Annotated in this window: 57 protein-coding genes, 1 other RNA gene and 1 riboswitch (1 of these 59 cut by a window edge); of the genes, 11 read left to right on the top strand and 47 right to left on the bottom strand. The window is 43.3% G+C overall.

Annotation, left to right across the window (positions count from 1 at the left end):
- Positions 1-897, bottom strand: the 5' portion of a protein-coding gene (locus tag H539_RS0119350; RefSeq protein ID WP_026694890.1) for a carbohydrate ABC transporter permease. Its footprint begins 21 nt before the window's first position; 897 of the gene's 918 nt are visible here — the first part of the coding sequence; its start codon is at positions 895-897; its stop codon lies off the left edge, out of view.
- Between the two features lie 168 nt (positions 898-1065).
- On the bottom strand, positions 1066-2358 hold the full coding sequence (locus tag H539_RS0119345) for an ABC transporter substrate-binding protein (RefSeq protein WP_026694889.1): 1293 nt from the start codon (positions 2356-2358) through the stop codon (positions 1066-1068).
- 192 nt (positions 2359-2550) lie between these two features.
- Between H539_RS0119345 and H539_RS0119340 the strand changes: the two genes are divergently transcribed.
- Positions 2551-3384 (top strand): MBL fold metallo-hydrolase, encoded by an 834-nt coding sequence (locus tag H539_RS0119340; protein WP_026694888.1) that lies wholly within the window; start codon positions 2551-2553, stop codon positions 3382-3384.
- A gap of 303 nt (positions 3385-3687) precedes the next feature.
- On the opposite strand, the gene hmpA is transcribed toward H539_RS0119340, so the two are convergent.
- Positions 3688-4899, bottom strand: a complete 1212-nt coding sequence (hmpA, locus tag H539_RS0119335) for an NO-inducible flavohemoprotein (protein ID WP_026694887.1) — start codon at positions 4897-4899, stop codon at positions 3688-3690.
- A 173-nt stretch (positions 4900-5072) separates the two neighbouring features.
- Between hmpA and H539_RS0119330 the strand changes: the two genes are divergently transcribed.
- Positions 5073-5510: an Rrf2 family transcriptional regulator gene (locus H539_RS0119330; protein WP_026694886.1), complete on the top strand. Its 438-nt coding sequence runs from the start codon at positions 5073-5075 to the stop codon at positions 5508-5510.
- A 145-nt stretch (positions 5511-5655) separates the two neighbouring features.
- Here the strand turns inward: H539_RS0119330 and H539_RS0119325 are convergent, their stop codons facing one another.
- Complete coding sequence (locus H539_RS0119325; RefSeq protein ID WP_026694885.1) at positions 5656-5838, bottom strand: zinc-finger domain-containing protein; 183 nt, start codon at positions 5836-5838, stop codon at positions 5656-5658.
- Between the two features lie 19 nt (positions 5839-5857).
- Positions 5858-6514 (bottom strand): reverse transcriptase-like protein, encoded by a 657-nt coding sequence (locus H539_RS0119320; RefSeq protein ID WP_026694884.1) that lies wholly within the window; start codon positions 6512-6514, stop codon positions 5858-5860.
- Between the two features lie 213 nt (positions 6515-6727).
- Between H539_RS0119320 and H539_RS0119315 the strand changes: the two genes are divergently transcribed.
- Both H539_RS0119315 and H539_RS0119310 read left to right on the top strand, forming a co-directional pair.
- The gene (locus tag H539_RS0119315) at positions 6728-7111 is read left to right on the top strand and encodes a reverse transcriptase-like protein (RefSeq protein ID WP_026694883.1); all 384 of its coding nucleotides are present in this window, start codon (positions 6728-6730) and stop codon (positions 7109-7111) included.
- A 39-nt stretch (positions 7112-7150) separates the two neighbouring features.
- A complete protein-coding gene (locus H539_RS0119310) occupies positions 7151-8053 on the top strand; it encodes a DMT family transporter (protein ID WP_026694882.1) in 903 nt (300 codons plus the stop codon).
- Positions 8054-8098: 45 nt separating this feature from the next.
- On the opposite strand, the gene H539_RS0119305 is transcribed toward H539_RS0119310, so the two are convergent.
- Positions 8099-8362, bottom strand: a complete 264-nt coding sequence (locus H539_RS0119305; protein ID WP_026694881.1) for a DUF6123 family protein — start codon at positions 8360-8362, stop codon at positions 8099-8101.
- A 91-nt stretch (positions 8363-8453) separates the two neighbouring features.
- On the opposite strand from H539_RS0119305, the gene sspL reads away from it, so the two are divergent.
- On the top strand, positions 8454-8591 hold the full coding sequence (gene sspL / locus H539_RS0119300; RefSeq protein ID WP_026694880.1) for a small, acid-soluble spore protein L: 138 nt from the start codon (positions 8454-8456) through the stop codon (positions 8589-8591).
- Positions 8592-8641: 50 nt separating this feature from the next.
- Here the strand turns inward: sspL and H539_RS0119295 are convergent, their stop codons facing one another.
- The 7 genes from H539_RS0119295 to H539_RS0119265 all read right to left on the bottom strand — a co-directional run bounded on the left by H539_RS0119295 (position 8642) and on the right by H539_RS0119265 (position 17618).
- Complete coding sequence (locus H539_RS0119295) at positions 8642-9490, bottom strand: 5'-3' exonuclease (RefSeq protein ID WP_180321067.1); 849 nt, start codon at positions 9488-9490, stop codon at positions 8642-8644.
- Between the two features lie 211 nt (positions 9491-9701).
- Positions 9702-10538, bottom strand: a complete 837-nt coding sequence (locus H539_RS0119290) for a sulfurtransferase (RefSeq protein ID WP_026694878.1) — start codon at positions 10536-10538, stop codon at positions 9702-9704.
- Positions 10539-10551: 13 nt separating this feature from the next.
- Positions 10552-14232 (bottom strand): dynamin family protein, encoded by a 3681-nt coding sequence (locus H539_RS0119285; RefSeq protein ID WP_026694877.1) that lies wholly within the window; start codon positions 14230-14232, stop codon positions 10552-10554.
- 151 nt (positions 14233-14383) lie between these two features.
- The gene (locus H539_RS31695) at positions 14384-14551 is read right to left on the bottom strand and encodes a hypothetical protein (protein ID WP_155890153.1); all 168 of its coding nucleotides are present in this window, start codon (positions 14549-14551) and stop codon (positions 14384-14386) included.
- 574 nt (positions 14552-15125) lie between these two features.
- A complete protein-coding gene (locus H539_RS0119275) occupies positions 15126-15638 on the bottom strand; it encodes an isoprenylcysteine carboxyl methyltransferase family protein (protein WP_026694876.1) in 513 nt (170 codons plus the stop codon).
- A gap of 2 nt (positions 15639-15640) precedes the next feature.
- Complete coding sequence (locus H539_RS0119270; RefSeq protein ID WP_026694875.1) at positions 15641-16729, bottom strand: type III polyketide synthase; 1089 nt, start codon at positions 16727-16729, stop codon at positions 15641-15643.
- Between the two features lie 115 nt (positions 16730-16844).
- Positions 16845-17618: an SDR family NAD(P)-dependent oxidoreductase gene (locus H539_RS0119265; protein WP_026694874.1), complete on the bottom strand. Its 774-nt coding sequence runs from the start codon at positions 17616-17618 to the stop codon at positions 16845-16847.
- Between the two features lie 520 nt (positions 17619-18138).
- On the opposite strand from H539_RS0119265, the gene H539_RS0119255 reads away from it, so the two are divergent.
- Positions 18139-18501, top strand: coding sequence for a nucleotide excision repair endonuclease (locus H539_RS0119255; RefSeq protein WP_026694873.1), 363 nt, complete (start codon positions 18139-18141; stop codon positions 18499-18501).
- Positions 18502-18592: 91 nt separating this feature from the next.
- On the opposite strand, the gene H539_RS0119250 is transcribed toward H539_RS0119255, so the two are convergent.
- The 3 genes from H539_RS0119250 to H539_RS0119240 form a co-directional block, all read right to left on the bottom strand.
- Positions 18593-19906, bottom strand: a complete 1314-nt coding sequence (locus H539_RS0119250; protein WP_026694872.1) for a nucleobase:cation symporter-2 family protein — start codon at positions 19904-19906, stop codon at positions 18593-18595.
- The gene (locus H539_RS0119245; protein WP_026694871.1) at positions 19899-20492 is read right to left on the bottom strand and encodes a xanthine phosphoribosyltransferase; all 594 of its coding nucleotides are present in this window, start codon (positions 20490-20492) and stop codon (positions 19899-19901) included. Before H539_RS0119245 ends, H539_RS0119250 begins: the two co-directional genes overlap by 8 nt.
- A 116-nt stretch (positions 20493-20608) precedes the next feature.
- Positions 20609-20710: riboswitch (purine riboswitch) on the bottom strand.
- A 252-nt stretch (positions 20711-20962) separates the two neighbouring features.
- Positions 20963-22483, bottom strand: a complete 1521-nt coding sequence (locus H539_RS0119240) for a carboxypeptidase M32 (RefSeq protein WP_026694870.1) — start codon at positions 22481-22483, stop codon at positions 20963-20965.
- A gap of 138 nt (positions 22484-22621) precedes the next feature.
- On the opposite strand from H539_RS0119240, the gene H539_RS32265 reads away from it, so the two are divergent.
- Positions 22622-22759, top strand: a complete 138-nt coding sequence (locus H539_RS32265) for a hypothetical protein (RefSeq protein WP_218970925.1) — start codon at positions 22622-22624, stop codon at positions 22757-22759.
- Positions 22760-22841: 82 nt separating this feature from the next.
- On the opposite strand, the gene H539_RS0119230 is transcribed toward H539_RS32265, so the two are convergent.
- The 10 genes from H539_RS0119230 to H539_RS0119185 all read right to left on the bottom strand — a co-directional run bounded on the left by H539_RS0119230 (position 22842) and on the right by H539_RS0119185 (position 33438).
- Positions 22842-24764 (bottom strand): ATP-dependent DNA helicase, encoded by a 1923-nt coding sequence (locus H539_RS0119230; RefSeq protein WP_026694869.1) that lies wholly within the window; start codon positions 24762-24764, stop codon positions 22842-22844.
- Between the two features lie 112 nt (positions 24765-24876).
- Entirely contained in the window at positions 24877-25044 is a 168-nt protein-coding gene (locus H539_RS31690) for a hypothetical protein (RefSeq protein ID WP_155890151.1), read from the bottom strand.
- 61 nt (positions 25045-25105) lie between these two features.
- On the bottom strand, positions 25106-26248 hold the full coding sequence (locus tag H539_RS0119220) for a THUMP domain-containing class I SAM-dependent RNA methyltransferase (protein WP_026694868.1): 1143 nt from the start codon (positions 26246-26248) through the stop codon (positions 25106-25108).
- Positions 26249-26445: 197 nt separating this feature from the next.
- Positions 26446-26834: RNase P RNA component class B (rnpB, locus tag H539_RS30990), an RNA gene on the bottom strand.
- 72 nt (positions 26835-26906) lie between these two features.
- Positions 26907-27224 carry a cell division regulator GpsB gene (gene gpsB, locus H539_RS0119215; protein ID WP_026694867.1) on the bottom strand — a complete coding sequence of 106 codons (318 nt, stop codon included), beginning with the start codon at positions 27222-27224 and terminating at the stop codon, positions 26907-26909.
- Positions 27225-27316: 92 nt separating this feature from the next.
- The gene (locus tag H539_RS0119210) at positions 27317-27868 is read right to left on the bottom strand and encodes an SLOG family protein (protein ID WP_026694866.1); all 552 of its coding nucleotides are present in this window, start codon (positions 27866-27868) and stop codon (positions 27317-27319) included.
- A 70-nt stretch (positions 27869-27938) separates the two neighbouring features.
- Entirely contained in the window at positions 27939-28487 is a 549-nt protein-coding gene (locus H539_RS32870) for a CotD family spore coat protein (RefSeq protein ID WP_051348680.1), read from the bottom strand.
- Positions 28488-28793: 306 nt separating this feature from the next.
- Positions 28794-30068, bottom strand: coding sequence for a ribonuclease H-like domain-containing protein (locus tag H539_RS0119195; RefSeq protein ID WP_026694865.1), 1275 nt, complete (start codon positions 30066-30068; stop codon positions 28794-28796).
- Positions 30069-30105: 37 nt separating this feature from the next.
- Positions 30106-32352 carry a DEAD/DEAH box helicase gene (locus H539_RS0119190; protein ID WP_026694864.1) on the bottom strand — a complete coding sequence of 749 codons (2247 nt, stop codon included), beginning with the start codon at positions 32350-32352 and terminating at the stop codon, positions 30106-30108.
- Positions 32353-32637: 285 nt separating this feature from the next.
- Positions 32638-33438 (bottom strand): alpha/beta fold hydrolase, encoded by an 801-nt coding sequence (locus tag H539_RS0119185; RefSeq protein WP_026694863.1) that lies wholly within the window; start codon positions 33436-33438, stop codon positions 32638-32640.
- A gap of 160 nt (positions 33439-33598) precedes the next feature.
- Here H539_RS0119185 and H539_RS0119180 point away from each other — a divergent pair, with 160 nt between their 5' ends.
- Positions 33599-34069: an Hsp20/alpha crystallin family protein gene (locus H539_RS0119180; RefSeq protein ID WP_026694862.1), complete on the top strand. Its 471-nt coding sequence runs from the start codon at positions 33599-33601 to the stop codon at positions 34067-34069.
- A gap of 63 nt (positions 34070-34132) precedes the next feature.
- On the opposite strand, the gene H539_RS30260 is transcribed toward H539_RS0119180, so the two are convergent.
- From H539_RS30260 to H539_RS29080, 4 genes are all read right to left on the bottom strand, one after another.
- The gene (locus H539_RS30260; protein WP_051348679.1) at positions 34133-34750 is read right to left on the bottom strand and encodes a YppG family protein; all 618 of its coding nucleotides are present in this window, start codon (positions 34748-34750) and stop codon (positions 34133-34135) included.
- Positions 34751-35466: 716 nt separating this feature from the next.
- Positions 35467-35826, bottom strand: a complete 360-nt coding sequence (locus tag H539_RS0119165; protein WP_026694861.1) for a YppE family protein — start codon at positions 35824-35826, stop codon at positions 35467-35469.
- A gap of 118 nt (positions 35827-35944) precedes the next feature.
- Positions 35945-36214, bottom strand: coding sequence for a hypothetical protein (locus H539_RS0119160; RefSeq protein ID WP_026694860.1), 270 nt, complete (start codon positions 36212-36214; stop codon positions 35945-35947).
- Between the two features lie 395 nt (positions 36215-36609).
- The gene (locus tag H539_RS29080) at positions 36610-37599 is read right to left on the bottom strand and encodes a DUF2515 family protein (protein WP_035323359.1); all 990 of its coding nucleotides are present in this window, start codon (positions 37597-37599) and stop codon (positions 36610-36612) included.
- 125 nt (positions 37600-37724) lie between these two features.
- Between H539_RS29080 and recU the strand changes: the two genes are divergently transcribed.
- The gene (gene recU, locus H539_RS0119145; RefSeq protein WP_026694859.1) at positions 37725-38348 is read left to right on the top strand and encodes a Holliday junction resolvase RecU; all 624 of its coding nucleotides are present in this window, start codon (positions 37725-37727) and stop codon (positions 38346-38348) included.
- 18 nt (positions 38349-38366) lie between these two features.
- Positions 38367-41234 (top strand): penicillin-binding protein 1A, encoded by a 2868-nt coding sequence (locus tag H539_RS0119140; RefSeq protein ID WP_026694858.1) that lies wholly within the window; start codon positions 38367-38369, stop codon positions 41232-41234.
- A gap of 156 nt (positions 41235-41390) precedes the next feature.
- Here H539_RS0119140 and H539_RS32620 read toward each other — a convergent pair whose 3' ends face one another.
- The 17 genes from H539_RS32620 to H539_RS0119045 all read right to left on the bottom strand — a co-directional run bounded on the left by H539_RS32620 (position 41391) and on the right by H539_RS0119045 (position 56524).
- The gene (locus tag H539_RS32620) at positions 41391-41912 is read right to left on the bottom strand and encodes a YpoC family protein (RefSeq protein WP_155890149.1); all 522 of its coding nucleotides are present in this window, start codon (positions 41910-41912) and stop codon (positions 41391-41393) included.
- A 5-nt stretch (positions 41913-41917) separates the two neighbouring features.
- Positions 41918-42574: an endonuclease III gene (gene nth, locus H539_RS0119130; protein WP_026694857.1), complete on the bottom strand. Its 657-nt coding sequence runs from the start codon at positions 42572-42574 to the stop codon at positions 41918-41920.
- 36 nt (positions 42575-42610) lie between these two features.
- Complete coding sequence (locus H539_RS0119125; RefSeq protein ID WP_026694856.1) at positions 42611-43300, bottom strand: DnaD domain-containing protein; 690 nt, start codon at positions 43298-43300, stop codon at positions 42611-42613.
- Positions 43301-43535: 235 nt separating this feature from the next.
- On the bottom strand, positions 43536-44720 hold the full coding sequence (locus H539_RS0119120) for a pyridoxal phosphate-dependent aminotransferase (protein ID WP_026694855.1): 1185 nt from the start codon (positions 44718-44720) through the stop codon (positions 43536-43538).
- Between the two features lie 14 nt (positions 44721-44734).
- Entirely contained in the window at positions 44735-45205 is a 471-nt protein-coding gene (locus H539_RS0119115; RefSeq protein ID WP_026694854.1) for a cell wall elongation regulator TseB-like domain-containing protein, read from the bottom strand.
- Positions 45206-45223: 18 nt separating this feature from the next.
- The gene (locus H539_RS30980; protein WP_081415954.1) at positions 45224-45394 is read right to left on the bottom strand and encodes a YpmA family protein; all 171 of its coding nucleotides are present in this window, start codon (positions 45392-45394) and stop codon (positions 45224-45226) included.
- A 190-nt stretch (positions 45395-45584) separates the two neighbouring features.
- On the bottom strand, positions 45585-48371 hold the full coding sequence (gene dinG, locus H539_RS0119105) for an ATP-dependent DNA helicase DinG (protein WP_026694853.1): 2787 nt from the start codon (positions 48369-48371) through the stop codon (positions 45585-45587).
- Between the two features lie 179 nt (positions 48372-48550).
- Positions 48551-48934, bottom strand: coding sequence for an aspartate 1-decarboxylase (panD, locus tag H539_RS0119100; RefSeq protein ID WP_026694852.1), 384 nt, complete (start codon positions 48932-48934; stop codon positions 48551-48553).
- Positions 48935-48965: 31 nt separating this feature from the next.
- A complete protein-coding gene (gene panC, locus H539_RS0119095; protein ID WP_026694851.1) occupies positions 48966-49811 on the bottom strand; it encodes a pantoate--beta-alanine ligase in 846 nt (281 codons plus the stop codon).
- Positions 49808-50644 carry a 3-methyl-2-oxobutanoate hydroxymethyltransferase gene (gene panB, locus H539_RS0119090; RefSeq protein WP_026694850.1) on the bottom strand — a complete coding sequence of 279 codons (837 nt, stop codon included), beginning with the start codon at positions 50642-50644 and terminating at the stop codon, positions 49808-49810. Before panB ends, panC begins: the two co-directional genes overlap by 4 nt.
- A 299-nt stretch (positions 50645-50943) precedes the next feature.
- Positions 50944-51924, bottom strand: a complete 981-nt coding sequence (locus tag H539_RS0119075) for a biotin--[acetyl-CoA-carboxylase] ligase (RefSeq protein ID WP_026694849.1) — start codon at positions 51922-51924, stop codon at positions 50944-50946.
- Positions 51909-53105 carry a CCA tRNA nucleotidyltransferase gene (locus tag H539_RS0119070; protein ID WP_026694848.1) on the bottom strand — a complete coding sequence of 399 codons (1197 nt, stop codon included), beginning with the start codon at positions 53103-53105 and terminating at the stop codon, positions 51909-51911. Before H539_RS0119070 ends, H539_RS0119075 begins: the two co-directional genes overlap by 16 nt.
- Positions 53106-53126: 21 nt before the next feature.
- Complete coding sequence (gene bshA, locus H539_RS0119065) at positions 53127-54254, bottom strand: N-acetyl-alpha-D-glucosaminyl L-malate synthase BshA (protein WP_026694847.1); 1128 nt, start codon at positions 54252-54254, stop codon at positions 53127-53129.
- 2 nt (positions 54255-54256) lie between these two features.
- A complete protein-coding gene (gene bshB1 / locus H539_RS0119060; protein WP_155890147.1) occupies positions 54257-54961 on the bottom strand; it encodes a bacillithiol biosynthesis deacetylase BshB1 in 705 nt (234 codons plus the stop codon).
- 18 nt (positions 54962-54979) lie between these two features.
- The gene (gene mgsA, locus H539_RS0119055) at positions 54980-55372 is read right to left on the bottom strand and encodes a methylglyoxal synthase (RefSeq protein ID WP_026694845.1); all 393 of its coding nucleotides are present in this window, start codon (positions 55370-55372) and stop codon (positions 54980-54982) included.
- An 11-nt stretch (positions 55373-55383) separates the two neighbouring features.
- Complete coding sequence (dapB, locus tag H539_RS0119050; protein ID WP_026694844.1) at positions 55384-56184, bottom strand: 4-hydroxy-tetrahydrodipicolinate reductase; 801 nt, start codon at positions 56182-56184, stop codon at positions 55384-55386.
- Positions 56171-56524 (bottom strand): nucleotide pyrophosphohydrolase, encoded by a 354-nt coding sequence (locus H539_RS0119045; protein WP_026694843.1) that lies wholly within the window; start codon positions 56522-56524, stop codon positions 56171-56173. Before H539_RS0119045 ends, dapB begins: the two co-directional genes overlap by 14 nt.
- Positions 56525-56677: 153 nt before the next feature.
- Here H539_RS0119045 and H539_RS0119040 point away from each other — a divergent pair, with 153 nt between their 5' ends.
- Entirely contained in the window at positions 56678-57550 is an 873-nt protein-coding gene (locus tag H539_RS0119040; RefSeq protein WP_026694842.1) for a YitT family protein, read from the top strand.
- The last annotated feature ends 121 nt before the right edge of the window (positions 57551-57671 follow it).

Below are 57671 nucleotides of genomic sequence, written 5' to 3'. Positions count from 1 at the left end.
GTAATGTACCCATCGCTTGCCGAACTTCAAATTGATCAGAGTCAGGATCATGATGATGATAAAGAGAATCCAGGCCATCGCAGACGCATACCCCATATCAAAGACTTCAAAGGCGTTATTCCACATATGGAGATTATAGAAGAGCAAGGAATGCGCCGGCCCTCCGTCGCCATCCTTTGACATGACATAGGCTTCCTGGAAAACCTGGAAGGCTCCAATGGTGCTCGTAATTATATCAAAGAAAATGATGGGTGTGATCATTGGCAGAGTGATATGGAAAAATTTCTGGAACATGTTTGCTCCGTCCAGATCCGCCGCTTCATATAAAGACTCCGGAACCCCTTGAAGGCTTGCTAAGTAGAGGAGCATACCTCCGCCCACACTCCACAATTTCATGATGATTAGAGCCGGCTTTGTCCAGCTTGGATCAAACAGCCATGCCGGACCATCGACACCAAACCAGCTGAGGACGAGATTGACCAATCCGGTTCCAGGGCTTAAGAGCTGCATCCAAAGAAAGTAAACCGCTACGCCGGACAGGACAGCAGGCAGATAGTAGATTGTCCTGAAAATCTTCATTCCTTTGATTTTTGTATTTAGAAGAACCGCTACAAAGATAGCCCCTGCTGTTGTTAAAGGCACTGAGAATACGACGAAATAGATGGTATTCCATAAGGACGTCCAAAATAAATCGTCAGCCGTGAACATTCTTTTATAATTATCCAAACCGGTGAAATGCATCTTGGATGTTATGTTGTAATCACTAAAACTTACGATGAGGGAAAAAACAAGCGGGCCTGCGGTCAAGAAGAAAAATCCAATCAGCCACGGTGATATAAAACCATACCCTATTAAATTCTCTTTAAAAGTTTTAGATTTTGCTTTTTTTGTTTTCATGTGAGTTTTGCTAACCGCTTGATTGTTCATAGCGGCTGAATTACCAGAGACATTTGTCCCCCGATCGTTTATGCCATGCAGCAACCTTTCCCTGGCACTTTGCTGTTGCATACTATTCCCCCCTAGACTTTTAAAAAGAAGGAAGCTGTTAAGCTTCCCCTCGTAAGATTATTTTTTTATCTTTTTAACATCTTCTTCTGCTTTCTTCAAAGCTTCCGGCGATTTTTTCTTACCCAGCATGACAGCATCAATCTGTGGATCGATTCTGCTCTTATAGTCCGGATAGTTCAGCGGCACAGGTGCAAGCTGTGTATCCTTCAGGTTCTCGTTCGATGTTTGATAAACATCTTTTGCCATTCCGCTCATTTCAGCAGCGGCACTTTCAGCAGCCTGCTTATTGGCGACATTGTCATAGTTCTTGACTGCCCAGTATTTCTGAGCTTTAACATCTGTTAGATACTTGATAAAATCTGCGGCTTCTTTAGGGTGCTTCGATCCCTTTGGTACCTCAAGCACAAAGCCCCCGCCATCGCTCCAGTGCCTTGTATGATCTGTATAAGAAGGGATAGGCGCTACACCAAAGTCAAGATTTTTTCCAGAATCCCTGATTTGGGTATAGAATGTGCCTGTATCAACATACATGGCAACCTTTTCCGCGACAAACGGATTGGTTTGTCCGTTTGCAAAATCAGCATCCCAGCTTTCGATGGTTTTCTTGCCGTATCTCTTTTTCCAATCAGCAAGCCATGTTAAAGCATCCTCTTTTGCCGGTGTATCGATCGCAAGCTTGTCTCCTTCAATAAAACCTTTTCCGTTATCAGCATTTCTCATCCAGCCTGGGGCTCCATAGCCTCCCCAGAGAGGATAGAAACCAATTCTTTCATATGTGCTTCCTTTTTTAACATCCAGTTTTTTGGCATATTCTTCAAGTTCAGCCCAAGTTTGAGGTGGTTTGTTAGGGTCCAGTCCTGCTTCCTTAAATGCTTTTTTGTTGTAGTAAAGCAAGCGGGTATCTGTATTAAATGGGGCTCCATATGCTTTTCCTTTATAAAGGACGGTATCCCATAATTGAGGGTAAAATCTATTTTTGAAGTTATCATCAAAGTATTTCGAAAGATCTGTACTCTGGTTATTCTTCGCTCGGTGCGAAACATCATTAATATCTGTGACAACCACATCAGCTGGATTTCCTGCTGCTACAGCTGCAAGGTTTTTTGTCCAGATATCACCCCAAGGAACGAAGGTGTGCTTCACAACTACTTTATCCTGGGATTTATTATAATCATCCACCATTTTTTCAATGATTGGCCTGCGTGTTTCAGAACCCCAGAAAGTCCAGAATTTCAGTGTTACTTTTTTGCTGTCTCCTCCTGCTCCAGAGGCCTTATCTCCTGAACAGCCTGCCAGCAGCATGCTGAACAGCATTAGTACTGATAAAAAAATCGACAATTTCCTTTTCATCTTCGCCATAATCCCCCATCAAATAGTATCTTTTTCTACACGCACGTGTTACTACTTGTTAATTACCCGTGAAAATTGACGATAAACCTCGTATTTTAAGGAAAAGGATTAATTTTTATATCTCGCATACTATTCCCATATGCAGGGAAAATGAAATAATGAGAAGATTAATATCTATTAAGGAGGAACAAAATGACGGATCATGCTTTTGATCGATTTATCCCGATGACCACGATATCAAGCGGTGCCGTTCAGGAGGTACTGCCGGATTTATTACTATATACCGACCAGGTGGTAAATTTATTTTTTATCCGGAAGGATGGCGGCGGCTGGATCCTGGTGGATGCTGGCATGCCGCGCACAGGAGATAAAATTTTGGAAGAAGCGGAAAGACTTTTCGGGAGCGCACCGCCGGAGGCCATTCTCTTGACCCATGGACATTTTGATCATATCGGCGGGATGGACAAGCTTATGGAAAAATGGGATGTCCCGATTTATGCACACACATTGGAGCTTCCATTCTTGACCGGCAAAAAGGATTATCCAGAGCCTGACCCAACAGTGGAAGGCGGAATGGTCGCAAAAATGTCAGGAATGTTCCCAAATGAAGGAGTGGATCTTTCACCGAGGATTTCCTCCCTTCCAGAGGATGGCAGCGTCCCCGGACTCCATGATTGGAAATGGCTTCATACCCCCGGGCACAGTCCCGGCCATATTTCCCTTTTCCGCGAAAGGGACAGGACCTTGATTGCAGGAGATGCCTTTGTTACCGTCAGGCAGGATAAACTCTTTAAGGTGCTGACACAGGAAAAGGAAATCAGCGGCCCGCCAAGATACCTTACCACCGATTGGAAAGCCGCAGAACAATCTGTATCAAAGCTTGCCGGCCTTAAACCCGAGACAGCAGTAACGGGGCATGGCCTGCCTGTTTCTGGTCCCGAGCTGCAAAACGGCCTTCAGCAGCTGGCGGAGAACTTCCAAAGCCTCGCAGTCCCAGACCATGGAAAATACGTGGACGGAGATTGAAAGCTGTAGTTTCCTGTTTAACCGCTTGAAGGGAAAGCAGCCTAATGAGAATGGGAGCGGAGTTTATCCTAAAGGGCTCTTTTTTTAGTTCATTGTAGAAACAAATAAAAAGACATATGCCTATTCATACGTCCATTCTTGAGACAATTAATTAAAAAGTTCCCGGAAAAGGGAACTTCTTTTATTGGCATGACGATACTTCCGCTGGTGCCTGCAGCAGGGCAGCTCCCGGCCCTCCCCGCGGAGCGCGAAGCACCTGGCTGGAACGAAAATCAACAGCCAAATTAAACAGTGAATGTATGTTTATAGTTCAAGAGAAGGACCAAAAAATTCGTAATGGATGTTTGAATCCTCGACTCCTATTTCTTTTAAGGCGTTAATCATTGATTTCAGGAAAGAAGCCGGGCCGCATAGATAAAATTGGCTGTTTGCCGCTTTTACAATTTCTCTTAAATGGCTCTTCGTGATTCTTCCATGCCTATATAGATCCTCATTTGCCATATCTACGCCGGCAGCATCTCCATAGAAGCAGTAGCTTTTAAAGTTCGTGAGCTCTTTTTCTGCCTTCTGCACTTCATCAGAAAAAGCATGGACCAGCTTATTCTTAGCTGAATGGATGAAGACAGTCTCTCTCTCGGGACTCACTGTTTTCATGCTGTTCAGCATGCTTATGAATGGAGTGATCCCTACTCCTCCACTAATGAAATAGACCGGTTCTTTCCCATCCAGATCCAATGTGAATTCACCTGCAGGGGCTGTCAATTCAATCTGGTCTCCAACATTAATTTGATCATGAAGGAAGTTCGAAACTTTGCCATCCGGGTTCTCTGATCCTGTTTCCCTTTTTACAGAAATCCGGAAATAGTCCCTGCCAGGAGCATCTGATAAGCTGTACTGTCTATTAAACAAGTATTCTTCTCCTTCGATCTGGAGCCGAACGGTCACATACTGTCCTGGTTTAAAGTCAGGCAGGGGCTGTCTGTCGGTTGGCTTGAGATAGAAAGAGGTGATAACATCACTTTCCTTAACCTTGTCTGCTACAGTGAAGTTTTTAAAGCCATCCCATCCGCCGTCTTTTTCTGCAGCAGACTTATAAAGATCTTTTTCTACACTTATAAATACATCTGCAATGATGCCATATGCCTCTCCCCAGGCATGGAGGATTTCATCTGTCGCCGCATCGCCAAGGACTTTTTTTATGGCTTGCAACAAGTGTTCTCCCACGATCGGATAGTGTTCCGGCTTTACCTGCAGGCTTCGGTGTTTTTGGGCAATCTGCTTTACAGCTGGCAGCAATGCCTCCAGCTGATCAATATGAACGGCCGCTGCATACACCACATTTGCCAGCGCAGTCTGCTGCCTTCCTTGTTCCTGGTTCGTATGGTTGAAAATATGTAGCAATTCTGGATGGTTTTTAAAGAGATTTTTATAGAAAACTGTAGTAATTTCTGTCCCTTTTACGGCAAGAACAGGTGCTGTTGATTTAATAATATCAATGTTTTGTTGTGATAACATATGGAATTCCCTCAGCTTTCTTTAAAGAAGTATTTCTAATACACCTTTATAATATGCCTGCTTTCGGTTTAAAGCAATATCTGAAATACATCTTTTTGTGACAAATATGTTACTATTAGATATAGATATAAAGTAATATGATGTTACCAAAAAAGAAGAGGGGAGCACGATTTATGCGTCTAACCAACTATACGGATTATTCCTTAAGGGTTTTGATTTATCTGGCCTCCCTTGAAGATGGAAAACTGGCAAATATCCAGGAAATTGCGGATTCCTATAAAATATCCAAAAATCACTTAATGAAAATCATCCATAACTTAGGAAAGAAGGGATATATCTATACGATCAGGGGGCGAAATGGGGGTATTAAACTGGCTAAGACGCCTGCGGAAATCAATATTGGCGAAGTGGTCCGAAAAACCGAAGATGATTTTAATATTGTAAATTGCTTCGGGGACAGTCCGGAAAACCATTGTATATTAGCTCCCGTATGCACGTTGAAAAATATTTTAGGCCAGGCACTGACTGCATTCATTGAGGTTTTAGATCAATACACACTTGAGGATATTTCGCATAATCCAGGAATGGTTTTTCGGATGCTCAGGGGATAAGATTCATATAAAAATACTAAGGCTGTCTCATGTAAGCAGGATCCACCTTTGCTGAATTTAGGGTCTGAATACTCTAAATTCAGCAGAACGGTCTGGGTTTTCCACTTTTATGAGACAGCCTTAGTATTTAAGTACGCATTTCGAATTACTTTACCGCAAGCTTTTTTCCGTAATTTCTAAGTTCTTCCCCCACCGTACACTTTGAAATACAGAATTTGTGGGCATATGCTTTCCCTTTTTCTTTCCTATGAAAAGTCTTAAGGAAGCAGCCTTCACAATAGGAATCCAGGATTTCATCCACTTCAGTATATATTTTCTTTCGATCCATCTCATTTCTCCTTATCTGTTTATATAATTTCCAGCCTGCTGGATATGAAATTCTGGTCCAATGCCTGAGAAGCTAATTTGTCTGCCTCTTGATTCTCTTTTCTCGGTATGACCATATAATTTGGCTTTATGTTCAGCTCTCTTAATTTTTCTTCTATCCTGTCCATCCATTTATTCAATCCTTCTTCAAAGCAAGGCCATTCGCCGGACAACTGATTCAGTACGACCTGTGAGTCCCCTTTAAATGTGCATGGAGTATTTTTTACTCCCAGCTCCTCCAACTGAGTAAGAGCATAATATAAAGCAGCATACTCCGCTTCGTTGTTAGAATCAAGAATTTCCATCATTTTATTTGAACGGATCCTCCAGTTCTTTTTGTTCTGTCTGTAATAAAGAGCAACCCCTGCACTGGCCAATCCTTCATCCTTCTGAAACCCGCCATCAAAATAAACCGTGATGTCCTGTGGCTCATCCATCACTTCTTCTAGAAGTTTTTTTAATTCCTTCTTCGTCCAGGTTAATCCTCCTTCATCCTCAAACTCTATATGAAAAGCTCTGCCGGTTTTCTCAAGATCCGCTGTTATAAACAGAGCTTCTTCTCCCTGGATAAATTCTGAATGAAAAATAGTGCCTGCCTTTTTAGGATGCCTGTATTCCCAATGCATTTTGACTCGCAATGTGATTCCTCCTGTTTTAGGAACTCTTATTGTTTTAGTGTCTTACATTAATATATCCTCTTCCTTTAAAGTAAAACTTTATGTCCATTCACACCAGTGAGCCGATTGTCATCCTATCATAAAGGTATGCTTAAGGCGGCGGCTCATTCATGGATTACTTTCTCTTTTTTATTATGGTACACTCTAATAAGATTTGATACAGGAGGGAAAGCCATGGTTGAAATTTTTATAGATGGCGCAAGCGCAGGCAATCCTGGTCCCAGCGGGGCAGGGATTTTTATAAAAGAGAACGGAAAAGCCGAGAGCCTCTCTTTCCCCCTCGGAACGATGGAAAATCATGAGGCTGAATTCTGTGCGTTCATTAAGGCGCTTGAAATTTGTATAGAAAGAAAGTACACCGTAGTCTCCTTTAAAACGGATTCCGACCTGCTGGTGCGTTCTGTAGAAAATGAATTCGTCAAAAATAAAAGGTACATGCCATTCCTTGATAAATCCCTTCTTTTGATCAAGAATATTGAGTTATTCTTTATTAAATGGGTGCCAAGGAAGGAAAACAAGGCTGATGGACTTGCCCGAAAGGCCATTCAAAATAACTAATCAAGCTTCGATGAGAGCCACATGAAGGAAGTATGACATATGAAAAAATCTTTATACGCCGACGCCGGCCTGCTAATGGTCGCGCTGATTTGGGGTGTATCGTTTGTATTAGTGCAAAATGCCATCGCCCATTTAGAGCCATACAGCTTTAATGCCATCCGTTTTCTTCTTGCTGCCCTGATATTGGCAGTATGGCATCTGTTAAAAAATCCTTCACGATCAGGTTTTAGGCCGGGCTTGCTGAAGGCCGGGATGAAAATGGGGCTCTGGCTCTTCCTAGGATATGCCCTGCAGACCATCGGACTCTTGCATACAACTCCTGCAAAAGCAGGGTTCATTACAGGTCTAAGCATTGTCATTGTACCCCTGCTGTCTCTTCTGTTCTTAAAGCAGGCCCTGACTCTCCAGACTGCATTTGGGATAATTGCTGCAACTGCTGGCTTATATTTGATGACCATGATTGGTGAATCGCGATTTACCGTCAGTGATTTGCTTATATTAATTGCTGCCTTCAGCTTTGCAATGCATGTCGTAATGACCGGTAAATACTCCCAAAAATTTGAAGCTCTTCCTCTTACCATTGTGCAGCTTACTGTCGTTTCTCTCCTGTCTTTTGCAGGGGGATTCGTATTTGAGAATCCTGCAGGCAGCTTCAGTTTACACACCCTTTTCCTTCCTGATGTTGCTGCTGGACTCTTGATTACTTCCCTATTGGCCACTGCCGCTGCTTTTCTTATTCAGACTTCGCTGCAGAGGTTTACATCTCCTGCAAGAGTGGCTCTCGCTTTTTCAACCGAGCCTGTTTTTGCCGCCATCACCTCTTATTTCTGGATAGGCGAGACCTTATCACCCTATGCCATGGCGGGTTGTGTTCTGATATTCGGGGGAATCATCCTATCTGAAATCCCTGTCAAAAAGCAGCCGCTCACACTGGAAAAATGAGGAGGAACCCTATTTACATCGGGTTCCTCCTTTTTTGTATGTATATTAAATTAAATTCTTCTCTTCTGCAAAAAGAGTAGCTTTTTTCTTAGACGTTATTTCACTCTGCATCAGCGATTCAAGCAAGGAAATATAAAAGCTTCCATCAAATGTTTTTTGAGCCTTGAGCGTCAATTCGATCGCTATATTGACAAGATGATCGCTTGCATTTGTATAGTGCTTTCCAAAGTATATAAATCCTATAGCATCCTCTTCAAAGCAAAACCCCTTTGCTTCAAGATAAGCTAAATATTCTTCTACTGTCTGCATCTTTTCCTGAACCCCTTCGTGAAAAATATGCCATATCCCCTGATAAAATCTCTTTACTAAAGGAATAATGAAGATGAGGAGGTGGAATGGCATGAGCAAAACCAATAACCGCAATCGGGGCAAAGCAAGCCTTGGAGTGACTCCGCAAGGATATGCCGAGGATGAACGCGCCCACGATCCCAAAAGCCAATTAGAAAACAAAGCTAAAAAAGATAACACAAGAAGATAATAGATTAGGCCGGACAGGGGGAATCCTTCCCTCCTGCCCGGCAGGCCCAATCAAGCCATCAGGCGTTGCAGCCCTTTGATCTCAAATTCATTCAGCATTTTGGACACTCTGTCTGAATCATATTCAAATTTCGCTGTATCCAGCGGACAGGCAACAGGAACATCGCACTTGATTTCCGCGAGTTTCCTTGAGAGATGAAGCATTTCTACTGCTGCCTCAATTCTTTCCCTTTGCACTCTGGTAAGTGAAACCAGATTCTCAAGGATTCCTTCGATATTTTCATAAGCCTGAAGCAATTTAAGAGCCGTTTTTTCTCCAATGCCTTTGACTCCCGGATAATTGTCAGAAGGATCCCCCATCAGTGCCTTAAGGTCAATCATCTGCTGCGGACTAATTCCTTTCCATTCAAAAAATGTCTCCGGATCATGCACTTCATAGTTCCCAAAACCTTTTTTCAGGAGAACAACAGATATATTTTCTTCAATTAGCTGCAGAAGATCCTGGTCTCCTGTAAGGACATACACATGACTGGATTCTACCGCATCCTTCGCAATGGTTCCAATGCAATCGTCTGCTTCAAAGCCACTCAGCCCTATATTCGGGATATCAAAAGCTTCTACAGCTTTTTTTACAGCCTCAAACTGGGGAATAAGCTCTACAGGAGCGTCCGGCCGGTTCGCCTTATACTCTTCAAACATTTCGGTGCGGAAGGTTTTGCTTCCCATATCCCAGCAGACGGCTATATGGCTGGGCTTAAAATGATTCACCGCTGTAAGCATATGTTTCAGGAAGCCCTGGATGGCATTCGTTGGCATTCCTTTTGAATTAATCATAAATTGACGCGTAACTGATGTTGCATAAAAAGCCCGGAAAAGCAAAGCCATTCCATCCACAAGCATCAGCGAAGACTTTTCGTTATCAATACGATTCAATTCCACACTTTTCACCCCTGCTTTTCTCCCTAAGGAAAATTTGTGTTTAGCCCTCACTTAAAAACTGCCTTTTATCCATCATTCTCTGATGAAAAAAAGGCAGTTTGACTGTCTGTTTATAATCATTACTTATTTATTTTAACACAAATTGACAAGAAAAGGGGAGGGAAAATCCTGTCTATTCCCCGCTTCCGGAGATAGGCATTTCCACGTAGGAAATGTAATCACTGAAACTCCCGATATAAAGAGAGACATTTTCGAATCCTGCCATTTTCAATGAAATATAATTGGGTGCTGCTGTCACACCAGAACCGCAGTAGACGACGATTTTCTTATCTTTGGGAAGGTCTTTAAATCGTTCCTGCTGCTCTTCTGGAGATCTGTAATGTCCATCCACAAGCCCCTCAGCCCAGAATTTGTTTAAGGCTCCGGGAATGTGACCAGCTTTTTTATCAATTTTTTCTTCTATTCCCTTATAACGAATCGGCTCACGTGAATCAATCAGAACAAGGTCTTTCCCTTGTTCTACAAACTGCTTTATCTCGTTAAACTCTGTGAATATCTCGGGTTTCAAATCAGGGGTAAAGGTCGTTTTTTCAAATGCAGGAAGCTCCCTGCTAATAGGATTTCCAGCTTCCCTCCAGGCTTTAAAGCCGCCTTGAAGCAAGAATACCCCAGAATGCCCAATATACTTCAGCATAAAATACAATCTTGCTGAATAAGAACCCTCTCCTCCATCGTAAATGACAATAGTTGTGGAGTTTTGTATACCTGCTTCCTCTAGCCTGGATACAAATTCATTCATCGGAGGGAGAGGGTGCCTGCCGCCATGCTCCTTGACAGGCCCGCTCAAATCTTTTTCGAGGTCAAGGTATACGGCATTGGGAATGTGTCCTTCGTTATAGCGTTCCCTGCCTTCATCCGGTCTGCCGAGCGTAAACCGGCAGTCGATGACCCTCAGATTTTTTTCCTTAAGTTTTGGCAGAAGCTCATCTACCTTCATAAATATATTCATCCATATCCTCCCATCAAGCTTTTCGGATTTCAAGGAATTTCTGCAGCAGCTCTTCCATAGTCTGAAGCTGGTTTTCCCCTTCATAGGCACTGAGATATCCATCATAAATCTCTTCCATTCCTCCGATGAAGGCGTTCTTTATTTCCTGATAGGCAGTTAAATATTTTTCCCTGTAATAGTCATTAAGCCCTTCAGCCTGATCTGCAATATACTGATCAGCAGGAGTATCGAATGCTTTCTGCAGAGCAGCATTCATCTTGACTTTTTCATTTTTCTCAAAAAAGCTCTTAGGATTTTTAAATAGTGAAAGTTCTTTCCTAAAATCCTGGGATTCCAGCTCCTGCATCGGCTGGCTGATCTGGGGCACAGGAAATGAATAGCTCTGGATTGGGGTAATTTCCAGCTCAGCTCTAATTTCCTTAGCTCTATGCAGCCAGCCATTATATTCCTCAGAGAGCAATTTATTAAGATAATTCTCCGAACGGAGAGAGGTCGCTCTCATTTCCTGTGCCAAGTCAAAACCCAGGGACTGTTTCAGCTCATTCAGCGCCAGTTCAACTGCCTTTTTCAGATCTCTGCCATCATCCTTAAGCACAGCAGGATTGAAAGCTTCCTTAAAGAAATCATTAAACCGGAGAAAGACTCTCTGTTTGCTATAAAAAGCCAGTTCTTTTATTTCCTTATAAAGGCGTTCTGCTGCTATTTTGGCTTCACTGTTTTTTACAAGTTCCTGAATTTTTTTGAGCTCCTCTTTTAAAGCAGCACTTTGAAGCTTTTTGGTTTCTTCATCGGTATCAGCAGCAGCCAGCACTTCTGCCAGTAATTTTTCTGCACGGATTAAGAGTCTCTCAGCTGCGGACAGCACAAGCCCTTTTAAATCATGCTCCAGAAAATGATTAAATTCTTTCTCAAATAATGAGATCCCGCTGTCCTGTAAAAAATGGCCGGCAAGAGGGACTTCTCCTGTCTTTTCCTGTAGGGCTGCCTTGCTTGAAATCGGATAAAGCCTTGGATACCTGATCTGAAAATTGCCGAGCTGCCCCCTGATATACTCCATGACCTGGGTAAGCTCCTCTTCAGAGCTGGCAAGATCCACTGCGTTAACCATGAAAAACATTTTATCCATTGAGAATGAATCCTTCACCCTTCCAAGCTGGATCAAAAATTCCCTGTCTGCCTTGGAAAAAGGATGATTATAATAGGTAACAAATATCACTGCATCTGAATTTTTAATATATTCAAAGGCTGTCCCTGTATGTCTTGCATTTATAGAATCTGCTCCGGGAGTATCTACAAGAATGACACCCTTTCTGGTCAATTCGCAGTCATAATAGAGTTCGATCACATCCACCAGGCAGGATTTTGCCTCATTTGCCGCAAACTCCCTGAACTCATTCAAATCGACGATCAACTCTTCGCCCATCCTATGCTTGAAAGCAGGATATCCTTCATAAAAAGCGCTGAGGAACGACCCTTGGGTACTCTGCTGTCCTCCTTCAGCAGGCTGCTTAAGGAGACCGCTTACCCGCTCCAGGGCTTCATCCAGAGATGAGGCTGAAAGACCGAAATGTCCAAGGGCCGCCAAAACATCCTCCAGTATCATTTCATTCGTTTTAAGTTTGACTCTCGCGGTCCCATGAGGGTTCAGCCCTGAAGGCGGACAAATCTTATTAATCGCAGCGGTAGTAGGATTAGGTGAGACAGGCAGGACCCTGCTGCCAAGCACTGCATTTGCAAAGGAAGATTTCCCTGCACTGAATGCTCCAAACAGCGCCACAGTAAATGTCTGGCTTTCCAGGCGTACCGAGCTGTTTTTCATTTCTTCAGCCAGATAGCGGAAGCCTTTTTGGTCTTTTAACAGCTGGGCTGCTGCTGCCAGCTTTCTGGCTTTCTCTAGAACGGTTTCCTTTATTGGGCTGGCTTCCAATTCATTGATTTCAACCTTATACTCCGTTTCTTGCTGCTTTTCCTGCTTTTCATTTTGAGACCATTCAAAGTCGTCTGTAAGGACGACTTTGAAATCGTTCTCTTCTCCATCCCAGCGGCGGAATAAATCTCCTATTGTCCCACTGTCTGCTTCACTGCCTCTGCCAAAAAGCAGGTCTTCCAGCAACCCCTGCTTTTTGGCAGTTTTCTCACTTGTTTCACGGACCGATTGGATAGCGTGCTCCAGTTTCTCCAGCTTTGTGATCTCTTCATCCAATTTCCCAATCCTTTTCGATTGCTCGATCCTAAGTGATTCGGCCAGCACGTCCCCAAATTCTTTAGCGGCATGCCTGGCGTCCCGCCGCAAGGCTTCCGCCACTGTGCTGGTATAAGATAAAACATATTCCCCTGTGATGCTCACCTGGCTTTTCACGGAATCCGTCATAATCGAATCATCCCAGTTTAATAGAATGGACTCTGCAAGATTTTCAAGCCTGCTGTCAGCCAGTCTGTTTTCCTTCAGAGTCACAATGGCCAATTCCTTAATATGCCACTCCAGCTGGTTTTTCATCTTTTCCTGCAAATCTTCTTTTAATTTTTGAAACCTCAGCTTTTTTTCCGCTTCTGTTTTACCTCTTGAGAAAAGAAGCCCTACTTTAAAGTCCGATTTGGTTGATTCCAGGTATTGCCTGGCAAGCTCCCGGGTATCTGCAGGCATTAAGTAAGCATTTTTCAAAATGGTTTCTGCTTTTGTTTTGAAATCTTCTAAAATACGGGAAATCGATTGGTCTGCTTCTTTCCTTTCATTCTTCAGCCGTTCAATTGATTGAAGGACTTCGTCAGGCCTCTTCTCTTCTTGCTGTTCGAGAAGTTTTGTGTTTTCCTCGTTCTCCTCCTGATATTGTCCCTTCAGCCACTCCACATGATCGAGGATAATTTGTTTCGCGGCTGCCCGTGCTTCCAGAAGCCCAGATTCAGGCTTTTCCTGTGAAAAATCACGGATCAGCTTCTTCAAGCTGGAAAACTCATTATGAGCAGAGTCTTTCTTCTTTAAGGAGGTGTAAAAAATTCTTTCTGGCTTTACTCCCCAATTTAAGAATCCATCCTTAACAGATTCGGTAAATTCTTCAAAGCTTAGCTCAGAATCATCATGCTTATCAATCTGGTTGACCACAAGGAACAGCCTTCTGCCTGAAGAAAACAATTCCTTAGTGAAAAGGAAATTCACTTCTGATTGGACATGGTTATAATCCATCACATAAAAAATAATGTCTGCAAGATGAATCGCATCTTCGGTCGAAATCCGGTGTGCATCGTCCGCAGAATCAATTCCCGGTGTATCCATTACGGCTGCATTTCCCTCAAGCGGGAACCGAGCTGTGCTTATTTCTATAGAATGGATAGCATCTCCATCTTTACAATAGCTTTTTACCAAATCATAATTATAAGGAGCAGGATACAAGACAGGTTTTCCCTGATAGAAGTATACCTTTGCATACTCTTCTCCCTTTTTGACTTTCACAATATTTGCACTGGTTGGAACAGGGCTTGAAGGCAGGAGCTCCTCACCTAGGAGCGCATTGATCATACTGGATTTCCCGGCAGAAAAATGCCCGCAAAAAGCAATCAGTTTTTCTTCCTGCCTGACTTTTTGAATGAGCTGCCTGATTTTCCGTGCGTGAACTTCATCATTTGCCGCAGAAAGGTGCTTATACACTTCAGCAAGCGCTGTTAACAAATTTTTTTGGTCTGTTAGAGTCTGGTTCATCTGAATGTCCCCTTGTTGATATCTTTAAAGCATTTACTTCTATTTTAATCGATATTTTTGAAAAAGGGAGAATAATAAGATTAATTTTAAACAAAATAGAGTTTCCATTTCCTTGCATCTTTAGAAAAGAACATAAAAAAACCAGGTATGATCACCTGGCGGGATGGGAAGCGACAAGTCTTCCGTTATTATCGGTTATTATTTCATCTTTGATGATAATTGAAGTCACAGGCTGGGATTTGGTTACGGTATGATTTAGAACATGCTTCATGATCCCAAAATATGTAGCAGCAGTCGCAAGTATAAACAGCCAAATCATAAATGCAGCTCCCCACTTGGTTTTTTTATTGAGAATAATATTCATCCTCAATAGAAGCTTAACAGAATTGAGAAGCGTTTTCAATGAATTATAAAAAATTATAGCGCATCATTCTGCTTAAGGATGATTCTTGCTTGAAAAGCACCGTTCTGCGCTTTACTGTATGCCAGCTCCAAGCTGAGACCCTCGAGTCATAAGCCAATCCGTCTATGGGGAGAAGACCGCTCCCCACAGCCGGCTCGTCTTATGCTTGCACTAAAGCATAAGTGCGACTAAGCTTCTTTATCGGGTCTCTACCTGCCAATTAGTAAATGACTTTAATTGAGTAAATTATACATTGGGTAACAACATAGGTAGATTGGGCAGGCACCGCTTTCCGCTTTATTGGTTCCAGCTCCGAACTGACACCTTCGGTCATAAGCCAGCCGCCATCAAAAGGCCAAAAACGGGCCTTTCGCTGCCGTCTTTCTTATGCCTTTCAGGTGTCTGCTTTTCAATAAGTATTTTTTCTATAATTATACGTGCATCATTCTGCTTGAGGATGATTCTTGCTTGAAAAGCACCGTTCTGCGCTTTACTGATAATTTGTTAATTTTTTCAGTGCTTTTTCTTCTTCAGGTATTCTTGTGAGCATCATGAAGATGTTTAGCAGTGTAAACAGGCACGCTGTTATGCAGGCATTGAAAAGGAGCGGGATGACGATCAGTTCCAATGCGACTATGATGTAATTTGGATGTTTGATGAATTTATAGGGTCCTTTTTTTACTGCTTTGGCATCTGGCAGGACGATGATTTTGGTATTCCAAAACCGGCCGAGCGAGGTCAGTGCCCAAATTCTTGATGCCTGAAGAATAAGGAAAAGTACAAGGAAAACCGGCCAATATGCCGAAGGATGACCACCCCTTTTGTATACTTCTATGATAAACACAACAAAGAAGGCAGCATGCATGGCCACCATCCATGGATAATGGGAGGAGCCAAACTCGATTCCGCCCTGCTGTTTCATCCAAGCTTCATTCCTCTTTGCAACAGCCAGTTCTCCCAGCCTCTGAGCAATGACAATCAGAAGGAACAAGATAAACATCATCATCATGTCCACCTCATCAAGAGAAGTTCAGAAGAAAAACCAGGTCCTAATGCGGCTGCAAGTCCTAAATCGCCTTTTTCCATATCTCCTTCCATAAACCTTCTTAATACATAGAGAATGGTGGCAGAGGACATATTCCCATGCTCCTTTAATACATCAAGCGATATTTTCGTTTTCTGTTCTGTGAAGCCCAGCGATTCTTCGTATGCCTGGATCACTTTTTTTCCGCCTGGGTGCGCGATGAAGTGATTGATTTCGTTCAATGAGGTTCCTCTGTCTGTTAAAAATTCTTCTACATTCGGCTTCAGCCAATTGCTAATCAATGTTGGAATATCCTTGGAGAATATCACATAAAGTCCTTCATTTTTAATATCCCAGCCCATGACATCCTGTGAATCGTGTAAAAGAGTGGATTGTGCAGCTTCTATCAAAGGAACCAGGTCCAATGCACTTCTGTTACGCATGGAGGACTTTTCCCCGCAGAGGAGGGCACAGGAAATTCCGTCTGCAAATATGGAAGTGCCGATTAGATTGCTTTTCGAACGGTCATCCTTCTGAAAAGTCAGGCTGCACAGTTCAACAGACAATACCAGCACATTGGCTTCCGGATAAGCCTTGCAATAATCAAATGCACGCGATAGGCCGGCAGCACCTCCTGCACAGCCAAGGCCCCAGATGGGAATTCTTTTTGTATGGGGAGAAAATGGAAGGAGGTTCATGATTCTTGCTTCAATAGAAGGAGTAGAAATTCCCGTGCTTGATATAAAAAAGATCGCATCGATCTCTTCTTCATGGACCTTGTTTTTTAGAAATGACGCGTCGTTCAGACACGTTTTAATGGCTTCCGCACCAAATTCAACGGCCGTCTCTATATATTTCGTATTCTTTTCTTCAAAGGTATGGGTTTCTTTAAACCATTCCAGGTCACTGGCGAAACTTCTTGTTTCTATTTCTCCATTAATAAAAACTTTTAACAGTCTGTCAATATCACGGAATGAAGATCCAAACATTTCCCTTGCGAATTCCATGGTATCCTTCTGGTTGAGCCTATAGGGTAGAGGAACCTCAGAAATTGATAAAATATGTGCCATTTAATCACCATCCATTAAAAGTAATTTCTCCTTAGAGCCTGGTTTTATGTCATATACTGAACAAAAAAAGGTAAACCGAAGGCTGCTGCCCTTTGGTTTACCCTATATCCTTTTATTAAAACCCTTGGATGGTCATTCCGCCATCGACGAATAATGTTTGTCCTGTTACATAGTTGGCAGCATCGGATGAAAGAAAAACAGCAGGTCCGACCAGCTCTTCCAATTCCCCTATTCTCTTTAACGGAGTAACGCTCAGGATGTCATTTACATACTCTTGATCTTGCAGGAGTTTTTCCGTAAGCGGAGTTTTAAAATACCATGGCCCCAGACTGTTCACTCTCACATTATACTTGCCCCATTCAAAGGCGAGCACCTTCGTCATTTGGATCATCGCGGCCTTTGTGGAAGCGTACACGACTCCTGTGCGCAGGGCTACCTGTCCTGCGACGGAAGCAATGGATAAGATGGAGCCCCCTTTATTTGCACCCGCAAAATATGTACCTGCTTCCTTTGACATAAGGAAGGCGGATTTCAAATTGGTATCCATGATTTTCTGCCATTCTTCCTCCGTTACCTCGAGAGCTTGAGAGCGGATATTCATCCCGGCATTATTTACAAGGATATCCAGTTCCCCCGCCTCTTTGATTACTTTTTGAACCGCTGACTGTATTTGATCGCCCTGGGTGAGATCGGCAGCAATCGGAAAGGCTTTCTGGCCAGTCTGTTCGACGATATGGGCTGTTTCCTCTAAATCCGTTTTAGTTCTGGCCAGAAGTGCTACATCTGCCCCTGCTTCAGCAAACCCAATTGCAATAGCTCTTCCGATTCCTCTCCCCGCCCCTGTTACAATAGCCGTTTTCCCTTCCAGCCTGAACGATGGTAAATACATACGATAAATCCCCCCATCATCTGTTTCGTTAATTATGTCTATTACCAAGCTCCCAAGTGGCAAAGCTTATCATTACCATACGATAGAAACGGCCATTTTGGCAAAAAAATAAGGATGAGTCAGGGGGGTTGCTGAGTCATCCTTCAATTATTCGCTTTTTTCATTTTTTTGATATTGCACTTCAAAGATAATTTCTTTCAGCTCGGATTTTCCACAATTCACACAAACACTGCCTTCCTCCACGATCGTCCTGCAATGAACGCAATATTTCTTTTTCAAATTGCTTCCCATCTTTCCAAGTATAATTATACTATTCTATTCAGTCATTTCAGAAAGTTGCATAGAAACGGAAAAATTGGGGTACATTCCTGAAAGAATGGACTTTTTCAAATGGTGCAGACTAAATAGTAATAGATATTTCCACAGGCTTGTGTTACCATTTAATTTTACATAAGCATGCATACTATACGGGCTGAATGCTCCAGTATGGACCCTTACAAAATCAGAGGACGTGAAAGACTTGATACAGATTCAAATACCAGAACCCAGTCTAACTTTGACAAAGCCGAATCGGCCGAACCCGGAATTAAGCAATATCTACGGATTTGAGGACTTCCACCGCATTCCCCGCGACAAAGGCGGTATTTTTATGTTTTATAACATAAATGATGAATTGCTTTTTGTCGGCAAAGCCAGAAAGCTTCGCCAGCGAATAAAAAAGCATTTTGAAGATAATGTTTCACCTCTAAAAAATCATCGCGATGAGGTTTATTCCATTGAGGTATGCATTGTAGAAGAACCGATGGATAGGGAAATATACGAAACATATATCATTAACACACTGCAAGCAAAATATAATATTGATAAAGTTTTCTATAAATAATCAGGTAATGATTTTTAAAAGGCTGGCTTATAAAGGCGGTGTCCCGAATGTGCGGGAGCCTTCCTATATAAGCCAGCCATTTTCTTTTTCTTTAGGACGCTTTTTGTCCGGTGAGTCCTGAAGACATCAGCCTTTTTTGTTTTCCAGGAAGGATATTGAAAATAATATTTAAAATAATAGCAGTAAGACTTCCCAATACAATCCCGCTGTCCGTCAAAATTTTTAATGATGGGTTGATATGGCTGAACATATTAGGCACTACCGTCACACCCAGACCCATCCCAACCGAACAGGCTATGATCAGAAGGTTCTCCTGATTAGCAAACTCAATACGGCTCAGCATTTTAATTCCTGATGCAATGACCATACCAAACATCGCAACCATGGCCCCGCCAAGGACCGATGAGGGAATGATCGTGGTCAAAGCTCCTATTTTGGGAACAAGGCCCATAAAAACCAGCATGGCTGCAGTCACATAAATGACTTTCTTTGTCTTAATCCCTGACATCTGGATGAGACCAACATTTTGAGAAAAAGTTGTGTAAGGAAATGCATTGAAGATACCGCCTATGATGCTGGCAAGTCCCTCTGCCCGGAAGCCTTTCGATAATTGGGCTTTGGAAATCTCCGTATTTGTAATATCTCCAAGTGCAAAATATGTCCCCGATGATTCTACTAAGCTTACCATAGCCACCAGACACATCGTTAAAATGGGCGTAAGTTCAAAGGAAGGAGCAGCAAAGTGGAAGGGCTCCACCATATGAAACCATGAAGCCTCCCTAACTGCGCCGAAGCTAACTTTTCCCATAGCTGCAGCAGCAAGAGTTCCGCATGCAAGGCCGATCAGAATCGATATGGCACGGATAAAGCCTGAAAAGAATTTAAATATAATGATGATGAGAAGCAAGGTACCAAATCCAAGCACAATATTTTCATATGATCCAAAATCTTTGGACCCCTGTCCTCCTGCGAGGTTGTTCATGGCAACCGGTATCAAAGTAATTCCGATGATTGTCACCACAGAACCTGTTACAACAGGCGGGAAGAACTTGACCAGCCTTCCAAAGAAGCCTCCTATCAATACAATAAATAATCCAGAAGCAATCACAGCCCCATAGACAGCAGAGATACCATGTTCCCCGCCAATGGCGATCATAGGACCTACTGCAGTAAAGGTACATCCCAGCACTACCGGAAGTCCGATTCCGAAGAAGCGGTTCTGCCAAAGCTGAAGGAGTGTGGCCAGTCCGCACATCAATATGTCTACAGATACAAGATAGGTCAAATCAGATCCCTTCATCCCCATTGCACCGCCGACAATCAAGGGAACAATCACAGCACCGGCATACATGGCTAAAACATGCTGAATGCCTAGAGAGGCAAGTTTCATAGCTGATTTATTCATTTATATTAACCTCCTTTTCGGAAAAGACGATTTGATTATTTTCCAAAGATTCCAAAATGGCCAGAGATTCTACCCTAACCCCTCTTTCCCGAAGGATACTTCCGCCTTCCTGAAATCCCTTTTCAATGACAATTCCAACTCCGGCGAGTTTTGCTTCTGCTTCTTTGATTACATTAATGAGACCGATGGCAGCCTGACCGTTTGCCAGAAAGTCATCAATGACGAGAATATGATCATCAGAATCAAGAAATTTTGCAGACACTGCAATTTCATACTGCTCCTGCTTTGTGAATGAATAGACCGGTGCGGTAAGAAGATCTTCAGTCAGCGTAAGTGACTTTTTCTTCCTGGCAAAGATGAGCGGTACGCCAAGGTACAGCGCGGTCATTATTCCAGGTCCGATTCCTGAGGATTCTATGGTCAGCACCTTTGTAACAGGTTCATCCCGAAATCTGCCCGCAAATTCCTTCCCAATTTCCTTCATCAATTCTGGGTCCATCTGGTGATTTAAAAAGGAATCAACCTTCAGGACATTTTCGGAAAGGACGATACCATCGTCACGTATTTTGTTCTTTAGAAGCTCCATCGTATTTCCTCCCGGTGGTTAAAACTCGATTTTTTTAAAAAACAAAAAGGCTCAAGTGACTGCTTCATAGAGTGAAGCAATGCACTTAAGCCTTTAAATTAACAAAGCAAAAATAAGTACGTTCATTGCCCACTCATAGTCAGGCCATTTACGGCAGCCTGGTAGAAACTCGCGGGCCATATCCCCGCTATTATATGAGGGTGTTTCTTGTATTTGATTAACTTGAATTATACCATTTACCATGATTAACTCAATAGTTTTTTCTTTAAATCCGAATGATTTTTTAATAGACTATCTCATCATTCGTATATAGCGCCATTTTCATAAGGATCATATGGGCACAGCCCTTTGACAAATGGCTTGCTAATCATCAAAACTTGTATTTCCCTAGTATAATGGAGGATGCCCTATTTGTAAAAGGACAGTTGAAAAAGGAGAGTAGCTTCTGCTCTCCTTTTCTTCAGAATTCCTTATACCAGCTGATATACACTGCCGTATTTGTCTGTAAGATATTTGATCAGGTGATCGGCATTCAGCCCTTCACCAGTCGTCTCTTGAAGGATTTCCAGCGGTTTCTTTGTCTTTCCGAACATATGGATTTTTTCGATCAGCCAGTTTTTGATTGGCTGGATATCACCGGATTCAAGCAATGCATCATAGTTTGGAAGGTCCTTCAGCATAGCCTCTTTAATCTGGGCTGCATATATATAGCCAAGAGCATAGGATGGGAAATACCCGAAGCTTCCGCCAGCCCAGTGAACATCCTGGAGGACTCCATGAGCATCTTGATCAGGGCGGATTCCAAGGTATTCCTCATATTTGTCGTTCCACACCTGCGGCAGCTGAGCCACTTCCAATTCATTATTGAACAATGCCTTTTCAATTTCATAACGGATCATGATGTGAAGCGGATACGTCAATTCATCAGCCTCGATACGGATCAAGGATGGCCGTGATTCATTGATGGCGCGGTAAAAATCATCCAACTCTATATTTTTGAACTGTGTTTCCGCATAAGTTTGGATGAGCGGGTATTGCTTTTTCCAAAACGATTTATTCCTTCCGATAAAGCTCTCAAAGAATAAGGACTGAGATTCGTGAATCCCCATGGAAGTGCCTGAACTTAAGGGAGTTCCTGTTAATTCAGTGGAGATATTCTGCTCATAGATGGCGTGGCCGCACTCATGAATGGTGCCAAATACGGCAGTGCGAAAGTCATTTTCGTCATATCGCGTTGTGACTCGGACATCACCTGTATTTAAGCCGATGGCAAACGGATGGACAGTTTCATCCAGCCTTCCTGCTTCAAAATCATATCCCAGCTCCTTTAGTATTTCGAGGCTGAAGGATTTCTGGTCTTCTTTCGAAAATCTATGATATAAAAAATCGGTCTCAGGCTTGTTTTCTGATTCAGCGATTTGTTTCACAAGAGGAACAATCGACTCCCTCAGCTTCCCAAATACCTCATCCAGAACTTCCACGGTCACTCCCGGTTCGTACATATCCAGAAGCGTATTGTATGGATTGCCTTCATATCCCCAATATGTAATAAATCTTCTGTTGAAATCCACTATTTTTTCTAAGTAAGGTTTGAACGTATCCCAATTGGACTCTTTCTTAGCTTCCTCCCAGACAGATTCAGCCTTTGATTGCAGGACTACATATTCTTTATATTCATCTGCCGGAATTTTTTTATTCCGCTCATAATCCTTCTTGCATTCTAAAAGTACTTTTTTTGTAATAGGACTGAGATGAGTGTATATCTCCTCATCCGAAAGCCTTGCAATAAAGGCAGCCATCTGTTCACTGGTAGAAAGTGTAAAGACTTCGGAAGAAAGAACGCCAATTACTTGTGAACGCTGTTCTACCGCTTTCTTCGGTGCACCTGTCCTGAGATCCCAAAAAATAAGACCCAGTGCTTCATTGTATGCGGATATTTTTTTTACATAATCTAAAAATTCTCTTTCTAAGGTTTGAATCTTTTCTGACATCTCATGTCCCCCTTTTAGCAGACATCGGAAAGCTGAACTCCTGATTTAGCGCCTGCTTTTCTATCATCTGTATTTTATCATATAATGCAGATATACTTAACTTTAAAGTATGAATTTTCAAATAAAGGAGCGGGGAAAATGGAGCTGATCGGCTGCTGCCGGCATTGTCTAAAGGAAATTTACTGCCGTGATGGATTTTTGGAAGGCTATGTCGATAAAGACGGCGGAATCATATGCTTTTCCTGTGAACAGAAAAACGTGAGCAGCAAGGATTGAGTCCATTTACTTTCAAGTAAAGGAAAAGGATCCGGAATGAAGCCATCCCGAATCCTTTTGAGGGAAGAAGGCCTTGCCTGTCTTAAGCTGTTGCAGGCTTTATCGGCAGAATTCCCTGGATTTTTTCGTATGTTCTTGTCTCCAAGTCTTCCGGAAGAAGGATGTGAACGGTCCCTTTGTCTTCATGGGTCCTGATCAATCTTCCTATCCCCTGGCGAAGGCGCAGAAGCATATAAGGCAGATCTACCTCATTATAAGCATCTTTTACTCCCTGTCTTTTCGACTCAAAGACAGGATCCTTTGGCGGGAAAGGAAGGGAGTAAATCACAACATTGCTGAGGGATGTCCCGGGAATGTCAAGCCCTTCCCATAAATGATACGAACAAAGTACAGCTGTTTCATCATTCTGGAACGTCCGGACAAGCTCACTGATTTCAGAATCTCCCTCAAAATATATCGGGAAAGGAAATGCTTGATTTGTACATTGCTCTTTAAACCAAAGAAGCTCTTCCCGGGAATTAAAAAGAACGAGAGCCGATCCGTTCGATTTCCGTATCGCATTCCATGTATACTGCAGTTTTTCCTCTTTCTCCACCATTACCGGAGTATGGATGCTCATGGAATCCTCATAATCAAAGGGCGACGTGACTGTAAAGCTTAAATAGTCTTGGATCCCAAGACTTTCAGCGATATAATCAAAGGATTTATCCTCAGATAATGTCGCTGACGAGAAAATGTAGGGAAGCTTATTGGAAAATACCTGCTCACGCAGAATATCCTTAACCAGTCTCGGCATGATGACAAGTGTTTGAGAAATGCCGCTTGTCTCAAACCAGATCACTGCCTGCTTTTTCCCAAGCAGGAGTGAAAGAGAATAGGACAGGCTTTCCAGATATTCTTCGGCAATTTTCAGCTGATAATCATTAATGGTATACATTTCAGCATCAAACACAAGGTTTTCCTCAAGCTCCTGAATTTTTTTGTTAAGCTTTTCCCCAAGGCTTAGGATGCTTTTATTTATCTTAATCGCTTGGCGTTCTGATCCTTGTACAGCAGAAGCATTTAAATTGAGATTTCTAAAGAATGCCTCGTTTAATTCAAGAATTTCGTCGATCACGTATAGAGTTTCATCCCTGACATCATTGGCAGACAGCTGCTCTAATACTGTACTTAAGGTGTTTTCTGCTATTTTATAAGTCAAGGCCTTCTGTGCCGCAAATTCAAGCAGATGTCCTTCATCAAAGACTACACAGCTGTATTCTGGAAGAAGCGGCAGCTGCCCCTCTCTTTTCCTGGATTCCTTGGTCCATACATGCTCCATGAAGAAGTCATGGGAACAGATAATCAGGTCACCTGCTTTACGGTATGAATCCCTGGACAGAGTCAAACCGCAGCGGTGCCTTTTTTCACAGGTAAAGCAGCTTTGCAGGGGATCCCAGTTGATTTTATTCCAATCTTCATCATTTACGTAAGAATATAACCGGCGGTCTCCGTAGGCCGTATAGGCCGACATGGATGAACCTTCTGCCACGAACTTCGGAAGCTCATCATACACTTGATCGATCGCCTCTGAAGATGGTCCATTGACCGCGGAATCCAATTTATTCAGACAAAGATATTGATCGTGGGACTTGGCGAGCCGTACATCAACCTCAATCCCCAGTGCTTGTTCCAGCTTGGAAATGTCTCCTTCCTTTTTTACCAGCTGCTCAATTAAAGTTTCATCTGCACATGAGATGATCGCGGGTCTGTTGAAGTATCTTGCATAAAAAATTGCGTACAATAAATAACTGATGGTCTTCCCAGTGCCGACCCCTGCTTCTGCAAACATGATTTTTTTGTCCCGGAAGGCTTTTTCCAGCTGAAAGGCCATAAATACCTGCTCATCCCGCAGTTCAAATCCCTTCTCTGGGAGAATGTCATAAAACACATCCCCGATCCATTCGGACAATCTATCATAAAATGTATCATTCTTTGTAATAGTAAATGGGAACAATTGCGCCATTGGTTTTCTCCTTTTCCTATCGTCCGATTCTTAAAAGGGCAAAGAAAAAAATGCGCCCTGAGCGCACTTTTTTCTATTTGCCTTTTTTGGTCAGAAGCATAAAATGCAGGAACTACATGTATAATTGCAGGTGATGTGTCAATGCCTGATTCAAATTTTTCTGTGCATCCATAATCTCTTCCATGCTTCTGCCATTGGTCATTCCCTCTTGCTTAAGCTGTTCATATGCTGACAGAATAGCTTTGGTGATTAATGTAAAGTCAACACAAGGTTCACGCACTCGCGGACCCTCCTCCGGATAAAATGAACGATATTCTCATTCTATGCAGGAGGGGCCAGTCTTATTCCTTTTTCCTTGGAGGACGCGGACCAAAATATTGATAATAATCTGTACGGATAAATCCGTTGAAAAGCTTTCTTTTCTTGGTGGCCTGCCTCCCAAAATACTTTTCGAAATCAGGGTGTGAGGTAATGAGGTAAAACGACCAAGTATCCAATCCGCTGAGAGCCTGGCCCATTTCACGGTACATTTTTTCAACCATAGGCTTATCTCCAAGCCTCTCTCCATATGGAGGATTTCCTACAATCACGCCATATTCCTTTTTAGAGGTGATATCCCGGACCTGCATCTGCTTGAAATTCAGCATTTCCCCAAATCCTGCTTCCATACTGTTCGATTTGGCAATTTCTATCATTTTATGATCAATATCAAAGCCTGAAATATCAAGCGGCTCATCATATTTAGCCAATTCTTCCGCTTCGTTTCTCACGTAGTCCCAAATATCCCCTGAGATCCACCCCCAGGATTCAGAAACGAATTCCCGGTTGAACCCTGGGGCAATATTCTGTCCAATCATGGCCGCTTCAATAGGAATCGTTCCTGAACCGCAGAATGGATCAATAAACGGCCGATCGGGGGTCCAATTCGTGAGCTTAATCAGCGAGGCAGCCAGGGTTTCCTTTAAAGGTGCTTCCCCTTGTCCTGTTCTGTAGCCTCTTTTATGGAGGCCGGCACCGCTAGTGTCAATGGTAATGGTCGCAATGTCTTTAAGCATGGACACCTCAATCTTGAACAGCGGGCCATTTTCCTCAAACCAGGACACTTTTTTATAATTTGAGCGCAATTTTTCTACGATGGCTTTTTTGACGATGGCCTGGCAGTCAGATACACTGAATAGAGTAGATTTCACAGATTTTCCCGATACCGGGAATTCTGCATCCTCTGGAAGATAATCAGCCCAGTTCAGTGACTTGGTATTTTCAAATAATTGGTCGAAAGTTGTGGCCTTGAATTCTCCAACAATGATTTTTACTCGATCCGCCGTACGGAGCCAGAGATTCGTCCTGGCTATCGCCCTTTCATCTCCCCAGAAAACAACCCGGCCATTCTCCACTTCACAATCATAGCCAAGATCCCGGATTTCGGATGCCACAAGGGATTCGATTCCCATGGCTGCCGTTGCGGCTAGCTTATACTTGCTCATTTTTCACCATCCTAAACAATACTTGCGGTAGTTAGAAATTTTAATATCTATAATATATGTAGAAGCAAGAAAACTAACAAAGAACTCATTCTTGATTCAAAAATGATTAAGTATACCGCAGTTTAAAAAAGCCCTCCCAAAGAAAGGAGAGCTTTTGTTAAATTTTTTATTTAATGATTGCATGCAGTATGATAACGTTCTGTAAGCCATGTTTTGTTCCTAGGTACTATAGCGACCGTAGTCTCGTACCAGGGCGGTAATCATCTATCTACGGCCAAATAATGGCCGTCCTTCTCTCTGTTCATTTCCATTGAGAAAGTTCCCCTACCTAAATTTGGGTTTCTCGCTCGTGGGGTTTACCCTCGTTCCACCCTCTCCATTTCTGGAGAGGCTACGTCACTGTGGCACTTTTATAGGTACCGGCACCATATCCAGCGGACTTAGGTGCTTTCCCAGCCGTCAGCCATTTCAGGCTGCCCTAGCTTATGACTTCACTAGGCACGAACACTACAGGCATCGCAGCCTGTGCGAGCATGGACTTTCCTCTACAGCATGGCAGAAGCCGCTGCAGCGATTACCCGAACGTCATCAAACATGACAATAGTTATTATATACGTATTTGTCCCTATCTGCAATGGTAAATAATGCTTACCAAGCCTCAATCAAATAATTTATTGCCAAAAACATGTTTCTCAAGGTTCGATAGCCTCTTTAAGATATCAAAATTTGTGGTACCCGGTCCCGGAGCTGCTGCTGCCGAAGATGCAGGCGTCCTTCTGGAAGAGTCCTCTGACAGTTTTTTCAGCCTTAGGTTTTCCTGCCGCAATTCTTCAATCTCCTGATGGAAGATTTCATAATCCTTTATAATAAGATCTAAAAACTGATCCACCTCTTCCGGTTTATAACCGCGCATGGCCGTTTTAAAATCTTTTTCCAAAATATCTTTTGCTGTTAATTTGATCTTATCTGATAGCATAAGATTTCACCTCAGAACTTTCACGGAGCATAAATTTTCTTATATTTTTTCAAAAATATTACGGTTTGTCAATTTAAATCATGAAAACAATTTTATTGATTTTCCCATTGTTCTTCTTCAGCGATCTGCTGCAGGTCATCAAAGGTTATTTGAATGATCGGATAGTGATGTGAAGCTGCGTAAGTCCTGGCATCCTGATACACATACATTGGAGTTCCATCTTTTTCTTCATCAAATAAAATGACCATCGCATCGCTTTTCATGATTAAAAAAGCATTTTTTGCCCTTAACTGCGCGGGTCCCTCATATTCTTTTCGTGAAATAGAGTCAATAAAATCCGCCTGCGCCAAAACTTCTTCATAATATTCCTTGTTTGCATCATTCCAATTGGCTTCCTGATTCAAGTATGGAGTTAACACGGCAGTCTTCAAGTCCGGGTACTCTTCTTGAAGTCCATACACCGCTTCGGCCGCCCAAAGCTCGACACCAAGCTGGCCAGAAATCAGCACCCATTCCAGCCCTTCCTCTATTAGGGGAACTAACCGGCTTACAAGGGCTTTTTTTATGTATTTTACACCTTCGTGCTCCTTTTTAAATATCCCCAATTCGAATGCTTTATACCCGGTAATATATACTTTTTTTATCAAACTGTGACCACATCCCGGTTAATAATTTTCCTAAATAAAAAACTAAGGGCCTAAGCCCTTAATTCTTTTAAAACCAGCATCCTGGACGAGGCGGACATGGCGGTGGACATGGCGGCGGGCAAGGAGGCGGTCCATCGCAGATAAATTCCTGATTCACACATTGGTTGACTACATTCGCTGTATGAGGAAAAAAATGTTTATGTTTAAAGACATGAGTATTCACAATAGTAGTGTTGGTTGGATGAATATGCGGCACGATATGATTGATCACATTTTCCTGTACATTTTGCACCGTAGGGCTAATTTGCGGAGGTGCCACAGTAGTCGGTCCTATTGCTGCCGGAGCTACCTGTGTTGGAGGTCCTGGAGGCCCCATTGGTCCTTGTGGCCCCATTGGTCCCATAGGTCCCATTGGACCCATTTGTCCTGCTGGCCCCATTTGTCCTGCTGGCCCCATTGGTCCCATTTGCCCCATTGGTCCCATCTGGCCTGCTGGTCCCATCTGGCCTGCTGGTCCCATTGGCCCTGCTGGTCCCATTGGCCCCGCTGGTCCCATTGGCCCCATTGGTCCGGTAGCTGCTGGACTTACCTGGGGCGTGTAATATTTTTTCTCCATAAGAAAGCTTCCCCTTTCGTCATTACTGATCTTACATTATCAGAGTATGACGGCCGGGAGATTGTTGTACTGGTTAAAAGCCCCATCTTATAACAAAAAGGTATAGAAGCTGCCCTTAAGAGTTGTAAAGACAAATGCGGTCAGGCATACGACGAGAAAAAACAAAAACAAAACGGCTTTATACATAGTTTTAACGTTCCTCACTCTTCTGTAATAAGAAATTCCCGTATTAATTTTACACAAACCGTGCAGGACCCTACAATATATTTTTAAAAATTTTGCCGGCTTTTCCACTGGTAATATCCGCTAATTCCATCCCCCGGTTTTAAGCTTTTTATCCAGCCTCTTCAGTCTGTGCAGTAAATCTAGTTCCATGGTCTCTCTTTTTTTGGAATTCCCAAGGCCAGACAATATACCAAGCGCAGAATCTGCACATTCCCTTGCCTTCGAATATTCTTTTTCTTGATGCTCATATATCTTGGAGAGCTCGATCAAAGCTTCAATTCTTTGCTCGGCCTTCCCTTTTTTTGAAACCTCCAGCCATGCATTAACCGCCTTTCCGAATTGTTTCTCTCTCTTCCACTGAAAAGCTAGAGCATGGGCGGCCGCCATTCGTTCTTCTGCATTATTTCCTGCAAGTACTCTTTCGTAGGTCCGGACAGCCTTTTCTTTTTCCCCCAGCCCCATATACCACCGTGCAACCTCAAGGGACTTGCCAGTCGTTTCCTTTTGGAGCAGCTGCTTTGATAAATGGGCATATAAGGTGATAAGAGTCAGAACATCCAGTTCATTATGCCGGATGATCCCCAGAAGTCCCTCAGGGTCCTTTCTTTCCACAAAATCAAAAAAGATATAAGGGGCCAGAAAACCTGGGACGTCATCCTTCCTTTCAATACCTAATATATTTTTTTCGACATTGACTAATTTCACTTTATCCATATCATCTTTCCATAACCTTCTCGAGGCATGGTATAAATCAAAATGTCCGTAATCAGGCAGCCTTGGCACATGATCTCTGATCAAAGTATGCCTGGTTTTCAGCTGCGGCCAGTCAAATGCCTTCCCGTTATATGTGACAAGTGTATGATAATTCACCTTTTCGAGAAAACTCTGATATAAAGGGATCTCAAACCCCGGCTGCGGCAGAATATGCTGTCTGACCGTTACAGTTTTTTCATGAAAAAAAGCATATCCCAGCAAAAATATCGTATTGCCCACTCCTCCTCCGAGGCCGGTAGTCTCGGTGTCAAAGAAGAACATGTCTTCTACTCTCAGCCCTTTCGAAGAGAGCGGGTGTGTGTAACTTACAGCATTCCACTCTTCTACAGCTTTCCTTGCCTCTTTCAGTGTGTAAATTCCATGCTGGTAGTCCACAGGATAATGGACTTCCCTGATTAAGCAGAATTGGCCGTCCATTTTATAAGTCCCGGTAGAATGTTCCGCCCAAACCTGCTCAAAGGGTATGGATGCCCCCCCCTCCTCTTTCTCTCGAACCGGATTGGAATTCACCGGCTCAGAAGGAGCTTCTGTATTTAACGTCATATGGCCTTTAAGCCGGCCGAGCTTGGATTTCAATGACATCTTTCCACCCTCTAAAAGCACAGCCGTTCACAGCCGCTTAAAATAAATCAAGCAGCTGGATACTTCTTTGCTTAGCGTTGATTCCCTCAATTTCTGTTCCGATACAAGACGGACAGCCGTCATGGCATGGGCATTTTCGAATGAGGTTTTTTGCAGCCGCCTTCACCTGATCGAAGCGTTTATACACGTCTTCGGCTAATCCAATACCGCCAGGATAATGATCGTACAAGAAAATAGTCGGGAGGCCGGTATGATTGGCCTTAATCTGCGAAACTACATGAATATCATTTCGGTCACACATCACATGTACCGGCACTACATGCTGTAATACATTTGAAATTCCAAGAAGCAGCTGCTCCAGCGTTTTTTCGCCCAGATCTGGGTCAATTTCCTTTAATTCCAGCCAGGCCGCACTGGTATGAAGCTCTTCTTCCGGCAGGTAAATCGGCCCTGACCCTATATTCTCAAAAGTGGTCAGTTTGATTTTCTTAAATATAGAAGGCAGAATATTGATCGATACGTCGCCATAATTAATAGACGTTTTTTGCCTGGCTTCTGTCCTGTCTATTTCTAATACTTTAAGCTGCACTGCAAGGTTTGCATCTGTATAATACTCTACGTCTACTTCCCGTACATAGGCTTTTTTGTGGTCCCAGTCCAGCTTCTCTACCTGATACTGCACTCCTTCATGCAGATATATGGCTTCATCATGCAATAAGGTCATGGCGCTGAAACGGTCCATTTCTCCTATGATTTTATGATCACCTGTATTTGATTGGTCGATAATAACGACGTTTTCCTGGGATGCTGACCGTAAGCTGATATTTCCGGCTGGAAAAGATTGATTCGCCCAGTAAAACGTTTCTCCGTTCTGGTGAATGACTTTTTCTTCTACGAGAAATTCTAAAATATCTTTTACGTCTAACGGCCCGAATTCTTCACTTTCCTTAAAAGGCAATTCATACGCCGCACATTTTAAATGATCGACAAGAATAATCAAGTTTTCCGGATTGATCCTCGCCGATTCCGGCGACCGATCGAAAAAGTATTCCGGATTTTGCACGATATACTGATCGATAGGCGTAGAACTGGCGACCATGAGGATAAGTGCTTCGCCATGCCTTCTGCCTGCGCGTCCTGCCTGCTGCCATGTACTGGCCACACTTCCGGGATAGCCGGTCATGACACAGACTTGCAGCTGCCCTATATCGACGCCTAATTCTAAGGCATTGGTGCTTACAACTCCTAGAATTTCACCCTCCCGCAGTCCTCTTTCGATTTCGCGCCGCTGCTTCGGAAGATAGCCTCCGCGATATCCCCTTATGGACTTTGTGCCGATCTTATCTTTCACCAGTTCCTGTATATGGCTTAAGATAATTTCAACCCTTACCCGGCTTCTAGCGAATACGATTGTCTGAATTTTATTTTTTAGAAATTCTTTCGCCAGGTTATTTACTTCTACAGTCGCGCTTTTTCTAATATTTAAAGGCTTATTTACGATCGGCGGGTTATAGAAAACAAAGTGCTTTCTTCCTCTTGGTGCCCCGTTATCGTCAATTAACCGCATAGGGTTTCCTGTAAGCTGTTCTGCTAATTCTTTAGGATTTGCAATTGTGGCAGAAGTACATATAAAAATCGGGCTGCTTCCATAAAATTTACAGATTCTTTTCAGCCTTCTAATTACATTCGCTACATGGCTGCCAAACACTCCGCGATATGTATGCAATTCGTCTATGACTACATACTTTAGATTTTCGAACAGACTCACCCATTTTGTATGGTGCGGCAGTATGGCAGAATGAAGCATATCAGGGTTAGTGATGACAATATGGCCGGCCTTCCTGACTACCTGGCGAATAGTCGGGGAAGTATCCCCGTCGTAGGTATAGCTTTTTATGTCTATACCCATTTCGTTTATGATTTCATTCAATTCGCTTTTTTGATCTTGGGCCAGGGCCTTTGTCGGGAAGATATATAAAGCGCGGTTCGCGTCATTTTCGGTGATGGACTGCAGTACGGGCAGATTATAACATAGGGTTTTACCTGAAGCGGTCGGCGTTACTGCAACAATGTTTTCACCTTTTTGAAGGGTTTCATATGCTGTATATTGATGACTGTATAATTCCGCAATCCCCCTTTTTTCTAAGGAACTCTTTATTCTATAATCCACACTGGCAGGCATTGGCCTGGTTTTTGCTTCCTGTGGTTCAATCTCATGCCAGTTAATGATATTTTCATTTTTCCTCAATTCAGCTATTAGTTCAGAAAGTGATTTTTTACCAATCAAATTGCTGCACCTCTTTATTCTCTTTCTTGTTTAAGGTTCAGCTATAGTTTACCGAATATTTGTTTGGCTGGCTAGAAGTAAGACGTGACAAAAGCTGGAAAACCCTTTATTTTTCCAACACGTTAATCAATATTCATTGATAACAGAGCCAGTTTGTTTTCGCAAAATGGGTTACTTTGGAACAAGGTGGATGATAATGGGATTGCCTTTAAAAACAACAATCTTGAAAAGAGCTTTAAAAAAAGATTCAGAATAAGAAAATCCTGAATCCCTTTCATCAATCTACTTTTTCATTTGAGACAGTCTGACCCATTCCTTAATGATCCGGGATAATTCCTTGGGGTACTCTACCATTCCCATGTGCCCTGCTTTTTGAAGGATTCTTGTGGTAATGTGGCTTCCCTGTGCGGAAAATACTTTTTCCTGGGAAATAAGCCTGTCCCGATCCCCCGCAACGAGAAGAACAGGCTTAGGTGTATCCCGCAGAACTCGGTTTCTATCAGGCCTGCCTGCCATTGCCCTTAATGCTCCATTCACTCCATCAAGACTCGTTCCATAGCCTATTTCTTTCATTTCATTTACTTTTTCTTTTTCGGCAGCAAGCGTTTCTTTCGCAAATAAATTAGGGATGAGCTTATTGACTAAAGCCTCAACCCCTCTTTCTTCAACCAAGGCTATATTATCCATTCTTGCTTCCTTTGCTTCCTCCGAATCAGGGAATGCTGTTGAATGAATCAGACTGAATCCTTGGAGCTTTGCAGGAAACAGTTCCGCAAAAGCCAGCGCAACATAGCCGCCAAGAGAATGGCCAAACAGATAAATATCATCCAGCCCCTCTGCTGACAGGAAGCTGTATAAATCCCTGGCAAGATCTTCAATCTCGAATGATCCTGCCTCCAATCCGGAATCTCCATGTCCTCTAAGGTCCATGCATATCACTGTATAGTCATCTTTCAGATAAGGAATTAAATAGTTCCAATAATCCGCACTGCCGCAAAAGCCGTGGATAAATAACAAAACATCGCCTTGTCCCTCTTTTATATATGAATACTGGTTATTGTGGATTCTTTGATAATTTCCCATAAACTGCACCTCAAATGTTTTTCCACTACTTTTCCCTTCCCGTAAGCCCTATAAACTCCGCAAACTGCCTATGATATTTTAATCACCTTGAGAAGCAGATCCTCATAGCCTAGATATAGAAGACCATAATGGAGTTCTTAGATGAAAGGAGTTAGTTTCAATGACTTCCCCTGAAAAACCGGTCCCCCGGCATAAAAAAGAATCTTTTTTTGACTTACGGCAGGCTTTTGACAGCTTCATGGGCGAAAGGCCCATAAAGGGATTACTGCAGTCTATGGATGAATTATTCACGTTTCAGTTCGCAGACAGACATCATTTTCCTGTGGACGTCAGGGAAGAAGAGAATCATTTTCTCGTCTCGGCAAAGCTTCCTGGAATTCCGAGACAGCAAATTCATATTGAAGCCATCCGGCAGTCCCTGATGATCACAGTTACACATAAGGAAGAAACCGAAATGCGCAGTGCAGGCAGCCGATCCTATTATCGCGGACAGTCTTTGAATACCTCCTCACGGACCATTTCGTTCGCAAAACCGATTGACGAAAAGAATATATCAGCCAGTCATAAAGACGGGCTTTTAATCGTAACTGTCCCAAAGATCCGAGGCAAGCGGATCACGATCAGTGAATAAAGTAAACATTTTAAAGGCAGACCTAAGCAGTCTGCCTTCCTCATTTCAACAACCTAGTGCTAATCATACAGTAGTCTTAAAGAACCCGCCGAAGCCTTTTACAATGGAAGAAACTTGATTCATCGTATTCATCATTTGTCCCGCTGTTGACATCATTTTATTAATATCAAATGATCCGTCCTGGGTTTTAAACTGATTCAGTATGGATGAAAAACTCTGTGACTGCTGTTTCACTATTGTATTTTGTGCAGGATACGGGTTGGCTGGAGCCTGGCCCGACACCTTCGGACCATAGGCACTGCCCTGCTGCAAAGGATTTTCAAACGGATTCACATATCCTGGATTCATGGGCATCTGCTGGTTCATCTGAATTCCATTCATCTGGCTGTAATAAGGATTCATTCCCTGGAAACTTTGTTCACCCATCATACTCCCAAACGGTGTGTAATAAGAATCAGCAGGGCTTCCGTATTGATGAGCACCTGCATAAGGCGTATTCCCCTGCTCCCCCTGACCGTAATATCCCTGGTAGCCGGAGCCGCTCATATCCTGGCCGGCTTGGTACGGAGGGACCTGCTGCATCATATGGGGATTAGGGGTATGATAGCTGTAAGCTGGCACAGTCTGACCGGCAAACCTCGGATCAAAGCTGTACGGACCGACATAGGATCCCATCATCATAAGCCTTCTCATCCTCCTCGTGACATTCGCTGATATATAAGTATGAAAAAAAGCGGAGAACGGTGCTTTTCGAACCAAACAAATTATATGCTGAGTGCCCCAGGAGCCCATTTAAAAATAATCACTTTTTGAAAAGCAGCCGTCTGACAGGCATAAGACAGACGGCAGCGAAAGGCCCGCTTTTGGCCTTTTGATGGCGGCTGGCTTATGACCGAAGGCGGCAGTTCGCAGCTGGATTCCCCAAAAGCGGAGAACGGTGCTTTTCAAACCAAACAAATTATATGCTGAGTGCCCCAGGAACCCATTTAAAAATAATCACTTTTTGAAAAGCAGCCGCCTGACAGGCATAAGACAGAAGGCTGCGAAAGGCCCGCTTTTGGCCTTTTGATGGCGGCTGGCTTATGACCGAAGGCGGCAGTTCGCAGCTGGATTACCCAAAAGCGGAGAACGGTGCTTTTCAAACTAATTCGTATTCAGTGCAGATTGTCACAGAAGCCCAATTTTAAATATAATCACTTTTTGAAAAGCAGAGACCCGACAAGCATAAGACGAGCTGGCTGTGAGGAGCTGTCTTCTCGTCATAGACGGATCAGCTTATGACTCGAGGTAAATTTCAGACACGACAGGCAAAAAAACAGTGACTTCAATTGTAACTATCTTTCTTGCTGCTTCCATTTTCACCCAGACCTATACAAAAAGCCCCTCCTAAGAGCGGCTTATGCTTCAACCTGTTTCAGAACTGTCTCCATTGTGTAACGGATGGACTGCAGCTGGCTTTTAAATCGTTTAAGGCTTGTCTTAGGGAAAAAGGCCTGGATTGAACTGGTACTTATCAGCTCTGCAGCCTGGTCAATTTGCTGGACATGAAGATGCTTGGGTCTTTTATTCTCTATAAACTCACTGGCTGCGGTCTTCCAATTTGAAGATAATTCAAAGGCGCGATCTGCAAAAGGCTTGATTGTTTCATAAAAATCATGCTCGATCTGCTCTGTTTTGGTCGTATTAAAAATTTCTTCTATTTGATCTGTCAGCTCTATCAGCTGCTTCGTTTGTTCTGTCAACAGATCTTCTTTCAAAAAAAAACCCCCTCAGTCTTATATTCTAACTATACAACGAGAGTACTCCCAGGGGAAAGAATATAGACATTGAAGATTTTTTTCATCCTTTAGTAAAGAGCCTCATCTATAAAACAAACTAGAGGGAGACCCTTGCCAGGCTGAGACCGGCCGCCGGTTCCTTGGTCCTCCACACGCTGCTGTCACGGTGGTTAATTTTAACGAGAAGCTCTTTCGAATCATTCAGTATAGACTGAGCCTTATTTAAAAGCTCGCGCCCCTCTTCTGCCTTGACCCGCGCTTCTTTTTCAGCTGTAATACCAAGCGTTTCTTCCAAAACCTCAAGCTGGTCATTGATCTCAAGCAGCATCTGCAGGATTTTATCTTTCGGCACTAATTGATTGGACATATTAAATACCTCCTAAATCCATCTTTATGAATAGTATTCTTTCTTTCTTGCCAACTTCCTTCATCGTTGACAAAACTAGAAATGAATCGTCAAAGTAATTGGGTGTATCGAGAATTTAATCAGGCGATTCGACATATTCGAATGAAATTCGCCTCCTTGCAAATGATATCCCTGAGGGAGGTGTACAGTAATGAAAAAGCAAGAAAACAAAAAGTCCGGAAACCAGTCAAAGGCAAATGCTCCTGGCTATGGAGACAAAAAGCTTACCGGTTCTAACCGCCCTTCTGAGTGATCATTCAAAGCAATCCCCGTGAATACGTCCGGGGATTTTTTTTGTCACTCCCACTCACATGATAACCTTCCCTTTAACAGATCTGACGGAGAGCCTTATCGCTTCATGTATTTTTCCCCGTTCCAAAGACCAGTCTCTTTACAAGGATTCCAGCTTGGAGCTGCAGCTGTTTATCCTTGTACCATCCCGTCAGTTCTGGATTAAAGCTGTTTTCCAAACTCTTGTACCATTTTTTTTTAATTTTCCTTTTGTCTTCCCATGCCCCCCCCTGCCCTCTGCTGTGCTGGATCGCGGGATATACGGCTCTTAAAAAAGGCGTCTCCCTGGTTTTTTTATACGGGAAAAACCTTTCATAATCGTGCCTGGATCCGGTATGCTCCACATTTTGTGAAAAGCGGTGGAACTCCTGGAACAGCGTCTGAGAGAAGAGGATCTCAGCCAGTCTCTTCCCCATTTCGATTCTTGCATCGAGTTTTTTGAAATGATAGGTGCTTACGCCATATAAACGCCCATCCATGGTTGGAAAGAGTACTGTACTGAAATGAAACCAATCCTGTAAAAGAAACGCAGCTGATTGAAAAACCCTGCTGGTATATCCCTCTTCAATAACAGGTTTTTGAATTAGATTCTGTTCGTTGATAATTAAAGAATAAACCAGTCTTTTCTTCTCTTTATGCTTCCAGAATCGCATCCATTCCCTTTCGATGAATTCAGAAATGTTAAACTTTCTAAATAAGTGAAACAAAGGACGGCCGGCTTTCGTCGAATAGTGATAGAGGAGAAGCTGCGGGTAAGCATCATCAAATATCAGCCAATTTGCCCGTTCGTATGTAAGGAACAGCAAATGGCGATACTGCCTCGTAAGGACTCGAGGAAGCCAGTATCCTTCCAGGTCTCCCATATTCCAGCCAGCATTCCTGGAGACCATCCCCGCAAGAAAGGACCACTGTATTTCAGGATAGGCTTGAAAAAAACGATGATATGCAGCGGTTCTTGAAATATTATCCAAATTATATTGATCGGTAAGTTCTCTTACCCTTCTGATTATATTTTCTTCTTCCGCAGCAGAGGTCTGGCCTTTTAAATCTGCCAAGCAGCAATCACCTCACAGGAAATATCTTTTTTTCCTTAATTATCTTGCTAGTTGCAAAATGGTTTTATTCCCCCCTTTACAGTTATTTTTGGTATTATATTATAGGTAGTTAAGGAGGGGATGTATTGGCATTTCATTATCCTAATGGCCGGAGGTTTATTTCAAAGCCTCTGGAACAAGCTGCAAGACCGGTAAAGAAGATGAATTTCAGCAATAGGGGAATGACTTTAGAAGATGATATCAATGCATCGAATGAATACTATTTAGCCAACGGAACAGCGGTGGTCCACAAAAAACCTACGCCAGTCCAAATTGTAAATGTTCACTATCCTAAACGAAGCGCTGCCGTTATCAAGGAAGCTTACTTTAAGCAGGCCTCAACTACGGATTACAACGGAGTGTACAGAGGCAGGCATTTAGATTTTGAAGCAAAGGAAACGCAGAATCCTTCTTCCTTCCCCCTAAAGAACTTTCACACTCATCAGATCGAGCATATGAAAGGCATCCTTAAACAAGGGGCCATCTCTTTCATTATTCTGCGTTTTACAGCAACTGAGGAAATCTATCTCATGAAAGCGGAGAATTTGATTTCTTTTTGGGAAAGAATGAGTGAGGGCGGAAGAAAGTCTATAACAAAAGCAGAAGTGGAAGCATGTTCTCAAAAGATTCCTCTTGGTTTTCAGCCAAGGATTGACTATATTAAGGTAATAGAACAGCTATATGCACACTTTTTTAGCTCGGGTATTTAGAAAGGCAGGTAGCTATTAATGGCTCAAAATTATACAACTCGTGAAGAGCGCCGAAAGCAGAATCAGGCGAAACCGAATAAAAATGGAAAAGGAAAAGGACAAGCCAAAAAACGCGGACTGTTCAAGCGAATATTCCTTTTGCTTGTAGCACTCGGTATCGCCGGGATGGTTCTTGGAGGGGCTGCATTTGCGTATTTTGTCAGCACCGCTCCCAAGCTAAGCGAAGGAATGCTTAAGGATCCAGTATCATCCAAGATATTCGATAAGGATGGACATCTAATCACAGAACTTGGAAAACAAACAGATAGAGAATATATCCCGTATGATGAAATACCGCCTTTGGTTGAAGAAGCAACTCTTGCTACAGAGGACGCAAGATTCTATCAGCATCATGGTGTAGATATCAAACGTCTTGCCGGTGCAGTATTTGCCAACTTTACTCAAGGATTTGGCTCACAGGGCGGAAGCACAATTACCCAGCAGCTGGTAAAAAGATCGTTCCTGTCACCAGATAAAACCATTAAGCGTAAAGTTCAGGAAATGTGGCTGGCCTTTCAGCTTGAAAGAAAGTATACAAAGAAACAAATCTTTGAAATGTATGTAAATAAAATTTATTACGGTGCTGGTGCATATGGGGTTGAAACAGCTTCAAAGGCCTATTTTGATAAGCCTCTAAAGGATCTGAAGCTCCCTGAAGTAGCCACTCTTGTCGGTCTGCCGCAGAGCCCAAGCGCATACTCCCCGTTCCAGCACCCGCAATTGGCTGAAAAGCGCAGAAATATCGTGCTTAAGCTTATGAACAAGCATGGTTATATAACAAAGGAACAAATGGCAGCCGCTGAAAAAACCTCTGTAAAAAGACTGCTGGTCAAGACTGAGAAAAGTCAAAAGAGTACAGTAGCTTATAATGCATTCATAGATACAGTAATAAATGAAGTTGAGGCATCAGGGGATTACAATGTGTTCTCTGATGGACTGGATATTTATACAACCATGGACCGTGACGCACAAAAGCATGTGTACGATATGGAGTCATCCGATAAGTTTAACTTCCCGGATAAGGATTTCCAGGCCGGTATTTCCCTTCTTGATACTAAAACCGGGGAAATCAGGGCCATTGGCGGCGGAAGAAACATTAAGGGCAGCCGTACCTTTAACTATGCGACCGATATAAAAAGGCAGCCTGGTTCTACCATCAAGCCTATCGTAGACTATGGACCGGCAGTGGAGAATTTGAATTGGTCCACTTATGAGCAGATCGTGGATGAACCGTATAAGTATTCAAGCGGAACACCCATCAAGAACTTCAATGGAAGAAATTATGGCCAGATGACCATTCGCGAAGCCCTGGCCCGTTCTCTGAATATACCAGCCTTAAAAACGTTCCAGGCGGTTGGTTCGGAAAAAGCCTTTGATTTCGCGGATAAGCTTGGACTTAATCTGGATAAAGATAAATTCTTTGAAAGTGCCTCAATTGGCGGCATCAATCCTGGTATATCACCGCTTCAGCTTTCAGGCGCATACAGTGCATTCGGAAATAATGGTATATATAACAAGCCTCATGCTGTAACCAAAATTGTACTCAGGGAAAATAACACTGTGATTAAAACAGCTCCTGAGCCGCAGGTTGCCATGAAGGACAGCACTGCGTTCATCGTCACAGATATGCTGAAAAGCGTTGTGAAGGACTCTTACGGAACTGGCCAGACAGCAAATGTCCCGGGACTTCCCCTCGCAGGTAAATCCGGAACGACCAACTTTGATAAAGATACAAGGGAAAAATATAATATTCCATCATCGGCAGTCCCTGATGCCTGGTTTGCAGGCTATACCACCAATTACACAGCGGCAGTCTGGACTGGATATGGAGACGGAAAAAAATATATTCCAGAAGACTACGGATATCAGAAGATTGCCCAAAAGATGTTTAAGGACCTCATGGGCTATATGAGTGAAAAGAAAAACACATCAGATTTCAAGAAACCGAAAAGTGTAGTAGAAGTCAAAATAGAAAAGGGATCGAACCCTCCAAGACTCGCGAGCGAATATACTCCTGAGAGCAAGGTATCTTATGAATATTTCGTAAGAGGCCATCAGCCTACAGAAGTATCCAGGGACTATGAAAAACCAAAAGGGCCGCAGAACTTGAAGGCGTCGTATGATCCAGGTTCTAAACAAATATCCCTATCATGGGATTACAGCGATGACCAAAATCAAAACCCAGATTTTGAAGTCAAAGTTTCTCAGGATAGCGGATCAGATCAGGTGCTTAAAGTAACCAAAGCAAAAGAATTAAAGGTACAGAATCCTCAGCCTGGCGGAAAGTATACGTTCACCGTCACTGCGATTGTAAACGGCAGCAGAAGCGATTCTGATTCAACGCTCATTGAAATACCAAAGGAAGAAACTCAACCAGCTCAGGATCCAAATAGCGGAAATAATCCTGGTGATAATTCTAACTCTGCCAACGATAACCAGAACCAAGATCAAACAGACAAGAATGGCAATGGAGTTCCGGACAATCAGGAAGGCAACACCCAGAATCCGAATCAGGGAGGCACTACTCCTGGACAGGATAATAGGAATGGAAATGATACCGGCACAACTCCGGACGGCGGCGGAAACGGTACAGATAATGGAACCAATAACGGAACAAACAATGGAACCAATAATGGAACCAATAATGGAACCAGCAATGGAACCAACAATGGAACCAGCAATGGAACCAGCAATGGAACCAGCAATGGAACCAGCAATGGAGGAACAACCTCAGGCGGTTCAACAGACGGAACTGGCTCCACGAATGGTACGACAAATGGAACCACAAACGGAACAGGCAATGGAACAGGCGGCACCAGTCCTTCCCCGGGAAGGCCGAACCGCTGATAAAAAAAACGTCTAAGCAATGGGCTTAGACGTTTTTTTATTGCTTTAAAAACCAAAGAATTCTGTGTCATCCATATCGTGTAACCATCCCTGGTTTGGCGGCCGGGAATAAAAAAACTGCAGGCAGACCCAGCTGTACCAAGTCTGTCTGCAGAATCAAAGCATCCTTGATGCTTTTTTTATAGCCATGTGTTTAAATAATATTTTTTCCAGCTCAGTAAATAATTCTGAAAGTTGTGCTAATGACTGATAATGTCCAGGTGTATGTAGTACAAATTCCAGACGTTCCATACCATTCATCGGAATCCTTTCAAATCCCCCTGCTTTATCCTTCCATTTAAAGAGATGGACAGGGCTGTTATTCAGCCAAAAAAAAGCAGATACGTAAAGCGCTATGCCTTTTTTCATCAGGGGAAGTGCTTCCCTTCGGTTTCTTTGCCTAAAAAGATCCGAAAGGCCGCTTTTTTGTTCCTTCCAGAGAAAAAGTACATCGTGAATGACCGTGAAATCTCTCCAGGGCTGAAAACAATTGATGCCGCTGTAGAAACAGCTTTCATACGGAAAATAGAAGAAATCAAGGAGAGCAGGATTCCATCGGTCCATTTGATCGGGTAGAAGGTCCAGATGCTGTTCCTTCAAAGTTTGGTTCGTCAAAAAAACAGGGGTAGTGAATTTCATGGCATTCAATACCCCTTTACCCTTTTCATTCTTTTCTTCCCTTCTCGGCACAGATCAAGAAGCGGGCAGATTTCGCATTGAGGCGACTGTGCTTTGCAATGGTAGCGGCCGAAAAAGATCAGCTTATGATGTGTATCTGACCACTTTTCTTTAGGCACCCTTCTCATGAGGGTCTGCTCCACTTCCAATACACTGTCCTTCCACCTGCAGATTCCAAGGCGTTTGCTGACACGTTCTACATGTGTATCCACAGCGATGGCCGGAACTCCAAATGCAACTGAAACAACGACATTGGCTGTTTTTCTGCCAACACCCGGAAATTTAGTCAGTTCATCCCTGTCTGCCGGCAGTATGCCACCATATTCATCAATCAGCATCCGGCACAGCTTTTGGATGTTTTTGGCCTTATTCCGATATAACCCGATGGATTTAATATCCCCTTCCAGTTCTTCCAAGGGAACATTCAGATAATCCTCGGGCTCTTTATATTTTAGAAATAAGCTTTTCGTTACTCTATTTACCAATGCATCGGTACATTGAGCTGACAGTGCAACAGCAATTACCAGCTCAAAGGGGTTGGAGTGATTCAATTCGCAATGCGCATCAGGAAACATCTCCCCTATTTTATCTAAACAATAATTAATCTGTGTTTGATTTAGCATACTCTAAGCTCCTTGCACTTGCATTGTAAACGTATTTTACTGCTCCAGCCAATTAAAGAAAGGAACATTCTTGCTGGCAGTCTGTACTTCCTGCTTTCTTTCCCTTTTATTCATCCGGAATTTCTGGCCGTGAGTCTTAGCCTGATCGGGTGTCATAATGCCGTTTCTCTTCCATTCAAACAAAATTCGATCTATGTATCGAAAATTCAGCTTTCCCGAAATGACGGCTTCTTTAAGCGCTGCCTTGATCATAGTTGAGTGATGGTCATCTTCCATCCACATCGCAAGCGTCTCACATTCAAATGGCGAGAGCGGCCTTCCGAACTCTTTCTCAAAAATGGTATAAAGACTTTCTTCTGTTTCAGCAGGAACCTGCGGCTGGTTCTGCACCTTTATAAAATGCTGTACAATCTTTTCATTCAGCGGGTCTAAAGAATAGCGTTCAAACAAAATTGAATCCGCTGTGTATTCTTCTTGTATTTCAAGATAGCCTTTTTGAATCAGCCTTCTCAAATGACTTGAACAATCCGTGATGTCCAAAGTCATCCTTCCGGAAATTTCATCGGGCGTGGGAAATCCATTTCCCTTTTCTATAAAAAGCTGTATCTGAAGCAAAATCATAAATTCATATTCATTTAATCCCATTTCCTTATAATGAGACAAAAGAAAAGAAGGAATGGAAATACTGCCTTCCTTCATCCAAGCTAGAAATTGATCTTTTACCATATATGACACCTCTACAATAGTATACCATGAATAAAATGTCGAAATGAGAAAAATACTCAGGGTAAAATTTACATATTTTCTGTATTCGATTGCAGAGATCTTTTTGCTATAAACGATCATCCTGGTGAACATTCATCGCTGCTCTCACTTATTCCTGTCAATATTTCACAAAAAATACGATAAAAAAAAGCGGCGAAAAATGCCGCTTTTTGCCTTATTTGATTCATTACTACTCTTAATTCTGCCTGCTGGAAACAAACTCCGAAATCCGTTCTACTGCTTTTTCCAGCTGTTCCATGGACGTGGCATAGGATAGCCGGATATTATCAGGAGAACCGAATCCAGAACCCGGGATTACAGCGACCCTCGCTTCTTCAAGCAAAGCCTTCGCAAATTCATCTGCGTCTTTCAGACCTGTCAGTTCAGCTGCCTTTTTCACGTTCGGATAGAGATAAAACGCTCCCTGTGGCTTTATGCAGGAGATCCCTGGTATAGAGACCAGCTTTGTATAAATGGTGTTTAGGCGCCCTTCAAAAGCGTCCCTCATTTCTGCCACAGCATCCTGCGGGCCTTCATAAGCCGCGATGGCCCCATATTGGGCTGTAGTAGTAGGATTCGAAGTACTATGACTTGCCAGATTTGTCATGGCTGAAATAATTTCCTTGCTGCCGGCGGCATATCCAATTCTCCATCCTGTCATGGAGTGAGATTTGGATACACCATTAATGATAATGGTGTTTTCCTTTAAAGGCTCTGAAAGCTCAGCGATGGAAACATGGACATGATCCCCATATACGAGCTTCTCATAAATCTCATCCGAAATGATTAAAATATCATGCTCCAGGCATATCTCACCCAGTGCACGCAGCTCTTCACTTGTGTAAATCATTCCTGTCGGGTTGCTCGGGGAATTAATGATCAAGGCTTTTGTTTTTGGCGTTACAGCCTCTTTCAGCTGTTCCACCGTTATTTTAAAGCTATTTTCTTCTCTGCCATTGATATAAACAGGCACTCCGCCTGCAAGCTTCACTTGTTCAGGATAGCTCACCCAATAAGGGATCGGGATGATGACTTCATCCCCTTGATCAAGTATCGCCTGAAACAGAGTATACAGAGCATGCTTTGCTCCGGAAGCGACCATAATTTGAGACAATCCATAATCAAGACCCTGGTCTTTTTTTAATTTGTCTGCAATCGCTTTTTTTAATATAGGAAGTCCTGCAGAAGGAGTATATTTCGTATGCCCTTCCCACATGGATTTCTCTGCGGCTTCAATTATATGCTTTGGGGTATTAAAATCCGGCTCACCTGCTCCAAGGCCGATCACATCGATTCCCTGATCCTTCATTTCCTTTGCTTTAGCTGTAATGGCCAGTGTAGTCGATGGTGTTAATGCTTCCACTCTTTTTGCTAGCTTCACGCCAATTCCTCCCATTAAATGCTTCTATAATATTTAAGCCAATCCCCTGTGTTAAAGTCAAAGTATTCATAATTCAGCCGGCTGGACCCGCTCTTATATACTACTTCCCACAGGGGAACATTGTTCTCCATGCCAAGTTTAACAGACAAAATGTCATCTGGATGAAGCTCTTTATTCACTTTGCTGATGATGGATTCCTTTGACACGCCTGCTGAATCCTTCTGCTCAACGACTCTTTTCCCTTTTTCGGGAATCCAAAGAATCCTTTTGACGCCCTTGCTGTCTTTGCCTGAAGCAATATAATACGTACTAGTCCCATAATAAAGATAAAAACTGTCTACAGCCTTCAATCCATGATCCTTCGCAGCCACTTCCGCTTTATGGTAGGCGGTTTTTTTGGGCTGAACGGCTTTTGAGTAAACAGCGCCTCCTGCAGCGGCTGCTATTACTAAAAATAGAATAACAAGGATTATCCATTTTTTCATTCTTCTGCCACTCTTTCATTATGTACGGTAAATTGTAAATACCGCTTTTTCTTTATTCTCTGGATCCAAGGCCAGTCCGAACATAAGATCATTTTCTTTAAGAGTCCGGTTTAAAGCATCAACTATTTTATATAAATCAGGAGTACTTTGTACTCTCACCGTTGATATGACTTCAATTTTGCTTTCCATGTCAATTTCCTCCAGCATTCCACATTATTTCTGCAACATAATCCTGCCCCTCGGGAGGCATACTATGATTACAAGTAAGATTCACTAAACATTATATCAGGTATACCTCAACTATGGCATCAATACATTAAAAAACATTCTAGTCCTCAACACTCACCTTAAAAAGCAGCTTTATGCTGCTTTTTTGGCCTTAATCAAGCCATTTTCTGACGGATTGTCCCAGCTCCCCAATAGATGCCTCTTCCAAGTATACCGGGGGGACCGCCTCTAAAAAGGCCCGTCCATAAGATGCCGTAAGGATCCTCCTGTCCATGATAATCAATACACCTTTATCACTTTCTGATCGGATCAGTCTGCCAAAGCCCTGCTTAAATCTTAATATGGCCTGCGGGAGAGAAAAGTCAGAAAAAGGCTTTCTTCCTTGGTCGGTCAGATACTTACCCATTGCGGCATTTACCACATCGTCAGGCGAGGCAAAAGGAAGGCGGACAATGACCAGGCAGGATAATGCATCCCCTGGAATATCCACTCCGTCCCAGAAGCTCGAATTTCCTAGAAGTATTCCCTTTTCGAAGCCCTGGAAACTTTTTAAAAGCTTCCATTTGCTTCCTCCCGTAATTCCCTGGGCTAAGAGTGTATACTCGGCAAGAGCTTCCTCCTTCTTAAGTTGTTCATGGGTCAGTTTAAGAAGCTCTTTTGATGTAAATAAAACCAGCATCCTTCCACGGGACCCTTCGGCAGCCACCCTGATATGGCGGGCAACTTCTTCAGCATACAAATCGATCGGAGTTTTGCTGATATCAGGCATTGAAGATGGAATGATGACTTTCACTTTTTCCTTATAATTAAAGGGTGAAGGATAAACCGCAGTGTCAACATCAACAGGAATGCCAAGCTGCTCAGAAAAAAATGAAAAAGTACCTTTTATTTCCAGTGTTGCGGAAGTGAAAATAACAGAAGAAAATTTTGAAAGATAAGAGTCCCATAAAGTTACCCGAGGTGTTACTGGCTGCGAGCAGAGCATAATGGAAACATTATGTCCGCTTCTCGAAGCCTCCGTCCAATAAACGGAATACGGATTGTTCATTAGGAAGAATTCTCTCAGATTGTTTTTCAGTTCCTTCATTTCATTCAGTACATTTCTTGCTTCCGATACATAATACAGATGGCTTTTACCCAGGAATTCCTCTCTTTCCTCTAATAGCTGAAGCCTTTCTTCTGCAGCAGATATAGAACGCTGCAAAAAATCAACTGCTCTTTCCGCAGACATCCTGACTGCCTTCTGTTCCCTTGATTCTCCATTTGCATCATAACGAATGATTGTATTTTTCTGCCCTTGGGCTCCTTTTGACGGCCTCGAGAGAAAGTGGAACAATTGATCCGTCTCGTAGAGAAAATCATGAATATGACGTTCGGCTTCTCCCAGTGAAGTACGAACACTCCATTCTTTTTCCCGGATCGTCTTTTCAAGACGGTAAAGGATCATTTTTTGACTGTAAAGTCCCAAGCGGTTAATCAGTGTCCTGATTGCCAGATAACTGATCTGGATTCCTGCTGTTTTGCTGTATGCGCCAGGCAGATGGTGTGCTTCATCAAGAATCAGTGCTGCGTTTCTGGGCAGTATGGGCTGTTTTTGCCTTTGATCCTGAATCAGGTAGGAATGATTGGTAATGATCATATCTGCTTGAGCGGCAGCCTCCCTGGCGCGTTCAAAGAAGTCCCTTTCCTGCCAGGGCTCCTGCAGCTTGGCAGGAAGATCGCCCGTTGTCTGGAGTTTATCCCAGAATCCTTCTCCCCCGCTTGACAGGTGGAGCTCTTCTTTATCCCCGGTATTTGTCTGGGTCAGCCACACCAGGATCTGCATCTTTGTCAGGGACGTATCATAATTATCGTCCTTCTGCCGTAAAACGCGTTCAAACCTGGCCAGACTCAGATAATTGTTTCTTCCTTTTAATGTATTCACCCGGATCCCAAAAGGCAGGATCCTGTTCAGTGCGGGTATTTCCTTCTCTAATAGCTGGTCCTGCAGATGGCGGGTATACGTGCTGATGATCACCTTCTTTTTACTGCTGTGCGTGTAATAAGACGCTGGATATAAATAGCCAAGTGATTTCCCAATACCTGTACCTGCTTCAGCAATTAAGCATTTATTTCCCCTGAGAGCCTCGTATACGCGATCCATCATTTGCAGCTGTCCCAGCCTTTTCTCTGCAAGGGGAATTGCCTTTTGAATCCTGCTGAACCTTGACTCGAAGCTGTAATCATAGTCCCCATCTTGTTCCTGGGTTCTCTTTTTTTGTTCAGAAGGAACTTTTATAGCGATCCCCCTGAAGATCTCCAAGCCATCCAGCGGCTCAAGCGCCTTCTTAGCTTTTTCCTCCATAAATAATCCGATCATATCTGATATTTCACTTTTCAGCGAGAATGACAGCCGGAATAACTGCTTTAATGTAACTGCCGGCAGACGGCCCATTTTTTCTTTAAGCCGCAAGAACAGCATGGCGGTTACATAAGCATCACTGTCTGCCTGATGCGGCCTCTCATGGCTGAGCCCTTCTTCCCTGGAGAGGCTGGACAGCTTAAAGCTGTCAGAGGAAGGAAGCAGAATCTTGGCAAGCTCAACCGTATCTATGGTAGAGCCGTAAAATCCTTCGAAGCCTGCAGCTGTTAATTCCTCCTGTAAAAAGGACAAATCAAAAAGGACATTATGTGCCACAAAAACAGCACCGGCAAGAAGAGAGTTAATCTTCTCAGCTACCTCACTGAATGGGGGTGCATCCTTTACCATTTCATCACTTATTCCAGTCAATTCTTCTATAAATGGCGGTATCGGTCCTGATGGCCGTATGTATGTGGAATATTGATCAATAATTGTATCCTCTTCTATTACTACACAGGCAAATTGAATAATGGAGTCGCCTTTTTTGGGTGAATGCCCGGTTGTTTCGAGATCCACGACTGCATATCGCTGTTTCATTTATTAACACCTCAGAAATCATTGTGAAGCCTCAATGATTTAAAAAATACATTTCTTTCTTATTTCTGCCCCTGGCAAAAAGAATATCCTCTTTTTTTATACCATACAACCAATTAAAAAGAAAATGAATGGATATAGAAAAGCCGGCTCGGGAACGGATCCCGGGCCGGCTTCTCCCCCTATAGAACGGTTGCTGCAGGTTCTTGCCCGATCATTTCTTTGATGCGGTTATTTTCATCCATTATGGCTACACGAGGGCTATGGCCCTTTAATTTTTCCTCCGCAATCATGGCATACGAGATAATAATGACAATATCCCCAGGCTGTACCAGACGGGCTGCAGCCCCATTGAGGCAGATCACGCCGCTGTTCCTTGGGCCCGGTATAATATAGGTTTCAAGGCGCGCACCATTATTATTGTTCACGATATGCACCTTTTCATTGGCCAGCATCCCGACAGCATCCAGGATGTCCTCATCTATGGTGATACTTCCGACATAATTCAAGTTTGCTTCCGTAACAGTTGCACGATGGATTTTTGAATTCATCATAGTCCGGTACATGGAGTTTTCCCCTTTTCTTTTCAAAAAAATGTTAAACCGTCAAAATCTTATTATCAATAAGCCTAGCCCTGCTGAATTTTACAGCTGCAGCCATAATGATGCGGCCTTTGATTTCTTTAAGAGGCTGGAGGTCCGGATAAGACAGAACTTCAATATAATCGATTATGCCGCCTGAATTGGACTCAATCTCAGAAATAATTATATCCCTGATGGCAGCTGCCTCCCTTTCTCCTTCAGAAATCGCTTTTTCAGCTTTCTCCAAGCTTCTGAATATGGCAGGAGCCTCATCCCTTTCCTTTTCCGATAAGTATACATTCCGGGAGCTTTTTGCGAGCCCGTCTTGTTCTCTTATGGTTTTAACAGGCACAATTTCCACAGGGATATTAAAGTCTTCCACAAGGCTCTCTATGACGGCCACCTGCTGGGCATCCTTGAGGCCGAAATAAGCACGGTCAGGCTGAACGATATTGAATAATTTGGTAAGGACCGCTGCCACTCCGTCGAAATGCCCGGGTCTTTGTGTTCCGCAAAGGACCCCTGCCCTCTCATGGACATGAAATGAAATGGAAGGCTTCTTAGGATACATTTCCTCTACGGAAGGATAGAAAATATAATCCACTCCTGCTGCCCGAGCCACTTTCTCATCACGTTCGATATCTCTCGGATAAGTCTCAAAGTCTTCATTTGGACCAAACTGAAGCGGATTAACAAATACACTTAATACGACAATCTCATTATCTTTTCTTGCCTGTTCCATGAGGGATTGATGCCCTTCATGCAAATAGCCCATGGTAGGCACAAAACCGATTGATGCTCCGCCTCTTCTATCCTCTTGCAGGACGGATTTCAATGTTGTTATGTCCGATATCGTTTTCATTTTCTTCCTCCATACAGCGCCTCGACTTCTTCATCGGCCATTGTGAAAGAATGGCTTAATTCGGGGAAGGATCCTTCCTTTACATCCCTGAGAAATTGACTCAGCGCTTCTTTAATGGATTCTCCGGCATTCATGTAAGCTTTCGCAAATTTTGGCAGGCGGTCTACTCCAAAGGTGATTACATCATGATAAACCAATACCTGTCCATCGGTATGCATCCCCGCTCCAATACCTATTACGGGAATGGATAGAGACTCTGTGATCAGCTGTGCCAGCTGGTATGGAACACATTCAAGGACCAGAGAAACCGCGCCAGCCTCCTCACATGCTTTTGCATCCTCCAAAAGCTGTCTGGCAGTCTCCAAATCCTTCCCCTGCACCTTATATCCGCCAAGTACTCCAACGGATTGGGGAGTCAGGCCAAGGTGGGATACCACTGGGACACCTGCCCTTGATAGGGCAGAAATCTTCTCCAATACATCCCCGGCTCCTTCCAGCTTCAAGGCATCACAGCCTCCGTCCTGCATGATTTTTGCTGCATTTTTCATGGTCTCATCCATTGATACGTGATAGCTCATAAAAGGCATGTCAGTTACAATAAATGTTCCGGGAGCTCCCCGTTTGACAGCCTTTGTATGGTGCACCATATCTTCGACCGTGACAGGGAGTGTGGAATCGTATCCCAATACTACCATTCCCAGGGAATCTCCTACCAAAATCATATCCACCCCAGCTGCCTCCGCTGTTTTTGCAGAAGGATAGTCATAAGCAGTCAGCATGGTGATCTTTTCACCCTGATCCTTCATTTTGGTAAAATGAGCAGAAAATTTCATAAGCTTCCTCCTTTGTAATAGAGGAGATGAATCAAACCGGCTGTTTTTGAATAATGAATTCGATATTCAGGTTAAAAACCATTACATACAGCCACTTATACAAAAAGGATCCTTCTATACGCAGAAGGATCCTGAAGCAGTCCAGTTGATTATCCCTCTGTCCTAGTCCATACATGGATCAAGGCAGACTTGCTATTCTTAAAAAGTGAATCAAAATGGTTGCAGGTGCAGTTTTCTTTCTGAAATACCGCCCAAAAACATTATACAGAATTATGATGTAAATATCTAAATTTTTTTCATCAGCCAACTTCAATATCAGCTGAATAAATATGATGGATCTCCCCCTGCTCGTCTTTCAGCAGTAACACTCCTTCATTCGTAATCCCCATGGCCTGCCCGTATAATGTGCCTGAAAGAGTGGTTGCTTTAATCTGCCTGCCCAGGCTTACAGCATAGCTCTCCCACAAGAGCTTGATGGGGTGGAAGCCTTCCTTCAGGAACAGCCTGTATAAAACTTCAAATTTCTTGAGAAACGACTGGATCAGAATAGTCCTGGAAAAGGGGGATGCAGCCTCAATGGAAAGGGAAGAAGCAGTCTTCCTGATTTCATCCGGGAAATCATCCAGTGTCTGGTTCACATTGATTCCGATTCCAATGATCACAGAATGTATGCGGTCTGCCTCAGCCTGCAGCTCTGTAAGGATTCCTGTAACCTTTTTGCCATTTATCAAGATATCATTCGGCCACTTGATGGACGGTGACAACGGTGTCACTTCTTCTATAGCCTGCACGATGGCAACTGCAGACAGCAGCGTAAGCTGGGGAGCCTTTTGCATCGGGATATTGGGCTTGATGATCAGGCTCATCCAAATCCCCTTCCCCTTAGCTGAATGCCAGCTTCGGAGCAGGCGGCCTTTCCCTTCGGTCTGTTCATCTGCCAGCACAAGTGTCCCATCTGCTGCACCGCTTCCAGCGAGGTCATGAGCCCTCTTCTGGGTAGAAGGCAGTGACTCAAAATATAAAATATTTTTACCAATTATATCTGTCTGAAGGCCCATCAAGACAGAGTTATCGGATAATTTCTCTGGGCTTCTGCTGATTTTATAGCCCTTTTTTCTGACAGCCTCTATTTCATAGCCATCTTTGCGAAGGTCCTCAATGTGCTTCCAGACAGCAGTTCTGGAACAGCCTAGAGAATCTGCCAGGTTTTGGCCGGATACGAAGCTGCCTCCCGCCTCATGGAAGGTCTGCAATAACTTTTTCCTTAAATCAGATTGCAATTTGCAAGCAACTCCCTCAAAGAATTCTTATCATTTTCTATCTTTTGTTCCAGAACCTGTTCCAAAGCTGTATCGAGGGCGTTCCTGATCCATGGTCCGCTGTTTCTGTCCGTCCACTGCATGAGGTCATTCCCATTTACCGCAAGTTCCTTCGTATGCCGGATTGGGAGGCTTCGGTATGCTTCCTCCACCTCTTGAAGCCCGCTGCTCTCATTTATTCCTTTAACAGACATAAAAAGCTTTTCCGCGCTTAAGGCGGTTTGCATTCCTGCCTGGAATAACTCCAGCTTCCGCAGAGGGGCATTCAGTCTCTTTTTAAGATATGATCCTATGCTCTTTATATTTTTGATGTCCTTCACAGACATTTTCCAGCTTCTCAAAAAAGAGTCTTCATCCTTGAGTGAGAATAAATAAAGCAGAAGCGCCCAGTTTTCAGACGCATCAGTTAGATTGCCTGTATCAAGTTCAGCGAAGGCTATTAAAGCTTCATGGCTGCCATGAAAACCGGGAAGAAATGATGACAGGCCAGAGTCCATTAACAATCTAATGGCTTTTTGTTTATTTCTTCCGGACAGCAGTTTATTAAATTCCATCAATATTCTCTCTGCTGCAATTTTCTCCATTAGATATGCGTTCTTTCTCAGCCCCGCATAGGTGGATTCTTCAATATCAAAAGTAAGCTGGCTGACAAACCGTACAGCCCTCATCATCCTTAGGGCATCTTCGTGAAAACGGTCATTCGCCTCGCCCACCGTCCTAATGATTCCCTTTTGGATGGCTTCCCTGCCCTGGTAAGGATCAATAATCGTAAAATCCTTATCCATGGCAATGGCATTCATCGTAAAGTCTCTTCGTTGTAAATCTTCAGTCAAGGAACGGATGAATTCAACTTTTGCAGGTCTGCGGTAATCTGTATAGCCGCTTTCCGAACGGAATGTCGTCACCTCGTAAGGGATTCCCTGATAAATCACCAGAATCGTGCCATGTTCGATGCCCACATCCACCGTCTTTTTAAAAATTTCTTTCACTTCTTCAGGGGATGCACTTGTCGCTATATCCACATCGCTGATCTTCCTGCCCAGGAGATGATCCCGTACTGCGCCTCCAACAAAATAAGCCTCATATCCTGCCCTCTCAATTGTATCCAGCAGGGGCTTAGCCTGCAAAAAAAGCTGATTCATTGGCCATATCCTTTCATAAACTTATTCTGACAAAAGTTTGTCATACATGTCCTCATACTGTTTAACAATTCCAGCGGCACTGAAATTCTTACGTACAGAGGCAATTGCAGCTCTAGAAAATTCTTGATGCAGAGCAGGATCCCCAAGCAGACTAATCGAAAGCTCTGCCGCCTTCTTATAATCGCCGACCTCACAGAGATAACCATTTACGCCATCCTCTATCACTTCCGGTATCCCGCCAATCCTGGTTCCAATCGCAGGAACTCCGCAGGCCATCGCCTCAATCAGAACAAGTCCGAAGCTTTCTTTCTGCGAAAGGAGGAGAACAAGGTCACTGATTGAATATAATTCCTCAAGATTATCCTGTTTGCCGAGAAAAACAATTTGCTCCTCTATCCCAAGCTCTCCTGCAAGCCTGCAGACAGTCCTCATTTCAGGACCATCCCCTACCAGGAGAAGCTTGGCCGGAACCTCCTGCAGGATTCCATGAAAGGTCTGGATGACATCCCCTACCCTTTTGACACCGCGGAAATTGGAAACATGGATCACCACTTTTTCGTCTTCTGCAATTCCATATTCCTGCCTTAAGCGGCCCGTGTCTGTTTTCCTATAAATTCTTTCATCGATAAAGTTATAGACAGTCTGGATTTCTTTATCCGGCTGGATGAGCTGGTGAGTCTGCTGGACAAGAGAATTGGAAACGGCTGTTACGATATCAGACTTTTCAATTCCGAATTTAATGCTTTCCGTAAGTGATGGATCATAGCCAAGTACCGTAATGTCTGTACCATGCAGGGTCGTAACGATTTTCACATCTGTCCCTGCCATCTGTTTTGCCAGGATTGCGCAGACTGCATGCGGGATTGCATAATGAACATGAAGGATATCAAGCTTCTCCCTCTTTGCTACTTCTGCCATTTTACTGGCGAGTGCCAAATCGTATGGCGGATATTGAAATACGGAATATTGGTTCACTTCTACCTGGTGGTAAAAGATGTTCGCATATCTCCTCTTCAGCCTGAAAGGCATACTCGAGGATATAAAATGAATCTCATGACCATTTTCAGCCAAAAGCTTTCCGAGTTCGGTTGCAATGGCACCTGAACCCCCGACCGTGGGATAACAGGTAATGCCTATTTTTAATTTCATTTCTACTCTCCTAATAGTTCTGCGGAAACGAGGATGGGCTTCTTAGACATAAACCCTTCAGCGTATTCCACTCCAGTTTCCTTTCCAAACAGCCTTTCCCTGGCCTCCACCGTTTCAATATACCCATTTACTAGAGGAGTTTCATAGGATTCCCCCGTCTTAATGAACTGGCTCTCGTAAGCCTGCAGACTCTGAATTTTTTCGTTGATATGACCCGTGATATCCACTGCAAATGATGGCGTATGAAAGCCGTTAATCATATAAAAGAAGACATTTGATACCCTGTGGGGCACTAAGTCTTCTGGATCCTGATATCTTTTAATACCCGCAGAGAACACGGCCTCTTGAACAAGCCGGGAGCAGTTCCCATGGTCTGGATGACGGTCCTCCCAATAGGGGGCAAATACGCTCTTCGGCCGGTATGTTCTAATAATAGAAATCAATTTCCCAATATTTTCTTCTGTTATGTATAACCCTCTGTCTGGCAGATCAAGGGTAACCCTTTTTGAAACACCGAGGATGGAAGCCGCATTTTTCGCCTCCTGAAGCCGCAGTTCAACGCTTCCGTTTGACGAAAGCTCAGCATGGGTAATATCACAGATTACGATATTTTTCCCTTGGGAGGACAGCTTTGCGATGGTTCCACCCATGCCGATTTCAACATCGTCAGCGTGGGCTCCGAATGCCAGTACATCAATATTTGTCATTTCAGCCATTCTCCTCTATTAAACCATTTTTCTCCATTCAATATCGCCCCGCTTTAATCCTTTTACAAGAACCTCTGCAGTACCCATATTTGTTGCAAGCGGAACAGCATATACATCACAAAGCCTTATTAAAGCAGATACATCTGGCTCATGCGGCTGGGCTGTAAGCGGATCTCTGAAGAACAGGACAAGATCCATCTCGTTTTTAGCGATACACGCGCCAATTTCCTGATCTCCCCCGAGCGGGCCGGATTGGAAGCGGTGGATGCTGAGTCCGGTCTCTTCCTGAATCCTTAGTCCTGTTGTCCCTGTAGCGAATAGTTCATGCTGTGAAAAAATATCTTTATAAGCAGTTGTAAACCTGATCATGTCTTCCTTTTTCTTATCATGGGCAATCAATGCTATTTTCATATCTTTTCCCCTTATTCTATAATGTTTTCCAGCCCATAAACCAAAACATTGATTTTCATCGCTTCTTCGACAGCAAGCTTTACTCCTGACATAAAAGAAGCCCTGTTAAAGGAATCATGCCGGATTGTAAGCTGCTGTCCTTCCATCCCGAACATGACCTGCTGATGTGCCACCAGTCCAGGGAGCCTTACACTATGGATCCTCATTCCATCCATGTCAGCGCCCCTCGCCCCTGGAATCGTTTCTTTTTCTTCATGGTGTCCCTGCTTTTTATATTTCCGCACCTTGGAAATCATCTCAGCTGTTTTAACCGCTGTTCCTGAAGGAGCATCAAGCTTTTGGTCATGATGGAGCTCGAGGATTTCAACATCCTCAAAATACTTGGCAGCCATCTGTGAAAATTTCATCATTAAAATGGCTCCGATTGCAAAGTTAGGAGCGATAATGCAGCCGAGTTCTTTCTCTGCCGTCAGTCTTTCCAGCGTTTCCAGGTCGTTCTTTGTGAAGCCTGTAGTGCCGACTACTGGACGGATATTATATTCCAGTGCCTTGACGGCATGCTTCATTCCGACCACAGGTGTAGTTAAATCAATTAATACATCCGCTTCTGCGCTTGAGAAGCACTCATCAATATCGGTGAATACTGGAGCCTCAATCCCTGTAAATCCTTCGATTTCTGATAAATTCATACCATTATATTTTGTATCAAGCACAGCTGAGAGTTCAAAGTGGTCTGTATTATGTACGAGTTTAACGGCTTCATGTCCCATTCTTCCCCGCGGGCCAGCTACTATTACCTTAATTTTGTTCATCGTTTGATTCCTCTCCTATCCGAGTCCATCTATTCTTATCTCTCGTATTAAATTTATTCATTACCCGGTCATGGGCTTCTTCCAAGTCAATGCCGAGTGAATTCGCAAAACAGATAAGCACGAAAAGGATGTCTCCGAGTTCTTCTTCAACAGCCTTCTCGTCCTCTGTATCCTTTTTTGGTTTTTCTCCGTAATAATGGTTGATTTCCCTTGCCAGTTCCCCCAATTCTTCCGTCATTCGGGCCATCATGGCAAGAGGGCTGAAATATCCCTCTTTGAACTGACTTATGTAGCGGTCTACTTCCTGCTGAAGCTCCTTAACCGTTTTATGCTGATCCATTGTCTATCACCCTTCGTTCGTTCTTCTTACATGTTAGCTAAAACTTTGCCCTGTGACAACTCTTTCACTTAGGCAGCAAGTTGCCCGACACTTGATATTCTTATATAATATGGGCACTATGAAATCTTGAATGGACAGTGGGGGTTTACCTAGATGGCTTTTGGATTAAGAATTAAAAATATTTTGTTCATCCTGCTTGGTTCAGGAATCTTCGCCTTTGGCCTGGTGCATTTCAATATGCAGAATCACCTCGCCGAAGGTGGTTTTACGGGCATTACTCTCTTGCTATACCAGGTTTTTGGTATTGATCTATCGATTTCAAACCTGATATTAAACATTCCCGTCTTCTTTGCAGGCTGGAGATTTTTAGGAAGGACCACCTTCATTTATACCATCATCGGCACGGTTGGTCTCTCCTTATGGCTGAAGGTCTTTGAGATTTATCAGTTAAAGTTCCCTCTCAATCATGATCTGATGCTGGCTGCCCTCTTTGCAGGAGGCTTCATCGGAATTGGTCTCGGAATCATCTTCCGGTTTGGAGGTACAACAGGGGGAGTGGATATCATCGCCCGGATTGCAGACCGATATTTCGGATGGAGCATCGGGAGAACCATGTTCATTTTTGACGCAGCAGTCATTACGCTTTCCCTGATTGTCTATTTAGATTATCGGCAGGCCATGTACACCCTGGTGGCCGTCTTTATTGGAGCACGTGTGATCGACTTCATGCAGGAAGGTGCCTATTCAGCAAGAGGCGCTATGGTGATCTCAGATAAAAATGATGAAATCGCCGATAAAATCATGAAGGAAATGGATCGCGGGGTAACCATGCTGAAGGGCTACGGCTCCTTCACCAGAACAGAAAGGGAGGTCCTATACTGCGTTGTAGCAAGAACCGAGCTCGTAAGGCTAAAAAACGCAATCACCTCCGTCGACCCGCACGCCTTCGTCTCCGTCACCATCGTACACGACGTACTAGGAGAAGGCTTCACACACGACGAAAACAAAAATCCTATTAGTAGATAAAAAGCGGAGAACGGTGCTTTTCAAAAAAGAACTTTTTTAAGCAGAATGATGCTCAGATAAATAAAGAAAAATATGCTTATTGAAAAGCAGCCATCCGACAAGCATAAGACGGGCTGGCTGT

The sequence above is a fragment of the Peribacillus kribbensis DSM 17871 genome (assembly GCF_000430765.1).
Taxonomy (GTDB): domain Bacteria; phylum Bacillota; class Bacilli; order Bacillales; family DSM-1321; genus Paraperibacillus; species Paraperibacillus kribbensis.
The sequence above is the reverse complement of the archived record's forward strand: the minus strand, read 5'-3'. Positions and strand labels throughout refer to the sequence as shown.

Coding starts and splice junctions, on each gene's coding strand:
- H539_RS0119140 (WP_026694858.1), top strand. CDS start 38,367: ATGGCTCAAAATTATACAACTCGTGAAGAGCGCCGAAAGCAGAATCAG.
- gpsB (WP_026694867.1), bottom strand. CDS start 27,224: ATGCTATCAGATAAGATCAAATTAACAGCAAAAGATATTTTGGAAAAA.
- H539_RS0119315 (WP_026694883.1), top strand. CDS start 6,728: ATGGTTGAAATTTTTATAGATGGCGCAAGCGCAGGCAATCCTGGTCCC.
- hmpA (WP_026694887.1), bottom strand. CDS start 4,899: ATGTTATCACAACAAAACATTGATATTATTAAATCAACAGCACCTGTT.
- H539_RS0119290 (WP_026694878.1), bottom strand. CDS start 10,538: ATGAATATATTTATGAAGGTAGATGAGCTTCTGCCAAAACTTAAGGAA.
- bshA (WP_026694847.1), bottom strand. CDS start 54,254: ATGAAATTAAAAATAGGCATTACCTGTTATCCCACGGTCGGGGGTTCA.
- H539_RS0119325 (WP_026694885.1), bottom strand. CDS start 5,838: ATGGATCGAAAGAAAATATATACTGAAGTGGATGAAATCCTGGATTCC.
- dapB (WP_026694844.1), bottom strand. CDS start 56,184: ATGAACAAAATTAAGGTAATAGTAGCTGGCCCGCGGGGAAGAATGGGA.
- H539_RS0119115 (WP_026694854.1), bottom strand. CDS start 45,205: ATGAAAAAATGGATAATCCTTGTTATTCTATTTTTAGTAATAGCAGCC.
- H539_RS32620 (WP_155890149.1), bottom strand. CDS start 41,912: ATGAAATTCACTACCCCTGTTTTTTTGACGAACCAAACTTTGAAGGAA.
- dinG (WP_026694853.1), bottom strand. CDS start 48,371: ATGAAACAGCGATATGCAGTCGTGGATCTCGAAACAACCGGGCATTCA.
- H539_RS0119070 (WP_026694848.1), bottom strand. CDS start 53,105: ATGAATCAGCTTTTTTTGCAGGCTAAGCCCCTGCTGGATACAATTGAG.
- mgsA (WP_026694845.1), bottom strand. CDS start 55,372: ATGAAAATAGCATTGATTGCCCATGATAAGAAAAAGGAAGACATGATC.
- H539_RS0119220 (WP_026694868.1), bottom strand. CDS start 26,248: ATGAGCAAGTATAAGCTAGCCGCAACGGCAGCCATGGGAATCGAATCC.
- H539_RS0119285 (WP_026694877.1), bottom strand. CDS start 14,232: ATGAACCAGACTCTAACAGACCAAAAAAATTTGTTAACAGCGCTTGCT.
- H539_RS0119310 (WP_026694882.1), top strand. CDS start 7,151: ATGAAAAAATCTTTATACGCCGACGCCGGCCTGCTAATGGTCGCGCTG.
- bshB1 (WP_155890147.1), bottom strand. CDS start 54,961: ATGACAAATATTGATGTACTGGCATTCGGAGCCCACGCTGACGATGTT.
- H539_RS0119330 (WP_026694886.1), top strand. CDS start 5,073: ATGCGTCTAACCAACTATACGGATTATTCCTTAAGGGTTTTGATTTAT.
- H539_RS0119125 (WP_026694856.1), bottom strand. CDS start 43,300: ATGGTAAAAGATCAATTTCTAGCTTGGATGAAGGAAGGCAGTATTTCC.
- H539_RS0119265 (WP_026694874.1), bottom strand. CDS start 17,618: ATGTATTTACCATCGTTCAGGCTGGAAGGGAAAACGGCTATTGTAACA.
- H539_RS0119270 (WP_026694875.1), bottom strand. CDS start 16,729: ATGGCACATATTTTATCAATTTCTGAGGTTCCTCTACCCTATAGGCTC.
- sspL (WP_026694880.1), top strand. CDS start 8,454: ATGAGCAAAACCAATAACCGCAATCGGGGCAAAGCAAGCCTTGGAGTG.
- H539_RS0119340 (WP_026694888.1), top strand. CDS start 2,551: ATGACGGATCATGCTTTTGATCGATTTATCCCGATGACCACGATATCA.
- H539_RS32265 (WP_218970925.1), top strand. CDS start 22,622: ATGGAGCTGATCGGCTGCTGCCGGCATTGTCTAAAGGAAATTTACTGC.
- nth (WP_026694857.1), bottom strand. CDS start 42,574: ATGCTAAATCAAACACAGATTAATTATTGTTTAGATAAAATAGGGGAG.
- H539_RS0119240 (WP_026694870.1), bottom strand. CDS start 22,483: ATGTCAGAAAAGATTCAAACCTTAGAAAGAGAATTTTTAGATTATGTA.
- H539_RS0119245 (WP_026694871.1), bottom strand. CDS start 20,492: ATGGAGCTTCTAAAGAACAAAATACGTGACGATGGTATCGTCCTTTCC.
- H539_RS0119250 (WP_026694872.1), bottom strand. CDS start 19,906: ATGAATAAATCAGCTATGAAACTTGCCTCTCTAGGCATTCAGCATGTT.
- H539_RS30980 (WP_081415954.1), bottom strand. CDS start 45,394: ATGGAAAGCAAAATTGAAGTCATATCAACGGTGAGAGTACAAAGTACT.
- H539_RS0119230 (WP_026694869.1), bottom strand. CDS start 24,764: ATGGCGCAATTGTTCCCATTTACTATTACAAAGAATGATACATTTTAT.
- H539_RS0119275 (WP_026694876.1), bottom strand. CDS start 15,638: ATGATGTTTATCTTGTTCCTTCTGATTGTCATTGCTCAGAGGCTGGGA.
- H539_RS32870 (WP_051348680.1), bottom strand. CDS start 28,487: ATGGAGAAAAAATATTACACGCCCCAGGTAAGTCCAGCAGCTACCGGA.
- H539_RS0119160 (WP_026694860.1), bottom strand. CDS start 36,214: ATGTCCAATCAATTAGTGCCGAAAGATAAAATCCTGCAGATGCTGCTT.
- panB (WP_026694850.1), bottom strand. CDS start 50,644: ATGAAATTTTCTGCTCATTTTACCAAAATGAAGGATCAGGGTGAAAAG.
- H539_RS30260 (WP_051348679.1), bottom strand. CDS start 34,750: ATGATGATGGGATCCTATGTCGGTCCGTACAGCTTTGATCCGAGGTTT.
- H539_RS0119185 (WP_026694863.1), bottom strand. CDS start 33,438: ATGGGAAATTATCAAAGAATCCACAATAACCAGTATTCATATATAAAA.
- H539_RS0119305 (WP_026694881.1), bottom strand. CDS start 8,362: ATGCAGACAGTAGAAGAATATTTAGCTTATCTTGAAGCAAAGGGGTTT.
- H539_RS31695 (WP_155890153.1), bottom strand. CDS start 14,551: ATGATTTGGCTGTTTATACTTGCGACTGCTGCTACATATTTTGGGATC.
- panD (WP_026694852.1), bottom strand. CDS start 48,934: ATGTACCGGACTATGATGAATTCAAAAATCCATCGTGCAACTGTTACG.
- H539_RS0119345 (WP_026694889.1), bottom strand. CDS start 2,358: ATGAAAAGGAAATTGTCGATTTTTTTATCAGTACTAATGCTGTTCAGC.
- H539_RS0119195 (WP_026694865.1), bottom strand. CDS start 30,068: ATGTCATTGAAATCCAAGCTCGGCCGGCTTAAAGGCCATATGACGTTA.
- H539_RS0119040 (WP_026694842.1), top strand. CDS start 56,678: ATGGCTTTTGGATTAAGAATTAAAAATATTTTGTTCATCCTGCTTGGT.
- H539_RS0119295 (WP_180321067.1), bottom strand. CDS start 9,490: ATGCTTGTGGATGGAATGGCTTTGCTTTTCCGGGCTTTTTATGCAACA.
- H539_RS0119180 (WP_026694862.1), top strand. CDS start 33,599: ATGACTTCCCCTGAAAAACCGGTCCCCCGGCATAAAAAAGAATCTTTT.
- H539_RS0119045 (WP_026694843.1), bottom strand. CDS start 56,524: ATGGATCAGCATAAAACGGTTAAGGAGCTTCAGCAGGAAGTAGACCGC.
- panC (WP_026694851.1), bottom strand. CDS start 49,811: ATGAAAACGATATCGGACATAACAACATTGAAATCCGTCCTGCAAGAG.